Annotated in this window: 50 protein-coding genes and 3 pseudogenes (2 of these 53 running past the window's edge); 18 read left to right on the top strand and 35 right to left on the bottom strand. The window is 66.6% G+C overall.

Annotated elements, in window-relative coordinates; translation table 11 throughout:
• The 5 genes in view from ASC92_RS24280 to ASC92_RS24260 are tightly spaced (at most 38 nt apart) and all read right to left on the bottom strand, a layout consistent with a single transcriptional unit that may run on beyond the window.
• Nucleotides 1-210, bottom strand: the 5' portion of a protein-coding gene (locus ASC92_RS24280) for an alpha/beta fold hydrolase (RefSeq protein ID WP_056520843.1). Its footprint begins 714 nt before the window's first position; only the first 210 of its 924 coding nucleotides appear in the window; it begins with the start codon at nucleotides 208-210; the stop codon falls past the left edge of the window.
• A gap of 20 nt (nucleotides 211-230) precedes the next feature.
• A complete protein-coding gene (locus ASC92_RS24275; protein ID WP_056520841.1) occupies nucleotides 231-1337 on the bottom strand; it encodes an S-(hydroxymethyl)glutathione dehydrogenase/class III alcohol dehydrogenase in 1107 nt (368 codons plus the stop codon).
• 38 nt (nucleotides 1338-1375) lie between these two features.
• On the bottom strand, nucleotides 1376-2026 hold the full coding sequence (locus ASC92_RS24270) for a glutathione S-transferase family protein (RefSeq protein WP_056520839.1): 651 nt from the start codon (nucleotides 2024-2026) through the stop codon (nucleotides 1376-1378).
• Entirely contained in the window at nucleotides 2023-2865 is an 843-nt protein-coding gene (locus tag ASC92_RS24265; protein WP_056520837.1) for an aromatic ring-hydroxylating oxygenase subunit alpha, read from the bottom strand. The genes ASC92_RS24270 and ASC92_RS24265 overlap by 4 nt, the downstream gene beginning before the upstream one ends.
• Before the next feature lie 10 nt (nucleotides 2866-2875).
• Nucleotides 2876-3553 carry a Rieske 2Fe-2S domain-containing protein gene (locus ASC92_RS24260; RefSeq protein ID WP_056520835.1) on the bottom strand — a complete coding sequence of 226 codons (678 nt, stop codon included), beginning with the start codon at nucleotides 3551-3553 and terminating at the stop codon, nucleotides 2876-2878.
• A 196-nt stretch (nucleotides 3554-3749) separates the two neighbouring features.
• Between ASC92_RS24260 and ASC92_RS24255 the strand changes: the two genes are divergently transcribed.
• Both ASC92_RS24255 and aroQ read left to right on the top strand, forming a co-directional pair.
• Nucleotides 3750-4721 carry a LysR family transcriptional regulator gene (locus ASC92_RS24255; RefSeq protein WP_056520833.1) on the top strand — a complete coding sequence of 324 codons (972 nt, stop codon included), beginning with the start codon at nucleotides 3750-3752 and terminating at the stop codon, nucleotides 4719-4721.
• A gap of 32 nt (nucleotides 4722-4753) precedes the next feature.
• A complete protein-coding gene (gene aroQ / locus ASC92_RS24250; protein WP_007835124.1) occupies nucleotides 4754-5194 on the top strand; it encodes a type II 3-dehydroquinate dehydratase in 441 nt (146 codons plus the stop codon).
• A gap of 102 nt (nucleotides 5195-5296) precedes the next feature.
• Here aroQ and ASC92_RS24245 read toward each other — a convergent pair whose 3' ends face one another.
• The 18 genes and pseudogenes from ASC92_RS24245 to ASC92_RS24160 all read right to left on the bottom strand — a co-directional run bounded on the left by ASC92_RS24245 (nucleotide 5297) and on the right by ASC92_RS24160 (nucleotide 26314).
• Nucleotides 5297-6820 (bottom strand): SpoVR family protein, encoded by a 1524-nt coding sequence (locus ASC92_RS24245; protein ID WP_056520831.1) that lies wholly within the window; start codon nucleotides 6818-6820, stop codon nucleotides 5297-5299.
• The gene (locus tag ASC92_RS24240) at nucleotides 6817-8109 is read right to left on the bottom strand and encodes a YeaH/YhbH family protein (protein WP_056520829.1); all 1293 of its coding nucleotides are present in this window, start codon (nucleotides 8107-8109) and stop codon (nucleotides 6817-6819) included. Before ASC92_RS24240 ends, ASC92_RS24245 begins: the two co-directional genes overlap by 4 nt.
• Nucleotides 8110-8157: 48 nt before the next feature.
• Nucleotides 8158-10080: a PrkA family serine protein kinase gene (locus ASC92_RS24235; RefSeq protein WP_056520827.1), complete on the bottom strand. Its 1923-nt coding sequence runs from the start codon at nucleotides 10078-10080 to the stop codon at nucleotides 8158-8160.
• Nucleotides 10081-10745: 665 nt separating this feature from the next.
• Nucleotides 10746-11885, bottom strand: a complete 1140-nt coding sequence (dnaJ, locus tag ASC92_RS24230; RefSeq protein ID WP_056520825.1) for a molecular chaperone DnaJ — start codon at nucleotides 11883-11885, stop codon at nucleotides 10746-10748.
• Between the two features lie 108 nt (nucleotides 11886-11993).
• Nucleotides 11994-13931, bottom strand: a complete 1938-nt coding sequence (gene dnaK, locus ASC92_RS24225) for a molecular chaperone DnaK (protein ID WP_056520823.1) — start codon at nucleotides 13929-13931, stop codon at nucleotides 11994-11996.
• Between the two features lie 121 nt (nucleotides 13932-14052).
• A complete protein-coding gene (gene grpE, locus ASC92_RS24220) occupies nucleotides 14053-14628 on the bottom strand; it encodes a nucleotide exchange factor GrpE (RefSeq protein ID WP_082519701.1) in 576 nt (191 codons plus the stop codon).
• Between the two features lie 230 nt (nucleotides 14629-14858).
• Nucleotides 14859-15209, bottom strand: coding sequence for an FKBP-type peptidyl-prolyl cis-trans isomerase (locus tag ASC92_RS24215; protein WP_056520819.1), 351 nt, complete (start codon nucleotides 15207-15209; stop codon nucleotides 14859-14861).
• Nucleotides 15210-15416: 207 nt separating this feature from the next.
• Nucleotides 15417-15719: pseudogene (locus ASC92_RS24210) on the bottom strand (winged helix-turn-helix transcriptional regulator); the annotation flags it as partial.
• Nucleotides 15720-15895: 176 nt separating this feature from the next.
• A complete protein-coding gene (gene asd, locus ASC92_RS24205; RefSeq protein ID WP_056520987.1) occupies nucleotides 15896-16747 on the bottom strand; it encodes an archaetidylserine decarboxylase in 852 nt (283 codons plus the stop codon).
• Between the two features lie 93 nt (nucleotides 16748-16840).
• The gene (locus ASC92_RS24200; protein ID WP_056520817.1) at nucleotides 16841-17836 is read right to left on the bottom strand and encodes a Bug family tripartite tricarboxylate transporter substrate binding protein; all 996 of its coding nucleotides are present in this window, start codon (nucleotides 17834-17836) and stop codon (nucleotides 16841-16843) included.
• A 35-nt stretch (nucleotides 17837-17871) separates the two neighbouring features.
• On the bottom strand, nucleotides 17872-18939 hold the full coding sequence (locus ASC92_RS24195; RefSeq protein WP_056520815.1) for a lactonase family protein: 1068 nt from the start codon (nucleotides 18937-18939) through the stop codon (nucleotides 17872-17874).
• 9 nt (nucleotides 18940-18948) lie between these two features.
• Nucleotides 18949-19926 (bottom strand): Bug family tripartite tricarboxylate transporter substrate binding protein, encoded by a 978-nt coding sequence (locus ASC92_RS24190; RefSeq protein ID WP_056520985.1) that lies wholly within the window; start codon nucleotides 19924-19926, stop codon nucleotides 18949-18951.
• A 66-nt stretch (nucleotides 19927-19992) separates the two neighbouring features.
• Entirely contained in the window at nucleotides 19993-21573 is a 1581-nt protein-coding gene (gene garD, locus ASC92_RS24185) for a galactarate dehydratase (RefSeq protein WP_056520813.1), read from the bottom strand.
• Between the two features lie 19 nt (nucleotides 21574-21592).
• Nucleotides 21593-22945 (bottom strand): TRAP transporter large permease, encoded by a 1353-nt coding sequence (locus tag ASC92_RS24180; protein ID WP_056520811.1) that lies wholly within the window; start codon nucleotides 22943-22945, stop codon nucleotides 21593-21595.
• Nucleotides 22936-23430 carry a TRAP transporter small permease gene (locus tag ASC92_RS24175; protein ID WP_056520810.1) on the bottom strand — a complete coding sequence of 165 codons (495 nt, stop codon included), beginning with the start codon at nucleotides 23428-23430 and terminating at the stop codon, nucleotides 22936-22938. Before ASC92_RS24175 ends, ASC92_RS24180 begins: the two co-directional genes overlap by 10 nt.
• A gap of 142 nt (nucleotides 23431-23572) precedes the next feature.
• Entirely contained in the window at nucleotides 23573-24565 is a 993-nt protein-coding gene (locus ASC92_RS24170; protein WP_056520808.1) for a TRAP transporter substrate-binding protein, read from the bottom strand.
• Between the two features lie 53 nt (nucleotides 24566-24618).
• Nucleotides 24619-25509 (bottom strand): SMP-30/gluconolactonase/LRE family protein, encoded by an 891-nt coding sequence (locus ASC92_RS24165; RefSeq protein ID WP_056520806.1) that lies wholly within the window; start codon nucleotides 25507-25509, stop codon nucleotides 24619-24621.
• Entirely contained in the window at nucleotides 25499-26314 is an 816-nt protein-coding gene (locus ASC92_RS24160) for an NAD-dependent epimerase/dehydratase family protein (RefSeq protein ID WP_056520804.1), read from the bottom strand. Before ASC92_RS24160 ends, ASC92_RS24165 begins: the two co-directional genes overlap by 11 nt.
• 223 nt (nucleotides 26315-26537) lie before the next feature.
• Between ASC92_RS24160 and ASC92_RS24155 the strand changes: the two genes are divergently transcribed.
• The 8 genes and pseudogenes from ASC92_RS24155 to ASC92_RS29445 all read left to right on the top strand — a co-directional run.
• Entirely contained in the window at nucleotides 26538-27410 is an 873-nt protein-coding gene (locus tag ASC92_RS24155; RefSeq protein WP_056520983.1) for a FadR/GntR family transcriptional regulator, read from the top strand.
• A gap of 114 nt (nucleotides 27411-27524) precedes the next feature.
• Entirely contained in the window at nucleotides 27525-28514 is a 990-nt protein-coding gene (locus ASC92_RS24150; protein ID WP_056520802.1) for a Bug family tripartite tricarboxylate transporter substrate binding protein, read from the top strand.
• A gap of 54 nt (nucleotides 28515-28568) precedes the next feature.
• Nucleotides 28569-29480 carry a 5-dehydro-4-deoxyglucarate dehydratase gene (kdgD, locus tag ASC92_RS24145; protein ID WP_056520800.1) on the top strand — a complete coding sequence of 304 codons (912 nt, stop codon included), beginning with the start codon at nucleotides 28569-28571 and terminating at the stop codon, nucleotides 29478-29480.
• A 44-nt stretch (nucleotides 29481-29524) separates the two neighbouring features.
• Nucleotides 29525-29974, top strand: coding sequence for a nuclear transport factor 2 family protein (locus ASC92_RS24140; protein WP_056520797.1), 450 nt, complete (start codon nucleotides 29525-29527; stop codon nucleotides 29972-29974).
• A gap of 22 nt (nucleotides 29975-29996) precedes the next feature.
• The gene (gene gudD / locus ASC92_RS24135) at nucleotides 29997-31352 is read left to right on the top strand and encodes a glucarate dehydratase (protein WP_056520795.1); all 1356 of its coding nucleotides are present in this window, start codon (nucleotides 29997-29999) and stop codon (nucleotides 31350-31352) included.
• An 85-nt stretch (nucleotides 31353-31437) separates the two neighbouring features.
• Nucleotides 31438-32519: pseudogene (locus tag ASC92_RS29455) on the top strand (aldehyde dehydrogenase family protein); the annotation flags it as partial.
• Between the two features lies 1 nt (nucleotide 32520).
• A pseudogene (locus ASC92_RS29450) lies at nucleotides 32521-33005 on the top strand (aldehyde dehydrogenase family protein); the annotation flags it as partial.
• Between the two features lies 1 nt (nucleotide 33006).
• Nucleotides 33007-33229: aldehyde dehydrogenase family protein (locus ASC92_RS29445; RefSeq protein ID WP_235505981.1), on the top strand; the 223-nt coding region annotated here is incomplete at its 5' end.
• Nucleotides 33230-33528: 299 nt separating this feature from the next.
• Here the strand turns inward: ASC92_RS29445 and ASC92_RS24125 are convergent.
• Nucleotides 33529-35082 (bottom strand): glycine betaine ABC transporter substrate-binding protein, encoded by a 1554-nt coding sequence (locus ASC92_RS24125; protein ID WP_056520794.1) that lies wholly within the window; start codon nucleotides 35080-35082, stop codon nucleotides 33529-33531.
• Between the two features lie 111 nt (nucleotides 35083-35193).
• Here ASC92_RS24125 and ASC92_RS24120 point away from each other — a divergent pair, with 111 nt between their 5' ends.
• The gene (locus ASC92_RS24120; protein WP_056520792.1) at nucleotides 35194-36258 is read left to right on the top strand and encodes an ROK family protein; all 1065 of its coding nucleotides are present in this window, start codon (nucleotides 35194-35196) and stop codon (nucleotides 36256-36258) included.
• Between the two features lie 10 nt (nucleotides 36259-36268).
• On the opposite strand, the gene ASC92_RS24115 is transcribed toward ASC92_RS24120, so the two are convergent.
• The 5 genes from ASC92_RS24115 to ASC92_RS24095 all read right to left on the bottom strand — a co-directional run bounded on the left by ASC92_RS24115 (nucleotide 36269) and on the right by ASC92_RS24095 (nucleotide 43016).
• Entirely contained in the window at nucleotides 36269-37804 is a 1536-nt protein-coding gene (locus ASC92_RS24115; RefSeq protein ID WP_200936026.1) for an efflux transporter outer membrane subunit, read from the bottom strand.
• Nucleotides 37805-37819: 15 nt separating this feature from the next.
• Complete coding sequence (locus ASC92_RS24110; RefSeq protein ID WP_056520790.1) at nucleotides 37820-38938, bottom strand: ABC transporter permease; 1119 nt, start codon at nucleotides 38936-38938, stop codon at nucleotides 37820-37822.
• An 11-nt stretch (nucleotides 38939-38949) separates the two neighbouring features.
• Nucleotides 38950-40080, bottom strand: a complete 1131-nt coding sequence (locus ASC92_RS24105) for an ABC transporter permease (protein ID WP_056520788.1) — start codon at nucleotides 40078-40080, stop codon at nucleotides 38950-38952.
• Nucleotides 40077-41852, bottom strand: a complete 1776-nt coding sequence (locus tag ASC92_RS24100; RefSeq protein WP_056520787.1) for an ATP-binding cassette domain-containing protein — start codon at nucleotides 41850-41852, stop codon at nucleotides 40077-40079. The genes ASC92_RS24105 and ASC92_RS24100 overlap by 4 nt, the downstream gene beginning before the upstream one ends.
• A gap of 153 nt (nucleotides 41853-42005) precedes the next feature.
• Nucleotides 42006-43016 (bottom strand): HlyD family efflux transporter periplasmic adaptor subunit, encoded by a 1011-nt coding sequence (locus ASC92_RS24095; protein ID WP_056520785.1) that lies wholly within the window; start codon nucleotides 43014-43016, stop codon nucleotides 42006-42008.
• Nucleotides 43017-43119: 103 nt separating this feature from the next.
• On the opposite strand from ASC92_RS24095, the gene ASC92_RS24090 reads away from it, so the two are divergent.
• A complete protein-coding gene (locus ASC92_RS24090; RefSeq protein WP_056520783.1) occupies nucleotides 43120-43791 on the top strand; it encodes a TetR/AcrR family transcriptional regulator in 672 nt (223 codons plus the stop codon).
• Here ASC92_RS24090 and ASC92_RS24085 read toward each other — a convergent pair.
• Genes ASC92_RS24085 through ASC92_RS24075 form a run of 3 tightly spaced genes read right to left on the bottom strand, consistent with a single transcriptional unit; the run spans nucleotide 43769 to nucleotide 47010 of the window.
• Nucleotides 43769-45148 (bottom strand): phospholipase D-like domain-containing protein, encoded by a 1380-nt coding sequence (locus tag ASC92_RS24085; RefSeq protein WP_056520782.1) that lies wholly within the window; start codon nucleotides 45146-45148, stop codon nucleotides 43769-43771. The genes ASC92_RS24090 and ASC92_RS24085 overlap by 23 nt on opposite strands.
• Before the next feature lie 46 nt (nucleotides 45149-45194).
• Entirely contained in the window at nucleotides 45195-45860 is a 666-nt protein-coding gene (locus ASC92_RS24080) for a glutathione S-transferase family protein (protein WP_056520979.1), read from the bottom strand.
• 28 nt (nucleotides 45861-45888) lie between these two features.
• Nucleotides 45889-47010, bottom strand: coding sequence for a 5-methyltetrahydropteroyltriglutamate--homocysteine S-methyltransferase (locus ASC92_RS24075; RefSeq protein WP_056520780.1), 1122 nt, complete (start codon nucleotides 47008-47010; stop codon nucleotides 45889-45891).
• Nucleotides 47011-47280: 270 nt separating this feature from the next.
• On the opposite strand from ASC92_RS24075, the gene ASC92_RS24070 reads away from it, so the two are divergent.
• The 5 genes from ASC92_RS24070 to ASC92_RS24050 all read left to right on the top strand — a co-directional run bounded on the left by ASC92_RS24070 (nucleotide 47281) and on the right by ASC92_RS24050 (nucleotide 52118).
• A complete protein-coding gene (locus ASC92_RS24070; RefSeq protein WP_056520777.1) occupies nucleotides 47281-48465 on the top strand; it encodes an ABC transporter substrate-binding protein in 1185 nt (394 codons plus the stop codon).
• Between the two features lie 323 nt (nucleotides 48466-48788).
• On the top strand, nucleotides 48789-49661 hold the full coding sequence (locus tag ASC92_RS24065; protein ID WP_007830631.1) for a branched-chain amino acid ABC transporter permease: 873 nt from the start codon (nucleotides 48789-48791) through the stop codon (nucleotides 49659-49661).
• Complete coding sequence (locus ASC92_RS24060) at nucleotides 49662-50663, top strand: branched-chain amino acid ABC transporter permease (protein ID WP_056520775.1); 1002 nt, start codon at nucleotides 49662-49664, stop codon at nucleotides 50661-50663.
• The gene (locus tag ASC92_RS24055) at nucleotides 50660-51421 is read left to right on the top strand and encodes an ABC transporter ATP-binding protein (RefSeq protein WP_056520773.1); all 762 of its coding nucleotides are present in this window, start codon (nucleotides 50660-50662) and stop codon (nucleotides 51419-51421) included. The genes ASC92_RS24060 and ASC92_RS24055 overlap by 4 nt, the downstream gene beginning before the upstream one ends.
• Nucleotides 51414-52118 (top strand): ABC transporter ATP-binding protein, encoded by a 705-nt coding sequence (locus ASC92_RS24050; RefSeq protein ID WP_056520771.1) that lies wholly within the window; start codon nucleotides 51414-51416, stop codon nucleotides 52116-52118. Before ASC92_RS24055 ends, ASC92_RS24050 begins: the two co-directional genes overlap by 8 nt.
• On the opposite strand, the gene ASC92_RS24045 is transcribed toward ASC92_RS24050, so the two are convergent.
• The 3 genes from ASC92_RS24045 to ASC92_RS24035 form a co-directional block, all read right to left on the bottom strand.
• Nucleotides 52115-52774, bottom strand: a complete 660-nt coding sequence (locus ASC92_RS24045; protein ID WP_056520769.1) for a DsbA family protein — start codon at nucleotides 52772-52774, stop codon at nucleotides 52115-52117. The two genes, ASC92_RS24050 and ASC92_RS24045, sit on opposite strands and share 4 nt — an antisense overlap.
• Complete coding sequence (locus tag ASC92_RS24040; RefSeq protein WP_056520767.1) at nucleotides 52762-53661, bottom strand: MBL fold metallo-hydrolase; 900 nt, start codon at nucleotides 53659-53661, stop codon at nucleotides 52762-52764. Before ASC92_RS24040 ends, ASC92_RS24045 begins: the two co-directional genes overlap by 13 nt.
• A gap of 140 nt (nucleotides 53662-53801) precedes the next feature.
• Nucleotides 53802-54704, bottom strand: coding sequence for a LysR family transcriptional regulator (locus ASC92_RS24035; protein ID WP_056520765.1), 903 nt, complete (start codon nucleotides 54702-54704; stop codon nucleotides 53802-53804).
• Between the two features lie 101 nt (nucleotides 54705-54805).
• Here ASC92_RS24035 and ASC92_RS24030 point away from each other — a divergent pair, with 101 nt between their 5' ends.
• On the top strand, nucleotides 54806-55008 hold the beginning of the coding sequence (locus tag ASC92_RS24030; protein WP_056520762.1) for a hydroxymethylglutaryl-CoA lyase. 745 nt of this gene lie beyond the right edge of the window; 203 of the gene's 948 nt are visible here — the first part of the coding sequence; it begins with the start codon at nucleotides 54806-54808; its stop codon lies off the right edge, out of view.

The raw sequence follows: 55008 nt of genomic DNA, 5'->3' as shown, positions 1-55008 counted from the left end.
GAAGCGCGTGGCGCCGTAGCCGCGCAAGTACGGCACGATCGCACGGCAGCCCTGATCGGCGAGCATGGGCGCGACTTCGGCATACGTGTGGATGTCGTACGGAAATCCGTGCATCAGCAGCACCGGCGGGCCATCGGCGGGGCCGGCTTCGAAGTACGCGACTTCGAGCACACCGGCTTCGATCTTGCGCAAAGGCTCCATGCGGGTCATGACCGGTGCCTCCAGCGCTGCTAGTAAAGGACGACGCCGCGAATCGACTCGCCGCGCTTCATCAGATCGAAGCCCTTGTTGATGTCTTCCAGTGGCATGGTGTGCGTGATGAGGCTGTCGATGTCGATCTTGCCTTCCATGTACCAGTCGACGATCTTCGGCACGTCGGTGCGTCCGCGTGCGCCGCCGAAGGCTGAGCCTTCCCACTTGCGGCCGGTAACCAACTGGAACGGGCGCGTGCTGATCTCCGCGCCCGCCTCGGCCACGCCGATGATGATGCTGCGCCCCCAGCCCTTGTGCGTGCACTCGAGCGCCTGGCGCATCACCTTGGTGTTGCCGATGCATTCGAAGCTGTAGTCCGCACCGCCGTCGGTCAGCTGCACGATGGCGTCGACCACGTTTTCTGTCGTCTTCGGGTTGATGAAGTGCGTCATGCCGAACTTGCGCGCCATGGCCTCGCGCTCGGGGTTCAAATCGACGCCGATGATCTTGTCGGCGCCCACCATCTTCGCGCCCTGGATCACGTTCAGCCCGATGCCGCCGAGGCCGAACACCACCACGTTCGCGCCGGCTTCCACCTTGGCCGTGAAGATCACCGCGCCGATGCCGGTGGTGACGCCGCAGCCGATGTAGCAGACCTTGTCGAAGGGCGCATCCTCGCGGATCTTGGCCAGCGAGATCTCGGGCGCGACCGTGTAGTTGCTGAAGGTCGAGGTGCCCATGTAGTGGAAGATGGGCTTGCCGTCGAGGCTGAAGCGCGAGGTGGCGTCGGGCATCAGGCCCTTGCCCTGCGTGCCGCGGATCAGCTGGCACAGGTTGGTTTTGCGCGAGAGGCAGAACTTGCACTGGCGGCACTCGGGCGTGTACAGCGGGATGACGTGGTCGCCCTTTTTGAGCGTAGTGACGCCGGGGCCCACGTCGACCACGATGCCCGCGCCTTCATGGCCGAGGATGGCGGGGAAGATGCCTTCGGGGTCAGCGCCCGAGAGCGTGTAGTAGTCGGTATGGCAGATGCCGGTGGCCTTGATCTCGACCAGCACCTCGCCGAACTTGGGCCCTTCGAGGTCCACGGTTTCGATGGTGAGCGGGGCTCCGGATTTCCAGGCGACGGCGGCTTTGGTTTTCATGGCGGGTTTCGGGGGAGAAGCAAAAGGGCTAAGGATACTCAGGCAGGGCCGGCAGGGAAGATACCCGGCATGCCGATAAACCCGGGCAGGTGGCGAACATTCCAGACCCAGTCTCGCAGGGCGGGAAATTCGTCGAGCGAAATACCGCCCTCGCCAGCCAGCGCGACATAGGGGAAGCAGGCAAGGTCGGCAATAGTCGGATCGGGCGCCGAGGCCAGCCAGCGCAGGCCGGCGCTCGCCTGTTCGGCGAGACGGTCGTCGAGCACGCGGAACACCGCGCGCGCACCGGTGCGGCAGGCGTCGATGTCGAGATGGTGGTAGCCGAGCGCATCGTGCAGCCGCGTGGCCGATGCCGTGCGGGTGATCTCGTCAGCGGTGGCGAGCCACATCGCGATCTGGCCGCGCAGCTTCGCGTCGCCGGGATACCACCGGCCTTGCGCGTCGTAGCGGCTTGCGAGGTACACCAGGATGGCCTGCGCATCGCGCAGCAGGAAACCGTCGTCGTCGATCACCGGCAGTTGCCCGAGCGGATTGACGTTTGCGAGGAACGCGGCGGACTTGTGCGCGCGGCCCGGAAAGAAATCGACCTGCACCGTGTCGTACCCGATGCCCAGCCACGCCAGCATCTGCCGCACCTTGAAGCAGTTGCCCGACAGCGGATAGTCGTAGAGCTTGATCGTTGTCGTCATGCCGCCGCCCTCACGCCGAAGCGCATGCCGCGCTCGCGCAGCCAGCGCCGGTAGGTGACGGAGGAGGTGTCGCCGCGCGTCGGTGTCTCGGCGCGGCCTTCGAGCGGCATGCGCTTGAAGGCGTGGTTTTCCAGGATCGGCTTGTCCTGGCCGAAGATGGTGTGCTGGAAGGCGATGAGCTCGGCGTTGGTGGAGTCGTCGTCATAGCAGGCGAGGACGGTGTGGGCGATCACGTGTTCGTCGTCGATGGGCTGCAGGAAGAGGCCGATGGCGTCGAGTTCGCCCGCGCGAAAGCTGGACTTGTAGAGCATGGCCGAGAAGGGCTGCATTACGCGATACTTGTAGAACACCTCGCTGCCCGAATCGTGCGCGGCCGAAGCGCGCGGCTGCCAGAAGCGGCAGTCGGTGGCCCAGATCTCGCCGGTGCCGGGCTCGACCTGCACCTCGTATTGCGCCACCTCGGTGTGCGGCACCTTGCCGAGGTAGTCGGCGTGCACGAAGGGAAAGTGCGCCATGTCGAGAAAGTTCTCGATCACGCGCAGCCCCGACACCGCCACGCCGATGCCGCCGCAGTCGACGATGCGGCGGCCGCACTCGGCGTATTCCGGAAACTCGAAGAGGGGACGCGCGGGGCGGCCGCTCGGGCAGACCCAGAGATAGCCGTAGTGCGACTGCACGGCGAGCGCATGGTCGCCGAGGTGGCATCGAGGCGTGCCATCGGCATCGGTGCGGAGCTGCACGGTTTCGCCCAGCAGACGGGTCGTCCGGGGCTCGGGTGTGGCGGGCCCGACGACCAGCCAGTCGTCGAGCATGTTGGGGTCGTCTGTGACGAAGGGCATGGCGGTTCCTTCAGCCTTGAGGTTGTGCTTCGATCCCGGCGCGCAGGTTCCGCGCGGCTGCGTGCAGCGTCTTCATTGCGCTGGAGCCTGGGGCAGCCTCCGTCCACAGGTGGACGAAGGAGAGCCGGGGCTGCGCCTCGAGCAGCAGCGCAACGGTCTTCACACCGGCGAGCGCGCCGCGCCATGCGCCGGATCCCGCATCGATTGCGAAGCCTTGCCGTGCGAGGGCTTCGCGCATGGCCTGCGCGCCGGCGCGCACGGTCAGGCTGCGGCAGAAGTGCCAGCCGGCCGGCACGGCATCGGCCAGCGGCGGTGGCGCGGCGGTTGCATCCGCGGCGAGGTTGACCCACAGCATGCCCGCCGCATCCACTGCGGCGAACACCTTGGCGCAGACGTTGCGTGGCGTCTGCATGGCCGGGTGGGCCGGAATGTGGGTGCACTGCCCGCTGCCCGCGGCGTACTGCCAGCCGTGGTACGCGCAGGAGAGGCGGTTTTCGATCACCTGGCCGAGCGTAAAGCGCACGCTGCGGTGCGGGCACCGGTTTTCCCACGCCTGGGCGGCGCCGTCGGCCGAGCGCCAGAGCGCGAGCTCCTGGCCTTCCGCGAAGCCGGCGACGATGTTGGCGCCGGGACGCAGGCCGGCGGAGGGTGCCATTGGATGCCAGGTGGAGGCGTGTGGATTCGTCATGTTGCACCGGCTGAAAGCAGGGGACGTCGGGCAGGGCTGTGCATCGGGGCTTTCTCCAGTCGTGGGGGCTCGGGGCTCGATAGGGATGGCATAGCATTCGGTGTGCCGCCAGCAAGCACCGAACCTACCGTTTCTGTTCCCTTGATGAAAGCCAAATGCCGAGACGCTACTTTTCATTCCTGAAACGCTGGCCCGCATGAGCCGCATCGATCTCGCGCTGATCGAAGCCTTCTTGCTCGTCGTGCAGAGCGGCAGCCTGACGAAGGCCGAGAGCCTGTCGGGCGTATCCAAGGCCACGCTGAGCCGTCAGCTCACGCGGCTGGAGGAACTGCTGGGTGCGCAACTGCTGATGCGCAGTTCGCGCAGCGTCACGCCGACCGAGGCGGGGCGCGCCTTCTACGCGCGCTGCGACGGGCTGATCGACGAGGTGACGGGCCGGCTGGAAACGGCGTGCACCGAAATCCAGGAGATCACGGCCGGCGTCTCGGGCAGCCTGTCGCTGCTGTCCGATACCCAGTTCAGCACCTCCTTCGTCTGCCATGTGGTGAAGCTGTTCCTCGAATCGCACCCCAACGTGCGCTGCCACCTCGACGTGGCGAGCCGACTGAACGCGCCGCAGATCGGCGACGTGGACTGCTATGTCTGCTCGGAGCCGCCCGATGTGCCGAATCTCGTTGCAAAGCTGCTGGGGCGGCTGAACTACGGCCTCTATGCGAGCCCGCAGTACCTTGAGCGCCAGGGCACGCCGCAGGCGCCCGACGAACTGCTGCACCATCGGTCGATCGTGATGAAGGAAGGCTCGGGGCCGTCGCAGGTGCTGCTGGTGTCGGGCGCGTCGGGCAGCTATGCGTTTCGCCCGGAGCCGGCTTTCGAGACCAACGACCACTGGGTGATGAAGACCTTCTGCATCGACGGCTTCGGCATCGCGCTGCTGCCGGCCTTCTTCGCCCGGCCCGAAGTGGCGCAGGGCGTGCTGGTGCCGGTGCTGCCGCAATGGCAGCCGGAGCCGCGGCGCATCTACTGCGCCTTCCAGCGGCAGCGCTACATGGGGCAGAAGCTGCGGGCGTTCGTCGATCTCATGGCGCGCTGCGTGGTCGACATCGATTCGTACAACTACTACGTCGGACCGCCTGCGGCCAGGCGCGGCAAGGCCGGCGCAAGACCATAATGACGCTCGCCTGAAGCCTCGCCTCATCCATCATGAAGAAAATCCTCGTTCTCAACGGCCCCAATCTCAACCTGCTCGGCACGCGCGAGCCCGAACAGTACGGACGCGACACGCTGGCCGATGTCGAGCGCCTGTGCAAGGACACGGGCGCGAAGCTCGGAGTCGAAATCGAATGCCGCCAGTCGAACCACGAAGGCGTGCTGGTCGACTGGATCCAGGAAGCGGGCCGTGAAGTGGCCGCCGGCAACATGCTGGGCGTGGTGATGAACCCCGGTGCCTACACCCACACCTCGATCGCGCTGCACGATGCCATCAAGGGTGCGAGCGTGCCGCTGATCGAACTGCACATCTCGAACGTGCATGCGCGCGAGGAGTTTCGCCACAAGTCGTACATCTCGCCTGCGGCGCGCGGGATCATCGTGGGGCTGGGCGTGAAGGGCTACACGCTTGCTATTGCTGCGCTGGTTCCCTAGTGGCTTGGGTTCGGGGCGTGTGCACAGACCACCGGGTACTCCCCTGCGCGAATGTCCCCCGTCGGCGTGATCGCGCCCCGAACGAACACCAATGCGCGATTGTCAGTAGAGCTGCTTGGGCGCAGTAGCCTTCCAACTGCGGCTGATACGCCCAGCGCTGTCGATGCTCTCCAGGTGCACGTCGAAACCCCAGAGCCGCGCGACGTGCTTCAGCACTTCTTCCGCGCCGTCGTGCAGAGGCAGGTTGTTGCGCTGTGTGTGGCGCAGCGTCAGCGAGCGGTCGCCGCGTGTGGCCACGCTCCACACCTGGATGTCGGGTTCGCGGCTGCTGATGTCGTACTGGCGTGAGAGCGATTCGCGCAATGCGTGGTAGCCGCTGTCGTCGTGGATGGCGGACACCTCGAGCTCGGCCTCGCTCTGGTAGTCGCGGATCGAGAACAGGCGGAAGTCGCGCATCGTCTTCGGGCTCAGGAACTGGCCGATGAAGCTCTCGTCCTTGAAGTTGCGCATCGCGTAGTCGAGCGTCTTGACCCAGTCGGTGCCCGCGAAGTCGGGGAACCAGCGGCGGTCTTCGTCGGTCGGCTTCTCGCACACGCGGCGCAGGTCGGTCATCATCGCGAAGCCGAGGGCATAGGGGTTGATGCCGCTGTAGGCGCGGTGGCCCACCGGCGGCTGGAAGATCACGCCCGTGTGCGAGCTGAGCCACTCCATCATGAAGCCGTCGGCCAGCTGGCCGCGGTCGTACATGGTGTTGAGCAGCGTGTAGTGCCAGAAGGTGGCCCAGCCTTCGTTCATGACCTGCGTCTGGCGCTGCGGGTAGAAGTACTGCGCGATCTTGCGCACGATGCGCACCACCTCGCGCTGCCACGGCTCGAGCAGTGCGGCATTCTTCTCGATGAAGTAGAGCAGGTTCTCCTGCGGCTCCGACGGAAAGCGCCGCGCCGCATCGGACTCGGCCGCCTGCTCGGCACGCCGGGGCAGCGTGCGCCAGAGGTCGTTCACCTGCTGCTGCATGTGGCGTTCGCGGTCGGCGCGCTGGATGCTTTCCTGCGCCAGCGAACGCTTCTGCGGACGGCGATAGCGGTCGACGCCGTAGTTCATCAGCGCATGGCAGGAGTCGAGCAGTTCTTCCACCGCATCGAGGCCGTGGCGTTCCTCGCATTCGGCGATGTAGTGCCGCGCGTAGACCAGGTAGTCGATGATGGACGAGGCGTCGGTCCACATCCGGAACAGGTAGTTGCCCTTGAAGAAGCTGTTGTGGCCGTAGGCCGCGTGCGCGATCACCAGGGCCTGCATGGCCATGGTGTTTTCTTCCATCAGGTAGGCGATGCACGGATCGGAGTTGATGACGATCTCGTAGGCCAGCCCCATGTGGCCGCGCTTGTAGTTCTTCTCGGTCGAGATGAACTGTTTGCCGTACGACCAGTGGCGGTAGATCATGGGCATGCCGACGCTGGCGTAGGCGTCCATCATCTGTTCGGCGGTGATGACTTCGAGCTGGTTCGGGTACACGTCGAGGCCGTAGCCCTTGGCGGTGAGGGCAATCTCGGTGTGGTAGGTCTCGATGAGTTCGAAGGTCCAGTCGGAAGGGCTGGGCAGGCGGTCGAGCGCTCGTTCGGTGATCATGATGCCACCCCTTCCTTCTTGAACAGGTCGCGGAACACAGGGTAGATGTCTTGCGCGTCCGACACCTTGCGCATCGCAAAGTTGGGTTCAACGCCTTCGAGCTGCTGGTATTCCTGCCACAGGTTCTGCTCGGTCTCGGCCACCTGGACGTAGGCGTAATAGCGCACCACGGGCAGGATGTCGTTGACCAGCAGCTCGCGGCAGCGGCCGCTGTCCTGGTGCCAGTTGTCGCCGTCGCTGGCCTGCGCGCCGTACACGTTCCACTCGCCGCTCGGATAGCGTGCCTTGATGATCTCGTCCATCAGCACCAGCGCGCTCGACACCACGGTGCCGCCGGTCTCTGTGGCGTGGAAGAATTCTTCTTCCGTCACCTCTTGCGCCTGCGTGTGATGGCGCAGGAACACGAGGTCGATGGTCTCGTAGTGCCGCGTCAGAAACATGTACAGCAGCATGAAGAAGCGCTTGGCCATGTCCTTGCGCGCCTCGTCCATCGAGCCCGACACGTCCATCAGGCAGAACATCACGGCCTTGGCGCTGGGCACGGGCGTCTTCACGCGGTTACGGTAGCGCAGGTCGATAGGGTCGATGTAGGGCACGTGCCGCATGGTGCGGCGCAGTTCGGCAATCTGCTCTTCGGTTTCTCGTATTTCCTTCTGGATGAACGCCTGGTCGGCCTGCGGGTGCTGCTTCAGGTGTTCCAGATGCGCTTCGAGGCGCTTGAGCTCCTTGCGAGGCTCGCCGCCCAGCGCGATGCGGCGCGCGAGCGCGCCGCGCATCGAGCGCACCACGTGCAGGTTGTTGGGCGAGCCGTCGCTCGTGAAGCCGGCCCGGTGGCTCTTCCACTCCGGCACGTCGGCGATCTGCGTGCGGATGAGATGCGGCAGCGCGAGGTCGTCGAAAAACACGCGCATGAACTCTTCGCGCGTCAGGCGGAAGACGAAGTCGTCTTCGCCCTCGCCGCTGTCGCTGGCCTCGCCGCTGCCCGAGCCGCCGCTGCCCCCGCCTTCGGGCCGCTTGATGCGGTCGCCCTTCAGGTACTCCTGGTTGCCCGGATGCACGTATTCGCGGTCGCCGCCGCGCGCGTGCCCGAACACCGGTTCGGACACGTCATGGCGCGGCAGGGTCACATCTTCACCTTGCTCCAGTTCGCGGATGTTGCGGCCGCTGACGGCGCGCCTCACCGCTTCCTGGATCTGCCCCTTGTAGCGCCGGAGGAAGCGCTCGCGGTTGCCAATGGACTTGTTCTTGCCCGATAGCCGGCGGTCGATGATCTGCTGCAGGATGGCCACGATGGTTTCAGAGCTCCTTGCAAAAAGAGGACGAATGAGGTTTCGTTGTTATGAACTCTTGCGCACCCGCAGGTACCACTCGCAGAGCAGGCGAACCTGCTTGGCCGTATAGCCCTTCTCGACCATGCGGGTCACGAAGTCCTCGTGCTTCTTCTGCTCGTCCGCGCTGCTCTTGGTGTTGAAGCTGATCACCGGCAGAAGCTCTTCGGTGTTGGAGAACATCTTCTTCTCGATCACCGCGCGCAGCTTTTCGTAGCTGGTCCACGCCGGGTTGCGCCCCGCGTTGCCGGCCCGCGCGCGCAGCACGAAGTTGACGATCTCGTTGCGGAAATCCTTCGGGTTGCCGATGCCTGCCGGCCGTTCGATCTTCTCGAGCTCGGCGTTGAGCGATGCACGGTCGAAGACTTCGCCGGTGTCCACGTCGCGGAACTCCTGGTCCTGGATCCAGTAGTCGGCGTAGGTCACGTAGCGGTCGAAGATGTTCTGGCCGTACTCGCTGTAGCTCTCGAGATAGGCGGTCTGAATCTCCTTGCCGATGAACTCCGCATAGCGCGGCGCCAGCAGCTCCTTGATGTAGCTGATGTACTTCTGCTCGACCTCCGGCGCGAACTGCTCGCGCTCGATCTGCTGTTCGAGCACATACATCAGGTGCACCGGGTTCGCGGCCACTTCGGAGCTGTCGAAGTTGAAGACCTTCGAGATGATCTTGAAGGCGAAGCGCGTGGAGACGCCGCTCATGCCTTCGTCGACGCCCGCGTAGTCGCGGTATTCCTGGATCGACTTGGCCTTGGGGTCGGTGTCCTTGAGGTTCTCGCCGTCGTACACCTGCATCTTGCTGAAGGTGCTGGAGTTCTCGGGCTCCTTCAGGCGCGTGAGCACCGAGAGCTGGGCCATCATGCGCAAGGTGCCGGGCGCGCAGGGCGCCTGGGCAAGCGACGAGTTGCGCACCAGCTTCTCGTAGATCTTGATTTCTTCGGAGGCGCGCAGGCAGTACGGCACCTTGACGATGTAGATGCGATCAAGGAAAGCCTCGTTGTTCTTGTTGTTGCGGAAGGCCTTCCACTCGCTCTCGTTGCTGTGCGCAAGCACGATGCCGTCGAACGGGATGGCGCCGAAGCCCTCCGTGCCCTTGAAGTTGCTTTCCTGTGTGGCGGTCAGCAGCGGGTGCAGCACCTTGATGGGCGCCTTGAACATTTCCACGAACTCGAGCAGGCCCTGGTTCGCAAGGCACAGGCCGCCGGAGTAGGCGTACGCGTCCGGATCGTCCTGGGCGTAGGTCTCGAGCTTGCGGATGTCGACCTTGCCGACCAGCGAGGAGATGTCCTGGTTGTTCTCGTCGCCCGGCTCGGTCTTGGCGACGGCGATCTGCCGCAGCACGGACGGGAAGCGCTTGACGACCTTGAACTGGCGGATGTCGCCGCGGTACTCCTCGAGCCGCTTGACGGCCCAGGGCGAGAGAATCCGGTTCAGGTAACGGCGGGGAATGCCGTATTCTTTTTCAAGGATCTCGCCGTCCTCGATCGAGTCGAAGAGGCCGAGCGGGGATTCGTTGACCGGCGAGCCGTGAATGGCGTAGAAGGGCACGTGCTCCATGAGCTGCTTCAGGCGCTCGGCGATCGAGCTCTTGCCGCCGCCCACCGGACCCAGCAGGTAAAGGATTTGCTTCTTTTCCTCCAGCCCCTGGGCGGCGTGGCGGAAATAGGACACCACCTGTTCTATGGCGTCTTCCATGCCGTAGAACTCCTTGAACGCCGGATAGATCTTGATGACCTTGTTCGCGAAGATGCGCGAAAGGCGAGGATCGTTGCGTGTGTCGACCAGCTCGGGATCGCCGATGGCCTTGAGCATGCGCTCCGACGCGGTGGCGTAGGCCGTGGGGTCGCGCTTGCAGATGTCCAGGTAATCCTGCAGCGAGATGACTTCCTCGCGGGTGCGCTCGTAGCGGGCGGCAAAATTGCTGATCACATCCATGGTCACGCCTCCATCAAGTCAGTGGGCTTTTGGCCCGATGGCTTGCAGCAAAGGCCTTGCGCACATTTAAAGGTGTGCCTGCCCATGGCTGCATGCCGCGGAAAACTCCCTTACAACAAACTGCTAACAATCAGCATAAAGCAAAGACTGAACCCGGCAAATCATTTGTAAATTCAGAACCACACTGCCAAGTAAAGTTCCACAAAAACAGAGGAACTACTTTTCGGATTTCAGTTAAATTCAAAGGCTCGCGTTCTTAATTCTCTCCGGGTGAAAACACCTATGCCGAATGGCCATCGTCCGTTTTTGCCTTTTCTCCGGGAAAGCATCGTCTATTGAGTCTCGGGGCTCAAAAAACAGACGTCTCCTGCAATAACGCGCGATCTGTCGTTTGGTTTATTGCACATCGAAAAAAAAATATAAAAGCAATCCCCGCGCCACTCTTTGATGGGCGCCTTGCGCGTGTTGACGTGGGAAAGATGCCTGGGTGCGGGTCGGCGCGTCCCGCGAAGGGGCGGGAACGCACCGTCGATGTACCTGCCGCGGGTCGCTGCGGCCCTTATGTACCAGCTTGCAGACCCAGCATTGCAAAGGGCCGCAGAGCGGCCCTTTGTGGAGTCAGGTGCATCCGCCGGAGGTGAAGTCTCCAGGGAAGCGGGTCCGGTTCAACTGAAGAATTCCTTCGCCTTGTCGAACCAGCCCTTGTCGGTCGGGCTGTGCTTGTCGCCCCCCTTCCTGAGCGATTCGTCGAGCTCCTTCAGCACCTTGCGCTGGTGCTCGGTGAGCTTCACCGGCGTCTCGACGCGCACGTGGCAGTACAGGTCGCCAGGGTAGCTCGAGTTCACGCCCTTGATGCCCTTGCCGCGCAGGCGGAACTGCTTGCCGCTTTGCGTGCCTTCGGGAATGTCAATGGCCGCCGCACCCTTGAGCGTAGGCACGTTGATCTCGCCGCCGAGCGCCGCCGTGGTCATGCTCACGGGCACCACGCAGTGGAGGTTGTCGCCGTCGCGCTCGAAGATCTCGTGCTTCTTGAGCCGGATCTCGATGTACAGGTCGCCCGGTGGGCCGCCGTTGACGCCGGGCTCGCCGCTGCCGGTCACGCGCATGCGCTGGCCGTCGTCGATGCCGGCGCGGATCTTCACTTCGAGCGTCTTGTTCCGCTTGATCTTGCCCTGGCCGTGGCATGCCGTGCAGGGCTCGGGAATGATCTTGCCGCTGCCGTGGCAGGTGGGGCAGGTCTGTTGCACGCTGAAGAAGCCCTGCCGCATCTGCACCGCGCCCGCGCCGTGGCAGGTCGTGCAGGTAATGGGCTTGGTACCGGGCTTGGCGCCCGAGCCGTGGCAGGTGTCGCATTCGTCCCAAGTGGGAATGCGGATCTCGGTGGTCTTGCCTTCGGCCGCCTCCTCGAGCGTGATCTCCATCGCGTAGCTCAGGTCGCTGCCGCGAAACACCTGGCGCCCGCTGCTGGTGCGGCCGCGGCCGCCGCCACCGAACACGTCCCCGAAGATGTCGCCGAAGGCTTCCGCGAAACCGCCGAAGCCTTCCGCGCCCGGTCCGCCGCGCATGTTGGGGTCGACGCCGGCATGGCCGTACTGGTCGTAGGCTGCGCGCTTCTGTCCGTCGGACAGCATTTCGTAGGCTTCCTTCACCTCCTTGAACTTGGCCTCGGCCTCCTTCGAGGTGTCGCCGTGGTTGCGGTCGGGGTGGTGCTTCATCGCGAGCTTGCGATAAGCCTTCTTGATTTCATCCTCGTTCGCGTTCTTGGGGACGCCGAGGGTTTCGTAGTAGTCGCGTTTGGTGGCCATGGCAGGTCGATCAGCGGATCAGGGGAGCAGCGGGAACTCGGGCAGCTTGAAGCGAGAAAGGCTGGAGCACCCTTGCAGGTGTTCCAGCCTTGGTCAATGGACTGAAGATCAGCCCTTCTTGACTTCCTTCACTTCGGCGTCGACCACGTTGTCGTCGGCCTGTGCGTGCGCAGCAGCTTCCGCGCCAGCCGGGCCCGAAGCGGCCGAGGCACCTGCGGCCGCCTGCGATTCGGCATACATCTTCTCGCCGAGCTTCTGGCTCGCGGTCATCAGCGTGTTGGTCTTTTCCTCGATCGCGGACTTGTCTTCACCCTTGAGGACTTCTTCCAGGTCCTTGATCGCGGTTTCGATCGCTTCCTTCTCGGCGGCTTCGAGGCTCGCACCATGTTCGCCCAGCGACTTCTTCACGCTGTGCACCATGGCCTCGCCCTGGTTGCGCGCCTGCACGATTTCGAGCTTCTTCTTGTCTTCGTCTGCGTTGAGCTCGGCGTCCTTCACCATCTTCTGGATCTCGTCTTCGCTCAGGCCCGAGTTCGCCTTGATGGTGATCTTGTTTTCCTTGCCGGTGCCCTTGTCCTTCGCGCCGACGTGCAGGATGCCGTTGGCGTCGATGTCGAAGCTCACCTCGATCTGCGGCGTGCCGCGCGATGCCGGCGGAATGCCCTCGAGGTTGAATTCGCCGAGCGCCTTGTTGCCCGAAGCGATTTCACGCTCGCCCTGGAACACCTTGATGGTCACGGCCGGCTGGTTGTCTTCGGCGGTCGAGAAGGTCTGCGCGAACTTCGTCGGGATCGTGGTGTTCTTCGTGATCATCTTGGTCATCACGCCGCCCATGGTCTCGATGCCCAGCGACAGCGGGGTCACGTCGAGCAGCAGCACGTCCTTGCGGTCACCCGAGAGCACCTGGCCCTGGATGGCGGCGCCGACGGCCACGGCTTCGTCGGGGTTCACGTCCTTGCGCGGCTCCTTGCCGAAGAAGGCCTTCACCTTTTCCTGCACCTTGGGCATGCGGGTCATGCCGCCGACCAGGATCACGTCGTTGATGTCGTTCACGCTGATGCCGGCGTCCTTGATGGCCAGGCGGCAAGGCGCGATGGTGCGCTCGACCAGCTCGTCGACCAGGCTCTCGAGCTTGGCGCGGGTGAGCTTGATGTTCAGGTGCTTCGGACCCGAGGCATCGGCCGTGATGTAGGGCAGGTTGATGTCGGTCTGCGCGCTGTTCGACAGTTCGATCTTGGCCTTTTCAGCGGCTTCCTTCAGGCGCTGCAGGGCGAGCACGTCCTTGCTGAGGTCGACGCCCTGGTCCTTTTTGAACTCGCCGATGATGTAGTCGATGATGCGCTGGTCGAAGTCTTCGCCGCCCAGGAAGGTGTCGCCATTGGTCGACAGCACTTCGAACTGCTTCTCGCCGTCGACGTCGGCGATCTCGATGATCGACACGTCGAAGGTGCCGCCGCCGAGGTCGTACACGGCGATCTTGCGATCGGCCTTGTCCTGCTTGTCGAGGCCGAAGGCCAGGGCCGCAGCGGTGGGTTCGTTGATGATGCGCTTCACGTCGAGGCCCGCGATGCGGCCGGCGTCTTTCGTGGCTTGGCGCTGGGCGTCGTTGAAGTAGGCCGGCACCGTGATCACGGCTTCGGTGATGGTTTCGCCGAGGTAGTCTTCGGCGGTCTTCTTCATCTTGCGCAGGATGTCGGCGCTGACCTGCTGCGGGGCGATCTTCTTGCCGCGCACTTCCACCCATGCGTCGCCGTTGTCGGCCTTGGCGATGGTGTAGGGCATCAGGTCGATGTCCTTCTGCACTTCCTTTTCCTCGAACTTGCGGCCGATCAGGCGCTTGATCGCGTACAGCGTGTTCTTGGGGTTGGTGACGGCCTGGCGCTTGGCCGAGGCACCGACCAGCACTTCACCGTCTTCCTGGTAAGCGACGATCGACGGCGTGGTGCGCGCACCTTCCGAGTTCTCGATCACACGCGTGGTGTTGCCTTCCATGATCGACACGCACGAGTTGGTGGTGCCGAGGTCGATGCCGATGATCTTTGCCATGTTCTTTACTCCTGAAAGCCTGAAAAATATGTTGTTATGAACTTGTGGATAACCCGTCGCGATTCAAGGTATGAAGCGGGGATTTCCTGTGGGAATCTTGTGTGTCGATGAACGCCGGCGGTTACTTCGGCGCGCTGACCGTGACCAGCGCCGGGCGCAGCACGCGCTCGTTGATGGTGTAGCCCTTCTGCAGCACGCTCACCACGGTGTTGGGTTCCTGCTCGGGAGCGGGCACCACCGAGATGGCCTGGTGCTGGTGCGGATCGAACTTGGTGCCGGGCGCGGGCGCCACTTCGATCACCTTGTTGCGTTCGAGCGCGCTCTTGAGCTGGCGCAGCGTGGCTTCGGCGCCTTCGCGGATCTGCTCGGGCGTGGCGTCCTTGATGGCCAGGCCGGCTTCGAGGCTGTCGGTTACCGGCAGCAGGCTCTCGGCGAAAGCCTCGACGGCGAACTTGCGCGCCTTGGTGATCTCGTCGTCGGCGCGGCGGCGGGCGTTCTGCACATCGGCCTGCGCGCGCAGGTACTGGTCGGCCAGTTCGGCATTCTTGGTCTGCAGGGCTGCGAGCTCGCCTTGTGCAACGGCCAGGGCGTCGAGCGCCTCGGCTTCATTGGCGGCTTGCGCTGCCTCCAGTTCTTCGGGGCTTGGCTCGCCTTGCAGCATTTGGGAATTCTGTGCGGATTGTTGCGGGTCAGACATTTTTCAAAGAACCGGCATGCGCCGGAAAACAAACGATAGCCAGCCACATGGGGCTGCTCTAAGGCTTTTCAAGCGTAAAAATGCGGCCGAAAGGGCCGTAATACGGGTCGCGAAGTGGTTTTCGCGAGGGACACCGAGGAACCGGCTTCGCCGGGCCTCAGGTGTCGCCCCCGGTAGGGGGGTTGGCGCAGCGGACACGAAGTGCCGCGCAGCCTGGGGGCGAGCCCTGGTCAGTGGGCGTCGAGCAGCTCGACGTCGAACTTCAGGGTGGCGTTCGGGGGAATCACGCCGCCGGCGCCACGGGCGCCGTAGCCCAGCGATGCGGGAATGATCAGCGTGCGCTTGCCGCCGATCTTCATGCCGGCGACGCCTTCGTCCCAGCCCTTGATGACCTGGCCGGCGCCCAGCGAGAACGCGAACGGGTCGTTGCGGTCGCGGCTGGAGTCGAACTTGGCGCCTTGCGCGCCGTCGTTGTAGAGCCAGCCGGTGTAGTGCACGTGCACGTGCTGGCCGGCCTTGGCTTCGGCGCCGGTGCCGACTTCGGTGTCTTCGTATTGCAGGCCGGAGGGGGTGGTGGGCATTGGAAACGCTCCTTGCGTCGATGTGAGATCAATGGATCGAAGGCGCGGAGTTTACCGAGGCCGGGCAGGGCGGCCTGTCGTCCTTCAGGTCTGGCTGGTGTCGTCGGAGGGCGGCGCGGGTGTGGGAGCAGGGGCTGCCACAGGGGCGGGAGCGGGTACGGCCGCTGGCGAAACCGCGGCGGTGGCTGGTGCGGCCGGGGCTGCTGCCTTCTTGAGCTGCCCCAGTTGCCACTTGCCGGCAAAGGCCTGCAGGTCGGACAGGCGCTTGAGCAGGTCCTGCCCGCTCAGCGTGAGGCTGTAGCCGTCGCTGCCGTGGCCGACGATGCCGGCCTCGCGCAGTTCCTTGATGCGAGTGTTGAGCGTGTTGGGAGTGATGCCGCCCACGCTGTCCTGCAGCAGCCGGAAGGTCTGCGCATGGCCATCGCGCAGGGCCCAGAGCACGCGCAATGCGTAACGGGCTTCGAGCAGGGCGAGCAACTGGCTGACGGCTGCGTTTTCCTTGGTACTCATCGACATCATCTCCTCGAAGCTGGGCGGGCCGTCGACCTTGGGGCAGGGCGATGCTTCGCGTTCTTGTGGTGGGTTACGGACCGTCTCGTTGGCCGGCGACTATAGCTCAAATGATGAGGATGCTACTAGTTTTATAGCTATAAAGGCATGCTGCATGCGGGCTGTGAGACAAAGCCTCACAAGTTGGCGTAGTCGGCCATGGCTTCGCCCAGCCGGATCGCGCGGCCTGGCGACCACGCCGGGTTGAAGGCCAGTGCAGGTGCCGGGAAGAGCATGACCACTGTAGAGCCGAGCAAGAAACGGCCCATCTCGTCGCCCTTGCGGATGTCGATCTGCCGGTCGTTGTAGCTCCACTCGCGCAGTTCGCCCACGCGCGGCGGATTGACCACGCCGTGCCACACCGTGGCCATGCTGCCGACGATGGTGGCGCCCACCAGCACCAGCACGAAGGGCCCGTGCGCCGATTCGAAGACGCATACCACGCGCTCGTTGCGCGCGAACAGGCCGGGCACGCCGCGCGCCGTGATCGGGTTCACCGAGAACAGGTCGCCCGGCACGTGGATCATGCGCACCAGCCGCCCGTCGCAGGGCATGTGGATGCGGTGGTAGTCCTTCGGGCTCAGGTACAGCGTGGCAAAGCTGCCGTGCGCGAACTTCGCGGCCAGCGCGGCGTCGCCGCCCACCAGCGCGGTGGTCGTGTAGTTGTGGCCCTTGGCCTGGAAGATCTGGTCGCCGTGGATCGCGCCGAACTGGCTGATCGCGCCGTCCACGGGGCAGACCAGGTCGGCCTGTGCGAGCGGCCGCGCGCCGGGCTTGAGCTCGCGCGTGAAGAACTGGTTGAAGCTCTTGTAGTGGTTGATGTCCGACTCGAGCGCCTCGCCCATGTCCACGCCGTACTTGGCCACGAAGCGCCGGATGATCCACGTCGTCACGGCGCCCCGTTCCTTGCCCGCGACCCAGCCGGCGAAATTGGTCAGTGCCTGTTTCGGAAACAGGTATTGGGGCAGTACAGCGGAGCGGTCGGACACGTGGGAGAAGCCTGGAATGCGGAATCGGAAGGGCATTCTATAAAGCGCTTCTCCCCGGGAGCGTAGGAAGCTTCCCTTGGTTCGGGCTCGCCGTCAGTCGGCCTTGATGCCCGCAGCCTTGATCACCTGCGCCCACTTCTCCACCTCGGCCTTCTGGAAGGCCGCGATCTGCGCGGTGCTCAGGTCGGCCGGCTCCATGCCGAAGCCCTTGAGCTTGTCCTGCATCTCGGGCGCGGCGAGGATCTTGCGGATCTCGGTGTGCAGCCGGTCGACCACCGGCGCCGGCGTGCCCGCGGGCACGAAGATCGCCTGCCATGACACGACCTCGAAGTCCTGCAGGCCAGGCACGCCCGATTCGGCCACCGTCGGCACGTCGGGCATCGAGGCCAGCCGCTTCGACGAGGTGACCGCAATCGCGCGCAGCTTGCCGCTCTGGATGTGCGGGCCGGCGACCACCGTGGTGTCGAACATCATGTCGACCTGTCCGCCGATCACGTCCTGGATCGCCGGGCCGCTCCCCTTGTACGGAATGTGCGTGAACTTCACGCCCGACTTGAAGGCCATCAGTTCCAGCGCCAGGTGCTGCGAGGTGCCCGTGCCGGCCGAGGCCGACGAGAGCCCGCCGGCCTTGGTCTTGCTGGCTGCGATCACGTCCTTCAGCGTCTTGTACGGGCTTGCCTGGTTCACCACCAGCACCACCGGGTTGGTGCCGATCAGCGTCACCGGCGCGAACGACTTCTGCGGGTCGTAGCCGAGCTTCGGATACAGGCTCACGTTGATTGCGTGCGAGCTGATCGTGCCGCCGACCAGCGTGAAGCCGTCGGGCGCCGCGCGCGAACCGACCTCCGAGCCCACGCTGCCGCCGGCGCCGCCCTTGTTGTCGATGATCACGCTCGTGCCCAGCACGGGGCCGAGCTTCTGCCCGATCAGGCGGGCCAGCACGTCGGTGGTGCCACCGGCGGGAAAGGGCACGAGGTAGGTGACGGCCTTGCCCGTCGGCCAGTTGCCGCCGCCCTGCGCGAAGGCGGCCGGAAGACCGGCGGCGAGAGAAGAGGCGAGGGCGGTGCGAATGAGTGTGCGGCGTTGCATGTGAATATCTCCTTGTGATGGGTGGCGCGGGGCCGTCAGGGCAGGTCGACGATCTCGATCCAGTTCGGGTTCTTGCCGACGTCCAGGTGCTGGGGCTTGCCCAGCGCGCCGGTGGCAGCGTCGATGGCATAGAGCGAGATGCCGTGTGACTCCTGTCCGGCGGCGATGAGGTAGCGCCCGCTGGAGTCGATGGCGAAGCCGCGCGGCACCTTCTCGGTCGGGGTCTGGCCCAGCGGCTGCAGCTGTCCGGTGGCCGCATCGACCTTGAACGCGGAAAGCGTGCTCGACGTGCGCTCCGACGCATACAGGTAGCGACCGTCGGGCGTCAGGTGCAGGTCGGCGGCCCAGGGCTTGCCGGTGAAGCCGGCGGGCAGCGTAGTCGTGCTCTGTTCGAGCTTGAGCGTGCCGCGCGCCGCGTCCCAGGCGAACACGTGCAGCGCCGCGTCGAGCTCGTCCAGCAGGTAGACGTGGCGCTGTGCCTTGTCCCAGATGAAGTGGCGCGGGCCCGACTTCGCGGACGTGGTCGTCAGCGGCGGATCGTTCGGCGACAGCAGGCCCTTCTCGGCATCGAAGCGCCAGCTCGACACGTTGTCGCCGCCGAGGCTGGTGGCCAGCACGAAGCGGTTGCTCGCGTCCGCGTGGATCGCGTGCGCGTTGGGCCCGGTCTGGACCAGTTGGTGGACGGCGCCCACCGTGCCGTCCTTGCCGATGCCATTGACCGTGATCTTGCCGCCCTGGTACGAGGCCGCGAAGAGCCACTTGCCGCTCGCGTCCAGGTCGATGTTGGCCATGCTGTCGGCCAGCGGCGCCTCGCCGAGCTTCTGCAGCTTGCCGGTGGCGCCGTCGATCGACAGCGCGGCCACGCGAAACGGCTGCGAGCGCAGCGCGGCGTACAGCACGCGCTTGTCGTGGCTCACCACCATCGGCATCACCGTGCCGCCGACGTTCAGCGTCTGCACCGGCTTGAGCGCGCCCTGGGCGCGGTCGAGCTCGAGCACGGAGATTTCCTGGCTGTCGGCGTTGGACACGTAGACCCAGGTGGCGGCCGAAGCCGGCCCAACGGCGGCCAGCCACAACAGCGATGCAATGGTTTTCTTTTTCATGGTTGCGGTTCAGGGTTTGATGTTGAGTTTGGTGATGAGCTGCTTGAAGTAGACGTTGTCCTTGGCCAGCGTCTCCTTGAACACGGCGCCATCGGTGTAGACGTAGCCCAGGTTCTGCTTGTCCATCACCTCGTGCATCAGCGGTTCGGCGGCGGTCTTCGCCGTCATCTCGCGCAGCTTCGCCATCACATCGGGCGGCGTGTTCTTCGGCGCGCCGAGGCCGCGCCAGGTGCCGATCGACAGGTCGATGCCGCGCTCCTTGGCGGTGGGCACCTTCTCGAAGCCCTTCACGCGCTTGTCGGCCATCACCATCAGCACCTTGAGCTTGCCGCCCTGCACGTGCGTGGTGACTTCGGCCGGGCTCACCGCCACGGCCTCGATGTGGCCGCCCAGCAGCGCCAGCACCGCGGGCGCTGCGCCCTGGAACGGGATGTGGCCGAACCTGGCGCCGGTCTTGTCCTCCAGCGCCGCGGCGGCAAGGTGCCAGATCGAGCCGTTGCCCGAGTTGCCCACGCGCACGCTCTCGGGCGACTTCTTCGCGGCCGCCAGGAACTCCTCGATGGTGTTCCACGGCGCGTCGGCCTTCACGGTGATGGCGGCCGGGTCGGCGTTGAGCTGCGCGATCGGCTGGAAGTCGTCGTAGTTGAACTTGGCCAAGCCCAGGTGCGGCAGCGTCAGCAGCTCGACCGTGAGCACCGCGAGCTTGTAGCCGTCGGGCTTGGCGTTGATCACTTCCGTCCAGCCGATGGCGCCGCCCGCGCCGGGGCGGTTGACGATCACGATGCTCTGCGAGATGTGCTTGCGGCTCGCCTCGGAAAAAGCGCGCGCCAGGCCATCGGTGCCGCCGCCGGGCTGGTAGGGCACCAGCAGCTCGATCGGACGGTTCGGAAAATCGGCCTGCGCTGCGGCCGGCGTGGCCAGTCCGAGCGAGAGCGCGGCCGAGGCCGAGAGGGCGGCGATGCCGCGGACAAACTGGGTTCTTCTCATGGTGTCTCCGTCTCCGTTGTTGATCTGGTCCCGCCCCTCGAGCAAGGCCTCCTCGTGCCCTGGGCGTCAGGTCACGGGGGCCGGATTGAACAGCACCAGCGCGTTGTGCAGCTTCCAGTGCTCGGCCCAGGTTTTCTTGCGGCCGCTGGCCACGTCGAGCATCAGCCGGAACAGCTCCCAGCCCACGTCCTCGATGCTGGCCTCGCCGTCGGCGATGCGGCCCGCGTTCACGTCCATCAGGTCGTGCCAGCGGCGCGCGAGGTCGCTGCGCGTGGCGACCTTGATCACCGGTACCTCGGCCAGCCCGTAGGGTGTGCCGCGGCCGGTGGTGAACACGTGCAGGTTGATGCCGGCCGCCAGCTGCAGCGTGCCGCAGATGAAGTCGCTGGCCGGCGTGGCGGTGTAGATCAGGCCCTTCTGCGCTGCCTTCTCGCCGGGCGCGAGCACGCCGCTGATCGGTGCCGAGCCCGACTTGACGATCGAGCCCATCGCCTTCTCGACGATGTTCGACAGCCCGCCCTTCTTGTTGCCCGGCGTGGTGTTGGCGCTGCGGTCGACGCGGCCCTTCTGCAGGTAGTCGTCGTACCAGGCCATCTCGCGGATCATGGCCTCGGCCACCTCGGGCGTGGACGCGCGCGAGGTGAGCTGGTCGATGCCGTCGCGCACCTCGGTCGTTTCCGAGAACATCACGGTGGCGCCCGCGCGCACCAGCAGGTCGGTGCAGAAGCCCACGGCGGGGTTGGCGGTGACGCCGGAGAAGGCGTCGCTGCCGCCGCACTGCACGCCCACCACCAGTTCGCTGGCGGGCACGGTTTCGCGCCTGCGCTTGTCGAGCCGTGCGAGGTGTTCGTCGGCCTGTCGCATGACCGAATCGATCATCGACATGAAGCCGACGTGTTCGTCGTCCTGCAGGCAGACCACGTCGAGCTCTGCGTCGCCAGGTGCCTCGCCGCGCTTGTCGACGATCGGAATGCTCCCCGGCGGCAGCAGCCGCTCGGGCTGCAGCTTCTCGCAGCCCAGGCTCACCACCATCACCTCGCCGCCGAAGTTCGGATTGAGGCTGATGTTGCGCAGCGTGCGGATCGGCACGATCGCGTCGGGCGCGTCGATGGCCACGCCGCAGCCGTAGCTGTGCTCCAGCGCCACCACGTCGTCGACGTTCGGATACTTGGGCAGCAGCTCGGCCTTGATGCGCTGCACCGCGAAATCGGTCACGCCGGCCACGCACTGCACCGTCTGCGTGATGGCCAGGATGTTGCGCGAGCCCACCGAACCGTCGGCGTTGCGGTAGCCCTCGAAGGTGTAGCCTTCCAGCGGCGGCAGGGCGGGCGGTTTGACCGTGGCGATGGGCAGGCCATCGAGCCCGGGCGCCACCGGCATGCGCATCACGCGCTCGTGCACCCAGCTGCCGCGCGGCAGCGCTTTCTGTGCATAGCCGATCACCACGTTGTAGCGGACGATGGCCGCGCCCTCGGCCAGGTCGGACAGGGCCACCTTGTGACCCTGGGGCACGTTGTCCACCAGCACCAGGCCGTCGGCGAACGCGGTGCCGGCCTTCAGGCCGCCGTCGTTCGCGACGATGGCCACGTTGTCGTTGGCGTGGATGCGGATGTAGAGCGGCGAGGCTCCGGAGGCGGGATTGCTCATCGTGAGGACCTTTTGTTGCTTACAGCACCTTGTGGCCGGTCAGCATCGTGGGCAGCCAGGTGGAGAAGGCCGGCACGTAGGTCACCAGGGTGATGGCGATGAAGATCGCCAGATAGTAGGGCCAGGCGGTTTTCGTCGCCTCCCCGATGGATATCTTCCCGATCGCGCAGCCGATGAACTGCACCGTGCCCACCGGCGGGTGCACCAGGCCCAGCGCGCAGTTCAGCAGCAGCATCATCCCGAACTGCACCGGGCCCACGCCCATCTGGATGGCCAGCGGCAGGAACAGCGGCGTCGTGATCAGGATGTGCGCCGCCATGTCCAGGAAGATGCCCAGGAAGATCTGGATGATGTTGATGTACAGCAGCATCAGCCAGGGACTGGAGGTGGCGGCCAGCAGCACCGTCTCGATGGCGTCAGGAATCTCCAGGTAGGCCATCTGGTAACGCAGCATGTTCGACACGCCGATCAGCAGCAGGATCACGCCGGTGGTCTTCGAGGCCTTGGCCAGCGACTTGAAGAGCTTCTCGCGCGACATCGTGCGGTAGGCCACCACCGTGAGCAGCAGCGAATACGTCACCGCGATGGCCGCCGCCTCGGTGGCCGTTGCCACGCCCTTCATCACGCACACCAGGATGATCACGATCACCATCAGGCCGGGAATCGCGGCCAGGAAGGTCTTGGCCACCATGCCCCAGCCGGGGAAGCGCTCGACCATCGTGCTGCCGTCGGTGCGCTTCGGGTAGCCGTGCTTGGCGGCCTGCCAGTAGGCGGCCACCAGCATGCACACCATGATCCAGAACACCGGGATCAGCCCCGCGAACATCAGGTCGCCAATGGACACGCCCTTGATGATGTGTCCGTCGATGGTGCCCACCGCGGCCTGCGCCGCGAAGGCGTAGATGATCATGTTGTGCGAGGTCGGCATCAGCGCGCCCGAGAGCGAGGCGTGCGTCGTCACGTTCACCGCGTAGGCCGCGCTGTAGCCCTCGCGCTTCATGATCGGGATCATCACGCCGCCCATGGCCGAGGTGTCTGCCACGGGCGATCCGGAGACGCCGCCGAACAGCGTCGACGCCACCACGTTGGCCAAGCCCAGGCCGCCCTTCCAGTGGCCGACGAGGCTGCGCGCGAAGGCGACGATTTTGTCGGCGATGCCGCCGTGCAGCATCAGCTCGCCCGAGAAGATGAAGAACGGAATGGCCAGGAACGAGAACACGTTCATGCCCGAAACCATCATCTGGATGGCGGTCTCGAACGGCAGGCCTTCGTAGGCAAAGGTGGCCAGGCAGCTCAGCCCGATGGCGAAGGCCACCGGCATGCCGAGCAGAAGGAAGAGCACGAAGCTCAGCGACAGCACTGTCAATGCCATGATGGAACGACCTTCCGGTCTGTGAACTGAGCCGCCAGGTGCTCGAGGGAGAAGAGGGTGATCAGCACCCCCGCAAAGAGAACCGGCACGTAGCGCACGGCCTCGGACATGCCCAGCGTGGGAATGGTCGATTCGCGCGTGGACACGGCCATCTCGGCGCCGCCCGCGAACAACGCGATGGCGAAGCCGATGGTCAGCACATAGACGAGCGCCTTGCACCAGAACTGCGCCTTGGGCGGCAGTGCCTTCACCAGCGAATCGAGTCCGATGTGGCCGGCGTCGCGCACGCCGGCGGAAGCGCCGAACATGGCGACCGAAATAACAAGCAGCAGCGCGACCTGCTCGACGTACGGCGGGGCGTCATTGAAGACATAGCGCAGCACCACGCCGTAGACGACGACTGCGAGCAGGCCGACAAGGCACACGCAGGCGATGTACATCGCCCAGCGCGACAGCCGTGCGTTCAAGTGGGTCAACAAGTGCATAGGGATTTCCTGCCTTGCTCCTTCCCCCTTTGGGGGAAGGCTGGGATGGGGGCGGCGCCCAACGAGCGCCATTTGGCGGCCGAGGCCGTCGTGCCCCCACCCCAGCCGTCCCCCGGAAGGGAAAGGAGCGAGGCCGCGGGCCTCATTTGGTGTTGACGATCTCTTGAACCAGCGCCTTCTGCTCCGGCGTGGTCGCGAACTTGTCCCACACCGGCTTCTCGACGTCGACGAAGCCCTTGCGGTCGATGTCCGCGGCCGGAACGATCTTGGCGCCGCCCTTGATGACGGCCGCCTTGGCATCCTTCTCGCGCGGCTCCCACAGCTTCACGTAGTAGGGCACGGAGTCTTTCGCGGCCTTGCGGATCGCGGCCTGTTCTTCCTTCGTGAGCGTGTCCCAGATCTTCTTGGAGAACACCAGCACCTCGGGCGTCATGACGTGCATGGTCTCGGAGTAGACCGGCGCGGCCTCGAAGTGCTTGGCTTCTTCGTACGAGGGGTAGTTGTTTTCGGCGGCGTCCACCAGGCCGGTCTTCAGGCCGGTGTAGACCTCGGCGATGGGCATCGGCGTGGGCGACGCGCCGGTGGCGCTCACCAGGCTCACCATCAGGTCGGAGGGCTGCACGCGGATCTTCAGGCCCTTCATGTCGGCCACCGACTTGATCGGCTTCTTGGCATACACCGAGCGCGCGCCGCTTTCGTACATGCACAGGCCGATGAAGCCGGCCTTCTCGAACGCGGCCAGCACCTTGTCGCCGGCCGGGCCGTACATGGCCTTGCGGAAGTGCTCGATGTCGCGGAACAGGAAGGGCAGCGACGGAATCACCGACTCCGGCACGATGCCGTGGAACGAGGCGCTGCTCACGCGCACCATGTCCAGCGCGCCGATCTTCACCTGCTCGACCGTGTCCTTCTCCGAGCCCAGCGAACTGTCGGCGAAGATCTTGATGTTGTCCTTGCCGCCCGTGGCCTTCGACAACTCATCGCCCATGAACTTCACCGCCTGGTTGGTGGGAAAGTCCTTGGCGTGCACTTCGGCGGAACGGAAGGTTCGCGCCATCGTGACGTTCGATGCCGTGAGTGCGATCAGGCCGATCGCGATCAAGCCTGCCAGCTTCTTCATTTGTAGTGATTTCATTTTGAATAGCTCCTCGGTGGATGAAAAGAAAACGCAGTGGATGAACAACAGGGTCAGATGCCGAAAGCGGGCTCCGCGAGGCCTTGTGCGCCGGGCCGCAGCGCGAACACGCCGCCGGCCAGTGGCTGGTCCGACAGGTCGATGCCGCCGGGTCGGATGGAGGTGACGAAGAGGGTGTCGAGGTCCGGGCCGCCGAAGGCGCACATGGCGGGCTTCTTCACCGGTACTTCGAGCGAGCGGTCGAGCCGGCCATCGGGCGTGAAGCGGTGCACCAGGCCGGCGTCGTTGCCGCAGATCCAGTAGCAGCCGTCGGTGTCCATGGCGGCGCCGTCGGGGCGACCGGGCAGGGGCTTCATGTCGATGAACAGGCGGCGGTTGGTGGGCGTGCCGGTGTCCGTGTCGTAGTCGAAGGCCCAGACGGCCTGCACCGTGGGGTGCGAATCGGAGAGGTACATCGTGCGGCCGTCCGGGCTGAAGGCCAGGCCGTTGGGCACGATGAGGTCGTCGAGGCGCGCAGCGGCGTCGTTGCTGCCCTTGCCGTAGCTGTAGAGGCGGCCGACGCGCGCACCGGCCGCCATGTCGAGCAGCATCGTGCCGGCCCAGAAGCGGCCCTGGCGGTCGCAGCGGCCGTCGTTGAAGCGCATGGCCGGTGCCGCGTGCACGACGGGGGCGAGCGGGCTGGCAGGCAACGTGCCGTCGGCCTGCGGCTTCAGCGAGAACAGGCCGCTTTCCATGCCGGCGAGCCATTCGCCGGGCACGTCGGCGCGCGGTGCGATGCAGGCGATCATTTCGTTCGCCGTCCATTGCGCATGGCCTTCGCTCGCGTGCCAGCGATTCAGCATGCGCGCCGGAATGTCGACCCAGTACAGCGCCTGCTGCGCGGCATGCCACACCGGGCTTTCGCCGGTGCCGTTGCGCGCGTCGAGAACCAGTTCAGCTTGCATCGCCGAAGGGGCCTTGCGCGGTGAAGGCGCCGCCCTGGTAGATGGCGTTCGGGTCGGTCGGCGCGACAGGTGGTTGTGCCTCGACCTTGTCGCGGAACACCTCGGAGCTGTCCTGTGGCACGAAGCCCAGGTGCGCGGCCGCGCTGTTGTCCCACCAGATGTCGCGGTTGTCCGACATGCCGTAGACCACCGTGTGCTTCACGTCCGGCGTGAACAGCGATTTCTCGATCAGCGTCGTGAGGTCGCGGTAGCTGAGCCAGGTGCTCATCATCCGGCGGTTGGCCGGTTCGGGGAACGACGAGCCGATGCGGATGCTCACGGTCTCGATGCCCCAGCGGTCGAAGTAGAACTGCGCCATGTCCTCGCCGAAGGACTTCGACAGGCCGTAGTAGCCGTCGGGCCGGCGCACGGCGTGCGCGTCGATGTGTTCGCTCTGCTTGTAGAAGCCGATCACGTGGTTCGAGCTCGCGAACACCACCCGCTTCACGCTGTGGCGGCGCGCGGCTTCGTAGATGTGGAACACGCCCTTGATGTTGGCTTCGAGGATTTCCTCGAACGAACGCTCGACCGACACGCCGCCCAGGTGGACGATGGCATCGCAGCCTGCGACCAGCGCGTGCACTGCCGCCTTGTCCGAGAGATCGCAGGGCACGACTTCCTCTCCCGCATCCGCGGCCGGCGAAAGCGAAGCGATGTCCGACAGGCGCAGCACGCCGGCAAAGGGTTTGAGCCGCTCGCGCAGCACCTTGCCGAGTCCGCCGGCCGCGCCGGTCAGGAGGAGGCGGTTCATCTTCTTGTCTGTCATCTTTGCGCGTCCATGCGTACAGGAGTCATGGTTTCCGAGGGCCCGCCGTCACGGTGCTTTTCTGAAAGCGGCCGGTACGATGCCGACGGAGCAAAGGCTGAAGGGCGCTGCATGTCGGTGCCGTGGAAACCGAAAGCCGCAGGCGAAATCGCCAGCGGCGCCAGGAAGTGCGTGATAAGTTATCTGTTGTCGTACAACTAGTTTGGAGATTATCATCGTGGCCATGGCTCAGTCGACTGCGGGTAATCCCTTGGAATCACAGGCGCCGGCGGAAACGGCGTCTGCCGCTTCGGCTGCGGGGGGCGCTTTCGTGGGGCGTCCGCGCCAGCGCGCACGCGGCCTCGCGCATGGGCTGGTGGAAGACCTTGGCGAAAAAATCCGCAGCCAGTCGCTGCGCCCGGGCGACAAGCTGCCCACCGAGTCGGCCATCATGCAGGCCTATGGCGTGAGCCGCACCGTCGTGCGCGAGGCGCTGTCGAAGCTGCAGGCCGGCGGGCTGGTCGAGACGCTGCACGGCGTGGGCACCTTCGTGCTCCAACCGCGGGCGGGCGGGGTGTTTCGCCTCGATCCCGGCGAGATCGCCGCGTCGGTGGACGTGCTGGCCGTGCTGGAGCTGCGCATCAGCCTGGAAACCGAATCAGCCGGCCTCGCCGCGAGCCGCCGCACCGACGAGCAACTGATCGCCATGCGCCAGGCGCTCGACGACTTCGAGCGCAACGTGGTCGTGGCGGGCGACACCGTGGGGCCGGACTTCCGCTTCCACCTGCAGATCGCCGAGTCGACCGGCAACCCCTATTTCGCGGACATCATGCGGCACCTGGGCACCACGCTCATTCCGCGTACGCGCATCAGCGCCATCCGTACGCACGAAGGTGGCGCACCCTACCTGAACCGGGTCAACCGCGAGCACGAAGAAATCTATGCGGCCATCGCGCGGCGCGACCCCGAGTCGGCGCGCGCGGCCATGCGCATCCACCTGACCAACAGCCGCGAGCGGCTGCGCCTGGCGCAGGAAGCCGCGCAGCAGCAGAAGGCGAAGGCCGATGCGGCTGCAGGCACGGCCGCGCCGTCGCCCGACGACATTCCCTCCAGCTGAATTTTCTTGTCGGCCAGACTGGACAAGTTGTTTTTCTAGTTGTACGATGACTGATAACTCATTCGGCCGCGCGGACGAGGCCGTGACGATCATCGAACAACCGGAGGCAACAACATGACCATCAACCGACGCGGCGCGCTGGGCGCCGCCCTGGCCACGACGCTGGCTGCCAGCCTGCCCCTGAGCGCGATTGCGCAGGGCGGCGGCGGCAACTGGCCCTCGAAACCGATCCGCATCATCGTCCCGTACCCGCCGGGCGGCTCGTCCGACATCATTGCGCGCTCCATCAGCCAGCCGCTGTCGGAGGCTCTGGGCCAGTCGGTCATCATCGACAACAAGGCCGGCGCCAACGGCAATCTCGGCGCCGACCTGCTGGCCAAGGCGCCGGCCGACGGCTACACGCTGATGCTGTGCGACCTCGGCGCGCTGGCCATCAGCCCGTCGCTGTACCCCAAGCTGCCGTTCGATCCGTCGAAGGATTTGCGCAGCGTCTCCATGCTGGCCTACTCGCCCCACCTGCTGGTGGTGCACCCCTCGGTGCAGGCGAACACGCTGAAGGAACTGGTCGAGCTCTCGAAGAAAAGCGACTTCAACTTTGCCGTGACCGCCAGCGGCAGCACGGCGCACCTCGCCGGCATCGAGCTGCAGCGCAGGGTCGGCGCCAAGTGGGAATACGTGCCCTACAAGGGCGGCGTGCAGGCCGTGCTCGACACCGTGTCGGGCCAGACGCAGGTGCTGATGAACGGCATGCTCGCCACCTACCCGCACGTGCAGTCCGGCAAGCTCAAGCTGATTGCCGTGTCCAAGTCCACGCGCATGCCACTGATCGGCAACGTGCCGACCATCGCGGAACAGGGCGCCCCCGGCTACGAGTCGGGCACCTGGCAGGGCGTGGTCGCGGCGCGCGGCGTGCCCGACGCGGTGATCGCCCGGCTCAACAAGGAACTGGTGCGCATCATCCGTACGCCGGACATCCGCGCACGCCTCGCGGGGCAGGGCGCGGAAGTCGTGACCATGACCGTGGCCGAGCAGGACCAGTTCTTCGCCAAGGAGCGCGCGCGCTGGGCGCAGGTCATCAAGGAAGCCAACGTCAGGCTCGACTGACCGGCTGCCGCACATCTTTTTCTTTCCCCCCAAATCTTCACTGGACTCTTCCCGATGAACCCGCAAGAACTCAAGACCATCATGGGCTCCGGCCTGCTCTCGTTTCCGCTGACCGACTTCGACAGCAACGGCGACTTCAACAAGAAGGGCTATGTCGAGCGTCTCGAATGGCTCGCTCCCTACGGCGCGAGCGCTCTGTTCGCGGCCGGCGGCACGGGCGAGTTCTTCTCGCTGACCGGCGAGGAGTACCCCGGCATCATCCAGACCGCGGTAGACACCTGCCGCGGCGTGGTGCCGATCATTGCGGGCGCCGGCGGCCCCACGCGCTTCGCCATCCAGTGCGCTCAAGCGGCAGAGAAGGCCGGCGCGCACGGCATCCTGCTGCTGCCGCACTACCTCACCGAAGCCGGCCAGGAAGGCCTGGCCGCGCACGTCGAGGCCGTGTGCAAGAGCGTGAAGTTCGGCGTGATCGTCTACAACCGCGCGTCGAGCCGCCTCAAGCCCGACACGCTTGCCGGCCTGGCCGAGCGCAACCCCAACCTCGTGGGCTTCAAGGACGGCATCGGCGACATCGAGGCCATGGTCGCCATCTACCAGAAGATGGGCGACCGCTTCGCCTACCTGGGCGGCCTGCCCACGGCCGAGGTCTATGCCGCTGCCTACAAGGCCATGGGCACGCCGGTGTATTCGTCCGCCGTCTTCAACTTCATTCCGAAGACCGCCATGGACTTCTACAAGGCCGTGGCCGCCGACGACCTGCCGACGCAGCACCGCCTGCTGAAGAACTTCTTCATGCCCTACCTCGAGCTGCGCAACCGCACGCCGGGCTATGCGGTGAGCATCGTGAAGGCGGGCGCCAAGATCGTCGGCCACGACGCGGGCCCCGTGCGTGCACCCCTCACCGACCTGAAGCCCGCCGAGATGGAGCAACTCAAGGCGCTGATCGACGCGCTCGGCCCCCAGTAAGCCGGCAAGCTGTCTAACACGAACAACAACACGGAGACAAGGCAATGTTCCTCAAGAAGCTCTTCCTGATCGCCGCCGCGGCGGCTGCGTTCTCGGGCTGCTCGATGATGCCGGCGGGCAATGCGGCATCTGCCTCGCCCGAAGTGACCGCCGCCGCCGAGCGCCTGCGCATCGCGATGATCGATCCGACCGCCGCCGCCCTCGGCGCGCTGGTGGCCGACGACCTCAGCTATGGGCACTCGAGCGGCAAGGTCGACACCAAGGCCAGCTTCATCGGCGACCTGGTGGACGGCAAGTCGGACTTCGTGGCCATCACGATCACCGACCAGACCATCAAGGTGGTCGACGGCAACACCGCCATCGTGCGCCATTCGCTCGCTGCGGAAACCAACGACTCGGGCAAGCCCGGCAAGGTGGCGCTGAAGATCCTCGGCGTCTGGCAGAAGCAGGGCGGCAACTGGAAGCTGCTGGCCCGCCAGGCCGTGAGGATCTGATGCGGTTTTGGATTGATTCGAAATGACATCTTCAGATTCCACCTCTCCCGTCACCGGTGCCCCCGTCGTCACTGGCATGCGCGTGGTTCCCGTCGCGGGCCACGACAGCATGCTGATGAACCTCAGCGGCGCGCACGGTCCGTTCTTCACGCGCAACCTGCTGATCCTGACCGACAGCGCCGGCCACACCGGTGTCGGCGAAGTGCCGGGCGGCGAGAAGATCCGCCAGACGCTCGAAGACGCGCGCGGCCTCATCGTGGGCCAGCCCATCGGCCGCCACAACGCCGTGCTCAACAGCATGCGCAGCGCCTTCGCCAACCGCGACAGCGGCGGCCGCGGCCTGCAGACCTTCGACCTGCGTGTGACCATCCATGCAGTGACGGCGGTCGAGGCGGCGTTGCTCGACCTGCTCGGCCAGCATCTCGAAGTGCCCGTGGCGGCCCTGCTCGGCGAAGGCCAGCAGCGAGACGCGGTGCAGATGCTCGGCTACCTCTTCTACGTAGGCGATCGCAAGAAGACCGACCTGCCGTACGAGACCGATCCCGGCGCCGACAACGATTGGTTCCGCCTGCGCCACGAAGAAGCCATGACGCCCGAGGCCATCGTGCGCCTCGCCGAGGCCACGCACGCGCGCTACGGCTTCACCGACTTCAAGCTCAAGGGCGGCGTGCTGCGCGGCGAGGAAGAAGTCGAGGCGATCCGCGCGCTGCACGAGCGATTCCCGCAGGCGCGCGTCACGCTCGACCCGAACGGCGGCTGGCTGCTGCAGGACGCGATTCGCCTGTGCCGCGACCTGCACGGCGTGATGGCCTATGCCGAAGACCCGTGCGGCGCCGAAGGCGTGTTTTCCGGACGCGAGGTGATGGCCGAATTCCGCCGCGCCACTGGCCTGCCGACCGCCACCAACATGGTGGCCACCGACTGGCGCGAGATGGTGCACAGCCTCTCGCTGCAGTCGGTCGACATCCCGCTGGCCGATCCGCACTTCTGGACCCTGCAGGGCTCGGTGCGCGTGGCGCAGCTGTGCCAGGCCTGGGGCCTGACCTGGGGCTCGCATTCGAACAACCACTTCGACGTGTCGCTCGCCATGTTCACGCACGTCGCGGCCGCGGCGCCGGGCAAGGTCACTGCGATCGACACGCACTGGATCTGGCAGGACGGCCAGCACCTGACGAAAGAGCCGCTGCGGATCGAGGGCGGCTTCGTGAAGGTCCCCACGCGTGGCGGCCTGGGCGTGGAGCTCGACATGGACGCGGTCGAGAAGGCACACCAGCTTTACCTGAAGCACGGCCTGGGCGCGCGCAACGACGCGCAGGCGATGCAATACTTGATTCCGGGATGGACTTTCGACAACAAAAAACCTTGCATGGTCCGTTGAAGGTTTAGTCTCCCGTTTCCATTTCCGCAGCCGGACACCCAGTGCTCCGGCTTCTTTCTTTCCATCGAGCAGCAAGGAACCCCTCATGCAAAACTTCGACAACCTGATCGGCGGCGAATGGCGTGCCGGCGCAAGCTACAGCCCCAACCTCAACCCCAGCAACCTGTCCGACGTGCTGGGCCAGTACACCCAGGGCGACGCATCGCACGTCGAAGCCGCCGTCGCTGCCGCCACCGCCGCCTTCCCGGCCTGGGCCACGGGCAGCATCCAGGCGCGCTCCGATGCGCTCGACAAGATCGGCACCGAGATCCTCGCGCGCAAGGAAGAACTCGGCACGCTGCTGGCGCGCGAAGAAGGCAAGACGAAAGCCGAAGGCATCGGCGAAGCCACCCGCGCGGGCCAGATTTTCAAGTTCTTCGCCGGCGAATGCCTGCGCCTGTCGGGCGAGTTGCTGCCTTCGGTGCGGCCCAACATCGGCGTGGAAATCACGCGCGAGCCGGTCGGCGTGGTCGGCCTCATCACGCCGTGGAACTTTCCCATCGCCATTCCCGCATGGAAGATCGCGCCCGCGCTCGCTTTCGGCAACTGTGTGGTCCTGAAGCCCGCCGACCTCGTGCCCGGCTGCGCCTGGGCGCTGGCCGAAATCATCAGCCGTTCGGGCATCCCGGCCGGCGTGTTCAACCTCGTGATGGGCCGCGGCAGCGTCATCGGCAACGCGCTGGTCAGCCAYCCCGGCATCCATGCGATCAGCTTCACAGGTTCGGTCGGCGTGGGCCGCAACATCGCCGTGCAGTGCGTCACCAACCACAAGAAGGTGCAGCTCGAAATGGGCGGCAAGAACCCGCAGGTGATCCTGGACGATGCCGATCTCGCGCAGGCCGTGGAGCTCAGCGTGCAGAGCGCGTTCTATTCGACCGGCCAGCGCTGCACCGCGTCGAGCCGCCTCATCGTCACCGAAGGCATCTACCCCAAGTTCATCGAGGCGATGAAGGCGCGCATGGCAAAGATCAAGGTCGGCGATGCGCTGGCGCAGGGCACCGACGTGGGCCCCGTCTCGTCCAAGTCGCAGCTCGACCAGGACATGGAATACGTCGCCATCGGCAAGGGCGAAGGCGCCACGCTGGCCGCTGGCGGCGAGCTGCTGAAGCTCGAGACCGACGGCTACTANACCGGCCAGCGCTGCACCGCGTCGAGCCGCCTCATCGTCACCGAAGGCATCTACCCCAAGTTCATCGAGGCGATGAAGGCGCGCATGGCAAAGATCAAGGTCGGCGATGCGCTGGCGCAGGGCACCGACGTGGGCCCTGTGTCGTCGAAGTCGCAACTCGACCAGGACATGGAATACGTCGCCATCGGCAAGGGCGAAGGCGCCACGCTGGCCGCTGGCGGCGAGCTGCTGAAGCTCGAGACCGACGGCTACTACATGTCGCCCGCGCTCTTCAGCGAATCGGCCGCAACCATGCGCATCAACAAGGAAGAGATCTTCGGCCCGGTGGCCAGCGTGATCCGCGTGAAGAACTACGAAGAGGCGCTGGCCACGGCCAACGACACCGAGTTCGGCCTGTCCGCGGGCATTGCGACCACCAGCCTGAAGTACGCCACGCACTTCAAGCGCCACAGCCAGGCCGGCATGGTGATGGTCAACCTGCCGACNGTTCGGCCTGTCCGCGGGCATTGCGACCACCAGCCTGAAGTACGCCACGCACTTCAAGCGCCACAGCCAGGCCGGCATGGTGATGGTCAACCTGCCGACRGCGGGCGTGGACTACCACGTGCCGTTCGGCGGCCGCAAGGGCTCGAGCTACGGTCCGCGCGAGCAGGGCAAGTACGCGCAGGAGTTCTTCACGACGGTGAAGACGGCCTACACGCTGGCCTGATCCTTTCGTCGTGGGCGGCTTTGAGCACGCTGTTGTGTTCAGGGCGCGCTCACGCCGACGGGGTACCTTGCTCCGCGAATGTCCCCCGCTTCGCTCCTCCTTTATTTCGCTGCGCGAGGCACCCCATCGGCGTGATCAATGGACGCAGCGCTTGCGCGGCCGGCACAACGACAGCGTCCATGTGCGAAGGGCATCGGGTGCTCCCCGCAGCGAAATAAAGGAGGAGCGAAGCGGGGGACATTCGCGGAGGGGAGCACCCGATGGCCTTCGCACACGCCCCGAAAGAACACCAGAGCAATTCAGGAAGGCAGCGAAGACACCGGCACACGACGCCGCCGCCGCATCAGGTATTCCACGAGCTCGAACAGACCTTCACTCAGCAACGCCAGCGCAGCCGCCGGCAATGCGCCCGCAACGAGCAGTTCGCGGTCGTTGAGCGCCAGCCCCGTCACGATGCGCTCGCCGAAGCCACCCGCACCGATGAAGGCCGCAATGGTCGCAGTGCCGATGGCGATCGAGGTCGCGGTGCGCACACCCGCCAGCAGCGTGGGCAGCGCCAGCGGCAGCAGCACCAGCCGAAGGCTCTGCGGCGGCGTCATGCCCAGTGCAGTGCCGGCCATCCGCAGGCCATTGGGCACCTCGGCCAGGCCCGTCACCGTGTTGCGCATGATCGGCAGCAGCGAATAGAGCGTCAGCGCGATCAGCGCGGGCAGCGCGCCAATGGCGCCCAGCATCGAGATCAGCACCGCCAGCAGCGCCAGCGACGGCACGGTTTGCAGCAGACTCGCGAAACCCAGCACCACCGCGCGCAGCCGCACATGCGCAAACACCAGGATCGCCAGCGGCACGCCGATGAGAATCGCGACGCCGACCGACACCGCCACCAGCAGCAGATGCTGCCGCGTGAGCTTCCACAGGTCCGGCCCGAGCAGCTTGGCCATGAAGCCGCGCCGCGCCTCCTGCGGCTGCGCCTTAGCGCCCTTGCCCGCGCTCGCGAGAAAGTCGCGCGCGATGGTGTCGAAGGGCACGCTCTGCAGCTCGGCGCGCGCATTCATCGCGATCATCGCGTGCTCGTCGATGCGGCCTTCGAGTGTCTTCAGCGCGGCCCAGGCCTGCGGCAGCCGCGTGGGCAGGTCGAGCTTGTAGAGCACCACCGCGTCGTAGCGTGGAAAGTACTTCTTGTCGTCTTCCAGCACGCGCAGGCCGAGGTGGTCGATCTTGGCGTCGGTGGTGTAGATGTCGATCACGTCGATTTGCTTCGCGGCCACCGCGTCGTAGGCCAGCCCGTGGTCGAGGCCGGTGGGTGCCTGCGTGAAGCCGTAGCGCTCGGCGAGGCCCTTCCAGCCGTCCGCGCGGCCGATGAATTCGTTCGACAGGCCGAACTTCAGCTCGGGGTGCTTCGCCAGGTCGCTCAGCGTGCGCAGGCCGAGCCGCTCGGCATCGGCCGCTCGCACCGCGAGTGCATAGCCGTCGTTGAAGCCCAGCGGAATGGCCACGCCCAGGCCCATCGGCGCGAGCGCCGCGTTCATGGCCTCGCGCGTGTCCGCCGGCGAGCCCTTGAGGATTTCGAGCGCGATGGTGCCGGTGTATTCGGCGTACAGGTCGATGGCGCCCGAGCGCAGCGCCTCGTACACGATGGCCGTGTTGCCCAGCCCCTGCCGCACCACCGGCGGCGAGGTGGTGTGCGGCGCCGCCGTCTGCGCCAGCAACTCGGCCAGGATGTACGACTCGGTGAAGCGCTTGGAGCCCACGCGCAGCGTCTCGTCCGCGGCTTGTGCGGGGGCGGACGCGACGGCAAGCCATGCGAGGGCGAACAGCAGGGCGGCGCGCCAGAGGCTGCGGGGCAGATGCATCCGGGCCAGTGTATAGACATCGTTCCGTTTGGCGTACCCGCCGCTCTCCTACACGCCGTGGTGCGCGGTGCCGATGGGGCGGGCCGCCGATCGGGCCCACAGTCGGTTGCCATGACGACCCGCTTCACGAAGAACGAACTCCCCGGCCCCGACGTCCACGGCCTGCGCGAGCTGCCGGGCGTGCAGGTCGATGGCTACAGCCTGCAGCTGCGCGACAAGGACGGTTTCGTCGGCGACCAGGCCAGCCAGACGGCCTTTCGCGAACTGCTCGAACGCTGGCGCAAGCGCCGCCGCAGGAACGGCAAGGACCCGCTGGGCGCTTCGCATTCGCGCGATCTCGGCAAGGGGGAACTCGACCGCGCGCTGCAGGAAAAGAAGGCCTCCGAAGCCTCCGACGTGATGCACGGTGCCATCGAGGAGTTCGCGCAGGAACTGGCCTTTGTGATCCAGCGCTTCATGCGCCAGCCCTCGTGGCGGAAGGTGCAGCGCATCGTGGTCGGCGGCGGCTTTCCCGAGAGCGATGTGGGCGAGCGCGCCATCCTGCAGACCGGCGCCATCCTCGAGGAGATGGGCCTGCACGTGCAGATCGGGCGCCTCTCGCACGACGTGGACGACGGTGGCCTGATCGGCTGGGCGCATCTTGCGCCGCCCGCCATGCTGAAGAAGCACGACGCGATCCTGGCGGTGGACGTCGGCGGCACCAACGTGCGCTGCGGCATCGTGAAGACGCGCCACCGCAAGGCGCGCGACTTCTCGCTCGCGAAGGTGGTGCGGCGCGAGAAGTGGCGCCATGCCGACGAGGGCCCCAACCGCGGCGGCATGGTCGATCACATCGCCGGCATGCTCAAGGACATGGTGATCTACAGCGAGCGCAAGAAGATCCGCCTTGCGCCCTTCATCGGCATCGGCTGCCCGGGGCTGATCCGGCGGGACGGCTCGATCGCGCGCGGTGCGCAGAACCTGCCGGGCGACTGGGAGAGCCAAGCCTTCCATCTGCCCAGCGAACTGTGGCGCCGCATGCCGATGATCGACTCGGGCCCGACGCTGGTGCTGATGCACAACGACGCGGTGGTGCAGGGCCTGAGCGAGCTGCCCTTCATGCGCGACGTGCGGCACTGGGGCGTGCTGACCATCGGCACGGGGCTGGGCAACGCGAGCTTCACGAACCGGCTTTGAGGCCGGGGCTTCATTGCCGGTCGTCGGGCTGCAGGCCTTCCAGCACCGGCGCGCCGCCACCCAGTGCCTTGTAGACCGCCACCAGCCCGACCGCGAGCCGGCTGGCGCTCTGTGCCCGGTCGCGCTGCGCCTGCAGCAGCGTGCGTCGCGCATCGAGTTCGACGCCGAAATCGGTAAGTCCGCCCGCATGGCGTGCATGCGCCAGCACCAGCGCATCGCGGCTGCGGCGTTCGCGTTCGGACAGATCGACCTGGCGCTGGCGCTCGGCGGCGTAGGCAGTGAGGGCAGAGTCGATCTCGTGCCAGGCCTTGAGTACGGTCTGCTGGAAGGCCACGGCCGCTTCCTGCTGCTGCAGCTCGCGCAGTTCGATGGTGTTTCGGCGGCGTCCGTTGTCGAAGATCGGCAGGCTGATCGACGGGCCCACGTGCCACTGCCGGCTGCCCCATTCGCCGAAACGCTCGCTGCCCACCGATTCGTAGCCGAAGCCGGCGCCCAGCGTCACGCGCGGATAGAGATCGGCCACGGCCATGCCGATGCGGGCCGTGGCGGCGTGCAGCTGTGCCTCGGCCGCCGCGATGTCGGGGCGGCGGCGCGCGAGTTCGGCGGGCTGGCCCAGCGCAAGGGCGGGCAGCGCCGAAGCGTCGGGGGCGTCGCCGGTGGCGGTGTCGGCCAGTTCGGTGTTCAGCGCACCGGGCGCGGCGCCGGCCAGCAGCGTGATGCGGTTCATCGCATCGGCTTCCTGCTGCAGCAGCGCGGGAATGCGTGCGCGCAGTTCGGCCACCAGCGCGCGCTGGCGTACCGGGTCCAGGTCGGTGACGAGGCCGCCGTCGGCGCGCGCCTGCACCAGTTCGAGCGACTCGGCGGCTGCCGCGATGTCGGCGCGCGCGATGCGCAGTTCGCGCTGCGTGCCGCGCAGCTCGAAGTAGTTGCGCGCCAGCTCGGCCTGCACACTGAGCCGGGCCTGCCGCAGCAGTGCGGACGAGGCGCTCGCGTCGGCATCGGCCGCCTCGATGGCCCGGCGCACGCGGCCCCACAGGTCGATCTCCCACGAGGCATCGAAGCCGGCCTGGTAGAGGTTGTAGGGCTCGCTGAGTGTGCGGATGAGCTGGTCGCGGTTGGAGACCGACGAGCCGAGCGCATCGATCATCCGCGTGGCGGCGCCGCTTTCGCTCTGGCGCTGCCGGGTGATGCCGGCGCTCGCATTCACCTGCGTCCCCTGCTGCGCCGCCGTGGTGCTGCGCTGCACGCGGCTCTGTGCGAAGCGCAGGGCAGCCGTCTGAAGGTCGGGGTTGCTTGCGAGCACCATGGCTTCGAGGCGGTCGAGCAACGGATCGTTGAACGCCTTCCAGTCGCCGGATGCGATGCCGCCGGTGGAAGCGCCTTGCCGTTCCGCGCCCAGCAGCGCGGGCGAGCCACCATGCCAGGCCGACCAGTCGGCGGGCGAGCGCACCTCGGCCGGCTTGTGATCGGGCCCCACGGCGCAGCCGGCGAGCAACAGGGAGAAGGCGAGCGCGGTCGCGGAGCGAGGAGCGGACAGAAGAGGCATGGCGTGCTCCCGGTTTCAGACAAGGCGGTTGCGGAACAGCCAGGCCGCCAGCGGCAGCGTGATGGCGGCGATGACGGCGAGCGGAATCAGGTTGTGCCAGACCGTGCCAAGTCCCACGCCTTCGAGGTACACGCGCTGCACGAGATCGATGGCGAAGCGCAGCGGGTTGGCCAGCGTGGCCACCTGCAGCACGTGCGGCATGTTGCGCACCGGCGTGGTCAGGCCCGACAGCAGCATCAGCGGCATCAGCAGCACGAACGCGTAGAGCATGGCCTGCTGCATGTTGGCCGACACAGCCGAGATCGACAGGCCGATGCCCACGCTCGCGACCGTGAAGAACACCAGCCCCGTGTACAGCGTGACGAGCGAGCCCGCCATCGGAATGCCGAACCAGAACAGCGCCACCAGCAGGATCAGCGACGACTGCACCAGCCCCACCAGCACCGGCGGCAGCGCCTTGCCGATCATGATCTCGAGCGGCGACATCGGCGTGACCAGCAGCTGGTCGAAGGTGCCTTGCTCGCGTTCGCGCGCCACCGACAGCGCGGTGAGCAGCAGCGTCTGCAGCATGCTGAGCGCGGCGATCATGCCGGGCAGCAGGTTCCAGCGCGTTTCGAGGTTCGGGTTGAACCATGCGCGCGATTCGATGACCAGCGGCGACGGTGGGGCGCCCGCGCGCGTGCGCAGTTCCGCGTTGTAGCGGTCGACCACCGCGCTCACGTAGCCCGCCGCCGAGCCCGCGGTGTTGGAGTTGCGCGCATCGAGGATCAGCTGGATCGTCGTGGTCTGCCCCGCGCTGAGCTGCTGCTCGAAGTTGGCGGGAATCTGGATGACGAGCAGCGCCTGCTCGGTGTCGATCACCTCGCGAATGTCGGCCTGCGAGCGCAGCGTGGCCACGCGGTGGAACACGCCTGTGCTGTCCAGGTGCGCGATGAGTTCGGACGAGGCGCCGTTGCGGCTCTGGTCGAGCAGCGCGTACGGTACGTTGGTGAGGTCGTAGGTCGCGCCGTAGCCGAAGACCAGGCTCTGCAGCAACGCCGGCGCGACCAGGATGGCGCGCGTGGCCGGGTCCTTGAGAATCGTCAGGAGCTCCTTGCGGCAGAGGTTGGCGATGCGCATGAGGAAATCGATCATGGCGTCGGCCCTCAGTCGAGGCTCTTGCGCGTTACCGCGCGCGCCACCAGCAGCAGGCCCACCGCGTACGCCAGCAGGATCGCGCAGTTGCGCCAGATCAGCGGCCACACGTCACCGGCGAGGAACAGCGTCTTGATCAGGTCCATGAAGTAGGTGGCCGGCAGCAGGTGCCCCACCACCCACACGGCAGTGGGCACGTTGCGCAGGTCGAACAGGAAACCCGACAGCATCATCGAAGGCATGAAGGTCGCGATCAGCGCCACCTGGCTCGCGAGGAACTGATTGCGCGTGACCGACGAGATCACGAGGCCCAGGCTCACGGCCACGATCAGGTACAGCATCGAGCTGAACACCACCACCAGCAGCGAGCCGTACATGGGCACGGCGAACAGGTAGCGCGCGGAGAGCAGGCACAGCGTGAGCCCGAGCATGCCGACCGCGAAGTACGGAATGATCTTGGCCAGCAGGATCTCGACCGGCCGCACCGGCGTGACGAACAACGCCTCCAGCGTGCCGCGCTCCCATTCGCGCGCCATCACCAGCGCGGTGAGGAAGGCGCCGACCAGCGTCATGATGAGCACGATCAACCCTGGCACCAGATACCAGGTGCTGGTGTTCGCGGCGTTGAACCACATGCGCTGCTCGACGGCGACGCTGCCTGCAGCCGCGGCGCCGGCAGCGTCGCCGTTGCGGTCCGCCTGCCGCACGCCCGCTTGCGCGAGGGCGCCGCTCACATAGGCCTTGATGATGCTCGCGCGCCCTGCGTCCGAGCCGTGCACGATGAGCTGCACGCGTGCATTGCCGGCAGCGAGCGCGCGGGAGAAATCGGCCGGCACGCGCACGATGCCGTCGACCTTGCGCTCCTGCATCAGCTCCTCGGCGTCGTGCATCGAGCCCAGCAGTATTGGCGCGATGGTGGGCGAGAGCTGCAGCCCGGCGATGGCCTCGTGCGCGGTCGGCGAGGCGTCTTCCATGACCACCGCCACGGGCGCGTTCTTCACGTCGAGCGACATACCGTAGCCGAAGATCAGGATCAGCACCATCGGCAGCAGGATGCCGATGGCGAGGTTGCTGCGGTCGCGCAGCAGCTGGCGGAATTCCTTGCGCGTGAGGGAGACCAGGCGGGACCGGAAACCGTTCATGCCGCCACCTCTTCCGTGCTCTTGTGCCGCGCCTTCTCGACGATGCCGATGAAGGCCTGTTCCATGTCGATGCGCCTGTCTTCGCCATCGCCCAGCGCCTGCGCGCGAACCTCCTGCGGCATGCCGATGGCCAGCACCTTGCCTGCGTCCTGGATCACGATGCGGTCGCAGTACTCCGCCTCTTCCATGAAGTGCGTGGTGATGACGACCGTGGTGCCGCCTTCGGACAGCGCCGTGATGCGGCGCCAGAACTCGCGGCGCGCGAGCGGGTCGGCGCCGCTGGTGGGCTCGTCGAGGAACAGGATCTCGGGTTCGTGCAGCAGGCCGGTGGCCATCGCCAGGCGCTGCCTGTAGCCGCCGGGCAGCTGGCCGCTGGGAGAGTCGAGCGCGTGGGCAAGGTCGAACTGGTGCAGCACGGTGTCCATGCGCTCGCGCAGCTTCGCGCCGCGCAGGCCGTAGGCGCCGCCGAAGAACGAGAGGTTCTCGCGCACCGTGAGGTTGCCGTAGAGCGCGAACTTCTGCGAGACGTAGCCGATGCGCTGGCGTGCCTGTGCGCGTGCACGCCGCAGGTCGACGCCGGCCACGCGCAACTGGCCGCCACTGGCGGCCAGCAGGCCGCAGAGCATGCGAAAGGTGGTGGTCTTGCCCGCGCCGTTGGGGCCGAGCAGGCCGAATATTTCGCCGCGCCGCACCGAGAAGCTGGTGTTGGCCACGGCGACGAAATCACCGAAGCGGCGCACGAGGTCCTTCACTTCGATGACCACCTCGCCGGGTTTGCCGCCAGGCGTCGCCATGGCCGCTGGCGGGATGGTGTCGTTGGCGGGCGATGGCTGCGTGCGCAGCAGCATCATGAAGCCGTCTTCGAGGCGCGGCGCGACGGGTTCGGTATGCGCGCCGTCTAGCAACGCGTCGAGCCGCGCGCCGTCTGCTTCCGCGCGGCGGATGAAGCGCACCTCGCCGCCCTGCGGCACCGCATCGACGATGTCCTGCCGCGCGTCGAGCAGGCGAGCCTGAAGCAATCGCGGCGGCTCGCTGTGGGTCGGCGTTGCGACAAAGCAGAGGCCGCGCGCCCGGTCGCGCAGTTCGCCGGGCGTGCCCTGCGCTAGCAGCTTGCCGCTGCGCAGCACGAACACATGGCTGCAGCGCTCGGCCTCGTCGAGGTAGGCGGTGCTGACGATGACCGAGAGCTTTTCGTCGTCGACCAGTTGCTGCACGATCTGCCACAGCTCGCGGCGCGAGAGCGGGTCCACGCCCACGGTCGGCTCGTCGAGCAGCAGCAGGTCGGGCGAGCGCACCAGCGTGCAGGCCAGCCCGAGCTTCTGCTTCATGCCGCCCGAGAGCTTGCCGGCGGGGCGGCTGGTGAAGCGGCCGAGGTCGGTCATTTCCATCAGCCGTGCGTAGCGCTCGCGCCGCTGCGCGCGCGGCACGCCGTGCAGGTCGGCGTAGAGGTCGAGGTTCTCCTGCACGCTGAGGTCGTCGTAGAGGCCGAAGCGCTGCGGCATGTAGCTGATGCGATCCTGCACTGCCTGCGGATCGGCCGACACGTCGATGCCGAGCACGCGCAGCTCGCCTTCGTCGGCGCGCATCAGGCCGGCCATGAGGCGCAGCAGCGTGGTCTTGCCCGCGCCGTCGGGGCCGACCAGCGCGATGAGCGTGCCGGCGGGTATTTCGAGCGACACGTCGTCGAGCGCGTGCACGGCCGCGGCCGGCGCCTTCGGCACGAAGCGCTTGTGCAGCGAGCGTCCGGTCACGGCCGGCCCGGTGCCTTGCATTCAACAGCCCTCCGTGCGGGAAGTCTTGCCCCTTCCCCCTCCGGGGGAAGGCTGGGATGGGGGCAGGCAGAGCGCCCGATGGGTACGCCGCGCGCCCCCACCCCAGCCCTCCCCCGGAAGGGGAGGGAGCAATGCATGAAGAGGAGCGGTCATTCAGGGCCTGCCCGTCGAAGACAGCTGCAGCCGCACCGTGGCCGGCATGCCGAGCCGCAGCCGGTCCTCCTTGTCGTCGACCATCACGCGGATTTCGTAGACGAGGCTGCTGCGCAACTCCTCCGTTTGCACGGTCTTGGGCGTGAACTCCGCCACCGACGAGATGTAGCCGACCTTGCCCGCGATGGCCTCGCCGGGCTGGCTGTCGGTGCTCACGCGGGCCTCCTGCCCGGCGCGCACGCGGCCGAGGTCGGGTTCGGCCACATAGGCGCGCACCCACTTGGGATCGGTGATGGCGAGCGTGAAGGCCGGGCGCTGCGGCGAGGCCATGTCGCCCGGTTCGAGCAGGCGGGCGCGCACGACGGCGTCGATGGGCGCCTTGAGCTCGGCCTCCGTGAGCTGGTGGTTCATGAGCGCGAGTTCGGCGCGGGCAGATTCGAGCTGGGCCTGCGCCTGCCCGATGTCTTCCTTGCGCGGCCCGGTGACGACCAGCTGCTGCGCCTTGCGCGCGTTGTCGAGCTGCGCCAGCGCCACCTTGCGCCTGGCCTGTGCGCTGTCGAGATCCTGCTGGCTCACGGCGCGGCCGGCCGTGGTGGCGCCGATGGCCTGCAGGCGCGCGAACTGCTGCAGCGCCAGTTCGGCATCGGCCTGCGCGGCGGCCACCTGGGCGCCGGCCTGCGCCACTTCCTCGGGGCGGCTGCCGGTCTTCAGGCGCAGCAGGGCTTGCTCCTGCACGCCGATGCGCGCCTGCGACTGCGCCACGCGCAGAACCAGCGAGCGGGTGTCGAGCCGGCCCAGTATCTGCCCGGCGTGCACGCGGTCGCCTTCGCGCACCGCCAGCTCGGCCACGCGCTCGTTGCCGTTGAAGGCCAGCGAGACCTGGCGCAGGTCGACGTTGCCGTACAGCACGAGCTGGTCGGAGGGCGTGGCCGTGCGGTGCGCGTACCACCAGCCGCCCGCTGCCGCGATGACTGCCACGGCGGCGATGGCGATGAGGGGTTTCCTGTTCATGGCGTGTGTCCTGACGAGGCTGCTGCTGTCCCGGGCCCTGCGTGATGTTATCAAATTGAAATTTGAATTTGAAGTATTTTTTCGTTTGGGTTAGCCTCGAGGCATGGCAACCCGCACTCCGCGCACCGACGGCAACACCACGCGCCTGCACATCCTCGAGACCGCTGGGCGGTTGTTCGCGGCGCAGGGTTTCGCGCACAGCACCAGCAAGGAAATCTGCACCCGCGCCGGCACCAACATGGCCGCGATCAACTACCACTTCGGCGGCCGCGACGGGCTCTACGAGGCGGTGCTGATCGAGGCGCACCGGCAACTGGTGAGCCTCGACGAGCTGATGGCGCTGTCCATGGAGTCCACCGATGCGCGCCTCAAGCTGCGGACCCTCCTCACGCACATGGTCGAGATGAGCGCGCAGCCGAAGGCGCCGTGGGGCTTCCGGGTGGTGCTGCGCGAGGCGCTGTCGCCGTCGCCGGCCATGCCGGCGATGATCCAGCGGGCGGTGCTGCCCAAGGCCAAGCTGCTGCGCGGCATCATCGGCGAGATCATGGGCCTGCCCGGCGACCATCCCTCGGTGCAGCGCAGCCTGCTGCTCACGGTGCTGCCATGCCTGGTGATGACGGTGGCGCCCAAGGACCTGAGCAGCAAGGTGCTGCCGGCCCTGAAAGACACCCGGGCGCTGGCGGACGACCTGATGCGCTACGTGCTCGCCGGGCTCGACGCCGTGGCAAAGGACGCCAGGGCCGCCGAATCGCCTACAGCTGGAAAGCGACGGTGAGCAGCAGTCCCTCGGCCACGTCGCGCAGCAGCCCCGGTCGCCGCGCGCGGTAGGGTTCGCCGGCCGAGGCGGTGGTCTCGATCCACTCGGCCAGCCAGTCGATGTTGTCCTGGCCGTAGAACACCACGGCGGCCTCGTGGTTCAGCAGCAGGCTGCGCAGGTCGAGGTTGATCGAGCCGCAGATGGCGAGTTCGTCGTCCAGCACCACGGCCTTGGCGTGCGCCATGAACGGCAGCATGCGAAAGCTCACGCCCGCGCGCGCGAGGTCGCGCATGGCGCGTGCGCGCACGAAGTCGGCCAGGCGGTGGTTCGACTTCGCCGGCATCGCGATGGTCACCTGCACGCCGCGCCGCGCGGCCAGCCGCAGCGCGTCGCGCAGGCCGTCGCCGGGCACGAAGTAGGGCGTGATCGCGAGGATGCGGTGCTCGGCGCGAAAGCACGCGTCGATCAGCAATGCATGCGCCGTGTCCTCGGTCTGGTCGGGGCCGCTCGGCAGGAACTGGGCCATGGCCGTGCCCGGGCCTTCGGGTACGTCGTCGCACGTGATGGCGCGGGCCTTGCGGCTGCGCACCGAGGTCCAGTCGTGATCGAACTGGCGCGCTGCCGCTGCGGCCACGCTGCCGCGCAGGTCGAACGAAAGGTCGTGCCAGGCCTCGGGATGCTTGTCGTTGCCGGTGAAGTATTCGCCCGCGAGGTTGCGCCCGCCGGACCAGAGCCAGCCGTCGTCGGCGATGGTGAACTTGCGGTGGTTGCGCAGGTTGCGCGGGCCGATGCGGCGCAGGCTGAAGAAGGGGCGGAACACCGCCACCTCGCCGCCCGCCGCCCGCAGCCGGTCGAAGTGATGGCGCGGCAGCGACAGCGCACCGAAACCGTCGAGCAGCACCCGCACCTTGACGCCTTCGCGCGCCCGCCTGGCGAGCCGCTCGATCACCGCATGGCCGAGCGGGTCGTCGCCGATGATGAAGGTGCACACGTCGATGCGCTCGCGCGCGCCGTCGATCACCTGCCACAGTGCCTCGCGCGCGGCCTCGCCGTCGGCATGCATGCGGATCGCGCAGCGCCCCGGCGGCGCGAGGCCGAAGCTCTCGATCAGGTCGGCGGCCCAATGGCCCGGCGGCACCGAACGCGGTGGCCGCGGCGAGCCCGCCGGGCGTAGCTTGCGCTGGCCGAACAGCAGGTACATCGGCAGGATGAAGTAGGGCATCAGCACCAGCCCCATGACCCAGGCGATGGCGGTGGTGGGTGCGCGCTGCTCGCGGCGCGCGCGCGTGGTCAGGACGTAGACCAGTAATGCGAAAGTGACGACGAGGAAATGCTGCGAAGGGGAGGGCAGCCAGTCGAACCTGTTGATCGGCATGGAGCGATGATGCCTCAGCGCCGCCTCGGAGCCTTGCCCCCGCCCTTCAGCGTTGAAGGAAGGCCGGCACGCCGCGCCCCTGCGAGGCCAGGAAGCGCATCATCGGATCGACCACCGCGCGCACCGCGGGGCGGTCGCCCACGCGTGTGCGCCAGGCCAGCAGCCGCGGCGTGGCGTCGGTCATGCCGGCGCCCTTGCGGTCGGCGAACACGCAGGCCATGTAGAAGGCGATGTCGGCAAAGGAGTAGGGGCCGGCGAGGTGCTCGCGCGTGGCCAGCAGGCCTTCCATCTCTTCATAGAAGCGCGCGCAGCCGGCGCAGGCCGCGACCGCCGCGGTGCTCTGCATGTCGTGCTGCAGGCCGAACAGCTTGATGACGTTAGGAAAGAAGACCTCGTCGGACTTCTGTTCCAGCTGCCGCGCGCGAGCCCGGTCGGCAATGCCTTCGGGCCACAGCGCCGGGCTGGGATAACGGTCTTCCAGGTATTCGAAGATCTGCGTCGAGTCGAAGAGCGAAACCTCGTCGTCGACCAGCACCGGTACCTGCTGCTTGACGGGGTTGACCCGAAGCACCTCGGGGTGCTTGGGCTCGTAGGCGTCGCCCTCGATGAAGGGCACCATGACCAGTTCGAAGGGCACGCCCTTTTCGCGCGCCGCGATCTCGACCTTGGCGCCGAACATGCTGAGGGGACCGGAGTAGATGTGAATCGTCATGGGCCCCGACTTCAACAGAAATGGCGCTTCAGGTCGAGCCCCAGACTTCCTGCGCCGTCTCCACCACGAGGCGCAGCTTGCTGCGCTGCGCTTCCACCGCGATGTTGTTGCCGTGCACCGTGCTGGAGAAGCCGCACTGCGGCGACAGCGCGAGCTGTTCGAGCGGGGCGTACCTGGCGGCATCTTCGATGCGGCGCTTGAGCTCGTCCTTGTCTTCCATCTCGCCGAACTTGGTGGTCACGAGGCCGAGCACCACGGTCTTGCCCTTGGGCAGGAAGCGCAGCGGCTTGAAGTCGCCGGAGCGGGCGTCGTCGTATTCCATGAAGTAGGCGTCGAGATCCATCTCTTTCAGCAGCGCCTCGGCCACCGGCTCGTAGTTGCCGGCCGCGGCGTGCGTGCTCTTGAAGTTGCCGCGACACAGGTGCATGGCCAGCAGCATGCCCGGCGGCTTCTGCGCCACCACCTTGTTGATGAAGGCGGCGTAGCGGTGCGGCAGCTCGTTGGGGTCGTCGCCGCGCTTGCGGGCGGCCTCGCGCATGTGCTCGTCGCACAGGTAGGCGAGGTTGGTGTCGTCCATCTGCACGTAGGTGCAGCCGGCGGCGGCCAGCGAGCGCAGCTCGTCGCCGTAGGCCTTGGCCACGTCGTCGTAGAACACAGGGTCGAGCTCGGGGTAGTGCTCCTTGCTGATGCCGGCGCGGCCACCGCGGAAGTGCAGCATCGTCGGCGAGGGGATCGTCACCTTCGGCGTGCGACCCGCCGACACCTGGCTCTTGAGGTACTGGAAATCGGCCAGCTGGATGTCCTTGATGTGGCGCACCTTGTCGATCACGCGCATCGCCGGCGGCGCCAGTTCCTCGGTGCCGTCGGGCTTGCGGATGGTGACCGGAATGTCGGTCTTCACGCCGCCGAGCTGGTCGAGGAAGTCGATGTGGAAGTAGGTGCGGCGGAACTCGCCGTCGGTGATGCTCTTCAGGCCGATGTCTTCCTGGAACCGCACGATCTCGGTGATGGCCTTGTCTTCGACGAGGCGAAGCTGCTCGGGCGTGATCTCGCCCTTGGCCTTCCGCTCGCGCGCTTCGAGCAGGTACTTGGGGCGCAGGAAACTGCCCACGTGGTCATAGCGGGCGGGCAAGGCGGCGTGCTGGGACATGGATGGCTCCGTCGTTGATTGGGGAAACGAATGGAACATCGTATCGCCTTCGAATCATCGGCGGCCGATACAAGTGACTCGGCTCCCCGCGCCGCGCCGACGGCCGACCCGCCCGCGGAAGCTGCAGCGAGCGATGATCGCGCAGTTCATCTGTTTATCGCGCAACAAGGGCTCCCATCAGAGACCGGCTAGGTAATTGCCTGCTCCGCCGGGTGTTGCAAAGTATTGAAAATAGCCCCGGTCCGCGTTCCGCCCCTCAAAGGAAAAACCATGCAAAGACGCCATCTCATCCAGACCGCCGCCCTGTCGGCGATTGCGCTCTCCATCGCCCTGGCCCTGCCGACGGCCAGCGCGCAGAGCAATACCTTCAAGATCGGCCTGATCCTGCCGATGACCGGGCAGCAAGCTTCCACCGGCCGTCAGATCGAAGCGGCCGCGCGCCTCTACATGGCCCAGAACGGCGACACCGTCGCGGGCAAGAAGATCGAGCTGATCGTCAAGGACGACGTGGCCACGCCCGACATCACCAAGCGCCTCGCACAGGAGCTGATCGTCAACGACAAGGTGAACGTGATCGCCGGCTTCGGCGTCACGCCGGCCGCGCTGGCCGCCGCGCCGCTGGCCACGCAGTCGAAGACGCCGCAGGTCGTGATGGCCGCCGCCACTTCCAGCATTACCGAGGCCTCGCCCTACATCGTGCGTTCGAGCTTCACGCTGCCGCAGGTGTCGGTTGCCATGGGCGACTGGGCACCGAAGAACGGCGTGAAGTCGGTCGTCACGCTGGTGGCCGACTACGGCCCCGGCAACGACGCCGAGAAGTTCTTCAGCGAGCGCTTCCAGCTCAACGGCGGCAAGGTGCTCGACAAGCTGCGCGTGCCGCTGCGCAACCCCGACTTCGCGCCGTTCCTGCAGAAGGTGCGCGACGCCAAGCCCGACGCGCTGTTCGTCTTCGTGCCCTCGGGCGCGGGCGCGGCCGTGATGAAGCAGTTCCTCGAACGCGGCATGGACAAGGCCGGCATCCGCCTGATCGCCACCGGCGACGTGACGGACGACGACCAGCTCAACGACATGGGCGATGGCGCGCTCGGCGTGGTCACCTCGCACCACTACTCGGCCGCGCATCCGTCCGCGATGAACAAGAAGTTCGTCGAGGCCTTCCAGAAGGCCAACCCCAAGATGCGCCCCAACTTCATGGCCGTGGGCGGCTATGACGGCATGCGCGTGATCTACGAAGCGCTCAAGACCACCAAGGGCCAGGGCGGCGGCGATGCGCTGCTGGCGGCCATGAAGGGCCAGGTCTTCGAGAGCCCGCGCGGCCCGGTGCTGATCGATGCGCAGACGCGCGACATCGTGCAGGACGTGTACCTGCGCAAGGTCGAGAAGAAGGACGGGCAGCTCTACAACGTCGAGTTCGACGTGATCAAGGGCGTCAAGGATCCGGGCAAGGCGAAGTAGCTGGGGGCTTGGTGTGCTCTGTTCGGGGCGCGATCACGCCGACGGGGTACCTTGCTCCGCGAATGTCCCCCGGCCTGCGGCCTCCTCCTTTGTTTCGCTGCGCAAGGCACCCCATCGGCGTGCTCGATCAGAGCAGTCGTTGATCAGCCGGCACAACGGCAGCGCCCACTGTGCACAGGGCACCGGGTGCTCCCCGCAGCGAAATAAAGGAGGAGGCGAAGCCGGGGGACATTCGCGGAGGGGAGTACCCGGTGGCCTGTGCACGCGCCCCGAACAAAAGCGCCAAGAACGCGAGTCACGCAACGCCATAGCGAAACACTGACATGTTGACCATTCTTTTCGACGGCATCGCCTACGGCATGCTGCTCTTCGTGCTCGCCGTCGGCCTGGCCGTGACGCTCGGGCTGATGAACTTCATCAACCTCGCGCATGGGGCCTTCGCCATGGCGGGCGGGTACCTCACGGTGTTCGCGATGCAGAAGCTGGGCCTGCCGTTCCTGGCCTGCCTGCCGTTCGCGTTCATCGTCGTCGCGCTGGCCGGGGCGTTGCTCGAACGCACGCTCTATCGGCCGATGTACGGCAAGCCTCACCTCGATCAGGTGCTTTTTTCCATCGGCCTCGCCTTCATGGCCGTGGCGGCCATCGATTACTTCGTGGGCTCGTCGCAGCAGAACGTGCAGCTGCCCGAGTGGCTGCGCGGGCGCACCGAAATCGGCGACGGTGCGCTGCTGCTGGGCATGGGGCACTACCGGCTCTTCATCATCGGCGTGTGCGCGGTGCTCACGGTGGTGCTGCAGCTCATCCTCTCGAAGACGCGCTTCGGTAGCCGCCTGCGCGCCGCGGTCGACGACCCGCGCGTGGCGGCCGGGCTGGGCATCAACGTGAACATCGTGTTCCTGCTGACCTTCGCCGTGGGCTCTGGGCTCGCGGGGCTGGGCGGTGCGCTGGGCGCGGAGATTCTCGGGCTCGACCCGACCTTTCCGCTCAAGTACATGATCTATTTCCTGATTGTGGTGTCGGTCGGCGGCACCTCGTCGATCACCGGGCCGCTCGCGGCGGCGCTGCTGTTGGGCATTGCCGACGTGGCGGGCAAGTACTTCATTCCGAAGATGGGTGCGTTCACCGTCTATCTGCTGATGATCCTCATACTGATGTGGCGGCCCCAAGGCCTGTTCACGCGCAAAGGGGGCCGCTGAATGAGCACGCCTTCTTCCGCGGCTGATTTCCAGTCGGCCCTGCTGCGCAAGACCCGCTGGCGCCCACTCGAATTCGTCGTCTGGGCCGCGGCTTTCGCGCTGCCGTTCGCGATGCCTTCGCATTCGCTGCTGATCAACGAGATCGCCATCGTCGCGCTGTTCGCGATGTCGCTCGACCTGATCCTGGGCTACACCGGCATCGTGTCGCTGGGTCACGCTGCCTTCTTCGGCTTCGGCGCGTATGCGGCGGCGCTGTTCGCCAAGCTCGTGATGCCCGACCCGACCGTGGGGCTCGTGGTCGCCACCGTGCTCTCCGCGCTGCTCGGCCTCGTGGCCAGCGTGACGATCTTGCGCGGCAGCGACCTCACGCGGCTGATGGTCACACTCGGCACTGCGCTGCTGCTGCTCGAGCTCGCCAACAAGCTCGACTGGCTGACTGGCGGCGCCGACGGTTTGCAGGGCGTGGTGATGGGGCCGGTGCTCGGCCTGTTCGAGTTCGACCTGTACGGCCGCACCGCCGCCTGGTACTCGCTGGCCGTGATGCTGGTGCTGTTCCTGCTGATGCGCCGGTTGGTGCATTCGCCGTTCGGCGCGACGCTCAAGGCGATTCGCGACAACCGGCTGCGCGCCATGGCCATCGGCATCCCGGTGGTGTCGCGCCTCGCGGTCATCTACACCATCGCGGCCGGCATCGCCGGTGCCGCGGGCGCGCTGCTGGCGCAGACCACCGGCTTCGCCTCGCTCGACGTGCTGGCCTTCGACCGCTCGGCCGACGTGCTGCTGATGCTGGTGATCGGCGGCGTGGGCTGGCTCTATGGCGGCGTGGCGGGTGCGATCGTGTTCAAGCTGCTGCAGACCTGGCTGTCGGCCGTGACGCCGCAGTACTGGATGTTCTGGATCGGCCTGATCCTGGTGTTGATGGTGCTCGTGGGGCGAGATCGTTTGCTCAAGCCGTGGGCGTGGTTCGGCAGTCCCGCGAAGAAGAAGGGCGGTGCGGCATGACCGACACCGTGCTCTCGACCCACGGCCTCGTGATGCGCTTCGGCGGCATCACGGCCACCAACAACCTGACGATGACGCTCAAGCGCGGCGCGCGTCATGCGCTGATCGGCCCCAACGGCGCGGGCAAGACCACGCTGATCAACCAGCTGACGGGCGTGCTCACGCCGACCGGAGGCAGCATCACGCTGCTGGGCGAAGACATCACCACGCTCGCGCCGCACAAGCGCGTGGCGCGCGGGCTGGTGCGCACCTTCCAGATCAACCAGCTGTTCGATTCGATGACGCCGCTCGAAACGCTGGCGCTTGTGGTGTCGCAGCACCAGGGCATCGGCGCGCAATGGTGGCGTCCGCTGGGCGCCAGCAAGGCGATCGTGGAGCGCGCTGCGCAACTGCTCGAACAATTTCATCTGAGCGACGTGGCGCAGCAGCAGGTGAAGCACCTGGCCTATGGCAAGCGCCGCCTGCTGGAGATCGCCATCGCGCTGGCCTGCGAGCCGCGCGTGCTGCTGCTCGACGAGCCGGTGGCGGGCGTGCCCGCCGGCGAGCGCGAAGAGCTGCTGCAGACCGTGGCCGCATTGCCGGCCGACGTGTCGGTGCTGCTCATCGAGCACGACATGGACCTGGTGTTCAGCTTCGCCGACCGCATGACGGTGCTGGTCAACGGCACGCTGCTGACCGAGGGCGACCCCGAAACGATTGCCAACGATCCCAAGGTGAAAGAGGTCTATCTGGGCCACGGAGAAACCGCCCATGTCTGAACTGCTGCGCATCGAGAGCCTGAGTGCCGGCTATGGCGAAGCCGTGGTACTGCACGACGTGGCGTTCGCACTCGGCGAAGGCCAGACGCTGGCGCTGCTGGGCCGCAACGGCACGGGCAAGACCACGCTGATCAATACGCTCGCGGGCGCGACGCGCCAGCATGGCGGCAGCATCGCGCTGGGCGGACAGGCGCTGCACAAGCTCGCGCCGCACCAGCGCGCGGCGGCCGGCATCGGCTGGGTGCCGCAGGAGCGCAACATCTTCAAGTCGCTGACGGTGCACGAGAATCTCACGGCGGTGGAGCGGCCAGGCAAGTGGAACCCGCAGCGCGTCTATGAGATGTTCCCGCGCTTGGCCGAACGCAAGACCAACCTCGGCACGCAGCTGTCGGGCGGCGAGCAGCAGATGCTGGCCGTGGGCCGTGCGCTGGTGCTCAACCCCAGGCTGCTGCTGCTCGACGAGCCGCTCGAAGGGCTCGCGCCGATCATCGTGGAAGAGCTGCTGCGCGCCATCCGCCGCATCACGCAGGACGAGGGGCTGGCCGCGATCATCGTGGAGCAGCATCCGCAGGCGATCCTCGCGATTTCCGACGAGGCAGTGGTGTTGGACCACGGCACCATCGTGCACAAGGACAGTGCCGCGACGCTGCGCACCCAGCCGCAGGTGCTGGACCGGCTGCTGGGCGTGGCGCGCTAGGCGACAAGTTCCGCCAGATGCGCCTTCCAGTCTTCGGCACGGCCCAGCCACGGGCCGATGTCGATGCGGCTGGCGCTGCCATCGGCCCGCGTCAGCAAGAAGGTCGGAAATCCCTGGCCGCCCACACGTTGCAGCAGCTGGCGGCTTTCGGCGATGTGCTGCGCGGTCGCTTCTCCCGCCAGGCGCTCGAAGGCCGACGCAAAGGCTTCGGCATCGAAACCGAGTTCTGCGGCCACCGCCTTCAGCACTTGCGCGTCGGCGATGCGGCCGCCTTCGACATAGTGCGCACGCTGCAGGCGATGCACCATGTCCAGCCCGCCGCCCGTGCGCAGCGATTCGGCCGCGAGGATGGCGGTGATCGGCGGCTCGGAATCCATTACCGCGCCGGTGTCGCGCAGCAGTCCCTCGAAGTAGCCTTCGCCGAAGGGCTGGCCCGTCATCTCGGCGATGCGCCGGTCGTGCGGCATCACGTACTCGCGCCACTGCGGCGTGATCGCGCGGCGGTTGGCGCCGGTCATCATGCCGCCGCCATGGAACGCGACCTGCAGGCCCGGCACGCTGCGCGCCGCGTCGACCAGCGGCGCCGCGGCGTAGCACCAGCCGCACAGCGGGTCGAATATGTAGTGCAGGGTGGCGGTGTCGTTCACTGCGGCCATTTCATTTCTCCCTTGATGACCTTGGCGCCGAGTTCCAGCGACGAGGCGCCTTCCAGCTTCGGGTAGCGCTTCTTCATCGCGGCGATCAGCGCGGCCGAGTCCTTGGCCTTGCCCGCTTCGATTTCGAAGGCCTTCAGGTAGTCGCGCGTGAACTTCGCCGAGGCCAGCGTGTACGGCGCCGAGCCGTTGGCGTTCGGCAGGTAGTGGCCGGGCACCACGGTCTTCGGGTGCAGGGCCTCGATGCGGCCCAGCGTCTTGATCCACTGTTGACGCGACTCGGGCGTCTGCGTATCGGCCACCCACACGTGGATGTTGGCCGAGACGGGGATGCCGCCGACCACCGCCTTCAGCGAAGGAATCCAGCCGAAGGTGCGCTCAGGCGTGGGGCCGTCGAGGCCGACGACCTGGATCTTGCGGCCTTCGAGCGCCAGGCTGTCGCCGGCGAGCGCCTCGGGCACGACCAGCGCCTTGGGCGCGTTGTCCTTGAGGATCGGGCCCCAGTGCGCGAGCTTGCCGTCCTTCGAGGCCTGGATCGCGGCCACGGTCTGCGGCGTGGCGACGATCTTCGCGTCGGGGAAGGCGGCCTGGATCACGTCGAGGCCGAAGTAGTAGTCGGGATCGCTGTGGCTGATGTAGACCGTGGTGAGCTTCTTGCCCGTGGCCTTGATCTTCTGCACCAGCGCCTCGGCATCGTTGCGCTGGAACTGGGCGTCGATCAGCACGGCGTCGGTCTGGCCGGTGACGATCTCCGAAGAGACCGGGAACATCGATTTCGTGCCGGGGTTGTAGACGTCGAGCTTGAGGGGCTCGGCGGCCTGGGCGGCAAGCGGGGCGAGGCTCAGCGTGGTGGCGAGGGCGGCGGCGGAGAGAAGGGCTCTGCGGAACATGGCGGCGATCTTTCTGAATGTGTGATGTGGAGAGGTGACAGCGCTGGATGCCCCGAATGTTAGGTTGCGCGAATCGAAACAAAAACCTGATGATTCACAACGAATAGTTTCGGATTTCGGCCAAATGAGCTTGCGGGTCGTCAGTCCGTGGCGCACCGCTCGAGGTGCGCGACCAGCAACTGCGCCGACGGCGACAACGCCGCCTCGCCGCGAAAGCAGATCGCAAAACGCCGCCGCGCCCAGGCATCGGTGAGCGGCATCAGCCGCAGGCCGAAGGCATCGGTGAAGGGCCGCGCCACCTCCGCCGGCACCACGCTGATTGCCAGCCCGGCCCGCACCACGCGCAGCGCCGCGTCGAAGTTGGACACCAGCACGCGGTACACCAGCGGCTTGCCCGCCACCGTCGCCTCGCGCGCCAGCATCAACTGCACGGCACTGAGGGCAGGCATGCCGACGAATTCGTGGTCGAGCACCTGCTCGAAGCGCACCTGCTCGTGCCTTGCGGCGGGATGCGAGGGGTGCGCGACGATGGCGAGGTGGTCGGAGCGGTAGTTGCGCCGTTCCAGGCCGTCGAGGTCCGCAGCGTCCCAGCACAGGCCGATGGAGGCGCTGCCCTCGCGAATGCCGCGCACGATCTCGGGGCTCACTCGCTCTTCCATGTCGACGCGGATGTTGCGGTGGTCCGGGTCCTTCAGAAAGCCCGCCACGTCTTCGGCCAGCGATTCGGCCATGACCGACGCCGAGGCCAGGATGCGCACGTGCCCGCGCGCGCCGCCGGCATAGGCGGCCATGTCGCGTTCGATGCGGTTCACGCTGCCGAGCATCGCGCGGGCGTGCTCCAGCAGGGTTTCGCCGGCCGGCGTGGGCACCACGCCGCGGCGCTTGCGCAGCAGCAGCGGCGTGCCCACCGCTTCTTCGAGCTGGGCCAGCCGCTTGCTGATGGCCGAGCCGACGATGCTGGCCTGCTCGCCGGCGCGCGCGATGCTGCGCGTTTCGCAGACGGCGACGAACAGGCGCAGGGTGGTGAGGTCGAGGTCTCTCATGATGTTCCGTTTGGGAAGCAATTGGCTTCCAAAATATACCTTCTGGACCGAATCGGAACTTCTAATATCAACACCGTAACCCTCACGACGGAGACAAAGTCTTGATTCACGCCTTCCTGCCGCCACGCGCGGTCGTTCGCGAAGTGGGCCTGCGCGACGGCCTCCAGAGCATCGCCCGCGTACTACCCACCGAACGCAAGCTCGAATGGATCCGCGGCGCGCACGCCGCCGGTCAGCGCGAGATCGAAGTCGGCTCTTTCGTGCCGGCGCACCTGCTGCCGCAACTGGCCGACACGGCCGAGCT

The sequence above is a fragment of the Variovorax sp. Root411 genome (genome assembly GCF_001425205.1).
Classification (GTDB): Bacteria; Pseudomonadota; Gammaproteobacteria; order Burkholderiales; family Burkholderiaceae_C; genus Variovorax.
Note: the sequence above shows the minus strand (reverse complement) of the source record. Positions and strands in the feature narration are given on the sequence as shown.

What these genes read in the sequence shown, in the direction of transcription:
- ASC92_RS24275 (WP_056520841.1), bottom strand. Translation starts at nt 1,337, where the DNA reads ATGAAAACCAAAGCCGCCGTCGCCTGGAAATCCGGAGCCCCGCTCACC.
- ASC92_RS24270 (WP_056520839.1), bottom strand. Translation starts at nt 2,026, where the DNA reads ATGACGACAACGATCAAGCTCTACGACTATCCGCTGTCGGGCAACTGC.
- ASC92_RS24265 (WP_056520837.1), bottom strand. Translation starts at nt 2,865, where the DNA reads ATGCCCTTCGTCACAGACGACCCCAACATGCTCGACGACTGGCTGGTC.
- ASC92_RS24260 (WP_056520835.1), bottom strand. Translation starts at nt 3,553, where the DNA reads ATGACGAATCCACACGCCTCCACCTGGCATCCAATGGCACCCTCCGCC.
- ASC92_RS24255 (WP_056520833.1), top strand. Translation starts at nt 3,750, where the DNA reads ATGAGCCGCATCGATCTCGCGCTGATCGAAGCCTTCTTGCTCGTCGTG.
- aroQ (WP_007835124.1), top strand. Translation starts at nt 4,754, where the DNA reads ATGAAGAAAATCCTCGTTCTCAACGGCCCCAATCTCAACCTGCTCGGC.
- ASC92_RS24245 (WP_056520831.1), bottom strand. Translation starts at nt 6,820, where the DNA reads ATGATCACCGAACGAGCGCTCGACCGCCTGCCCAGCCCTTCCGACTGG.
- ASC92_RS24235 (WP_056520827.1), bottom strand. Translation starts at nt 10,080, where the DNA reads ATGGATGTGATCAGCAATTTTGCCGCCCGCTACGAGCGCACCCGCGAG.
- dnaJ (WP_056520825.1), bottom strand. Translation starts at nt 11,885, where the DNA reads ATGGCCACCAAACGCGACTACTACGAAACCCTCGGCGTCCCCAAGAAC.
- dnaK (WP_056520823.1), bottom strand. Translation starts at nt 13,931, where the DNA reads ATGGCAAAGATCATCGGCATCGACCTCGGCACCACCAACTCGTGCGTG.
- grpE (WP_082519701.1), bottom strand. Translation starts at nt 14,628, where the DNA reads ATGTCTGACCCGCAACAATCCGCACAGAATTCCCAAATGCTGCAAGGC.
- ASC92_RS24215 (WP_056520819.1), bottom strand. Translation starts at nt 15,209, where the DNA reads ATGCCCACCACCCCCTCCGGCCTGCAATACGAAGACACCGAAGTCGGC.
- ASC92_RS24200 (WP_056520817.1), bottom strand. Translation starts at nt 17,836, where the DNA reads ATGCAACGCCGCACACTCATTCGCACCGCCCTCGCCTCTTCTCTCGCC.
- ASC92_RS24195 (WP_056520815.1), bottom strand. Translation starts at nt 18,939, where the DNA reads ATGAAAAAGAAAACCATTGCATCGCTGTTGTGGCTGGCCGCCGTTGGG.
- ASC92_RS24190 (WP_056520985.1), bottom strand. Translation starts at nt 19,926, where the DNA reads ATGAGAAGAACCCAGTTTGTCCGCGGCATCGCCGCCCTCTCGGCCTCG.
- garD (WP_056520813.1), bottom strand. Translation starts at nt 21,573, where the DNA reads ATGAGCAATCCCGCCTCCGGAGCCTCGCCGCTCTACATCCGCATCCAC.
- ASC92_RS24180 (WP_056520811.1), bottom strand. Translation starts at nt 22,945, where the DNA reads ATGGCATTGACAGTGCTGTCGCTGAGCTTCGTGCTCTTCCTTCTGCTC.
- ASC92_RS24175 (WP_056520810.1), bottom strand. Translation starts at nt 23,430, where the DNA reads ATGCACTTGTTGACCCACTTGAACGCACGGCTGTCGCGCTGGGCGATG.
- ASC92_RS24170 (WP_056520808.1), bottom strand. Translation starts at nt 24,565, where the DNA reads ATGAAATCACTACAAATGAAGAAGCTGGCAGGCTTGATCGCGATCGGC.
- ASC92_RS24165 (WP_056520806.1), bottom strand. Translation starts at nt 25,509, where the DNA reads ATGCAAGCTGAACTGGTTCTCGACGCGCGCAACGGCACCGGCGAAAGC.
- ASC92_RS24160 (WP_056520804.1), bottom strand. Translation starts at nt 26,314, where the DNA reads ATGACAGACAAGAAGATGAACCGCCTCCTCCTGACCGGCGCGGCCGGC.
- ASC92_RS24155 (WP_056520983.1), top strand. Translation starts at nt 26,538, where the DNA reads ATGGCTCAGTCGACTGCGGGTAATCCCTTGGAATCACAGGCGCCGGCG.
- ASC92_RS24150 (WP_056520802.1), top strand. Translation starts at nt 27,525, where the DNA reads ATGACCATCAACCGACGCGGCGCGCTGGGCGCCGCCCTGGCCACGACG.
- kdgD (WP_056520800.1), top strand. Translation starts at nt 28,569, where the DNA reads ATGAACCCGCAAGAACTCAAGACCATCATGGGCTCCGGCCTGCTCTCG.
- ASC92_RS24140 (WP_056520797.1), top strand. Translation starts at nt 29,525, where the DNA reads ATGTTCCTCAAGAAGCTCTTCCTGATCGCCGCCGCGGCGGCTGCGTTC.
- gudD (WP_056520795.1), top strand. Translation starts at nt 29,997, where the DNA reads ATGACATCTTCAGATTCCACCTCTCCCGTCACCGGTGCCCCCGTCGTC.
- ASC92_RS24125 (WP_056520794.1), bottom strand. Translation starts at nt 35,082, where the DNA reads ATGCATCTGCCCCGCAGCCTCTGGCGCGCCGCCCTGCTGTTCGCCCTC.
- ASC92_RS24120 (WP_056520792.1), top strand. Translation starts at nt 35,194, where the DNA reads ATGACGACCCGCTTCACGAAGAACGAACTCCCCGGCCCCGACGTCCAC.
- ASC92_RS24115 (WP_200936026.1), bottom strand. Translation starts at nt 37,804, where the DNA reads ATGCCTCTTCTGTCCGCTCCTCGCTCCGCGACCGCGCTCGCCTTCTCC.
- ASC92_RS24110 (WP_056520790.1), bottom strand. Translation starts at nt 38,938, where the DNA reads ATGATCGATTTCCTCATGCGCATCGCCAACCTCTGCCGCAAGGAGCTC.
- ASC92_RS24105 (WP_056520788.1), bottom strand. Translation starts at nt 40,080, where the DNA reads ATGAACGGTTTCCGGTCCCGCCTGGTCTCCCTCACGCGCAAGGAATTC.
- ASC92_RS24100 (WP_056520787.1), bottom strand. Translation starts at nt 41,852, where the DNA reads ATGCAAGGCACCGGGCCGGCCGTGACCGGACGCTCGCTGCACAAGCGC.
- ASC92_RS24095 (WP_056520785.1), bottom strand. Translation starts at nt 43,016, where the DNA reads ATGAACAGGAAACCCCTCATCGCCATCGCCGCCGTGGCAGTCATCGCG.
- ASC92_RS24090 (WP_056520783.1), top strand. Translation starts at nt 43,120, where the DNA reads ATGGCAACCCGCACTCCGCGCACCGACGGCAACACCACGCGCCTGCAC.
- ASC92_RS24085 (WP_056520782.1), bottom strand. Translation starts at nt 45,148, where the DNA reads ATGCCGATCAACAGGTTCGACTGGCTGCCCTCCCCTTCGCAGCATTTC.
- ASC92_RS24080 (WP_056520979.1), bottom strand. Translation starts at nt 45,860, where the DNA reads ATGACGATTCACATCTACTCCGGTCCCCTCAGCATGTTCGGCGCCAAG.
- ASC92_RS24075 (WP_056520780.1), bottom strand. Translation starts at nt 47,010, where the DNA reads ATGTCCCAGCACGCCGCCTTGCCCGCCCGCTATGACCACGTGGGCAGT.
- ASC92_RS24070 (WP_056520777.1), top strand. Translation starts at nt 47,281, where the DNA reads ATGCAAAGACGCCATCTCATCCAGACCGCCGCCCTGTCGGCGATTGCG.
- ASC92_RS24065 (WP_007830631.1), top strand. Translation starts at nt 48,789, where the DNA reads ATGTTGACCATTCTTTTCGACGGCATCGCCTACGGCATGCTGCTCTTC.
- ASC92_RS24060 (WP_056520775.1), top strand. Translation starts at nt 49,662, where the DNA reads ATGAGCACGCCTTCTTCCGCGGCTGATTTCCAGTCGGCCCTGCTGCGC.
- ASC92_RS24055 (WP_056520773.1), top strand. Translation starts at nt 50,660, where the DNA reads ATGACCGACACCGTGCTCTCGACCCACGGCCTCGTGATGCGCTTCGGC.
- ASC92_RS24050 (WP_056520771.1), top strand. Translation starts at nt 51,414, where the DNA reads ATGTCTGAACTGCTGCGCATCGAGAGCCTGAGTGCCGGCTATGGCGAA.
- ASC92_RS24045 (WP_056520769.1), bottom strand. Translation starts at nt 52,774, where the DNA reads ATGGCCGCAGTGAACGACACCGCCACCCTGCACTACATATTCGACCCG.
- ASC92_RS24040 (WP_056520767.1), bottom strand. Translation starts at nt 53,661, where the DNA reads ATGTTCCGCAGAGCCCTTCTCTCCGCCGCCGCCCTCGCCACCACGCTG.
- ASC92_RS24035 (WP_056520765.1), bottom strand. Translation starts at nt 54,704, where the DNA reads ATGAGAGACCTCGACCTCACCACCCTGCGCCTGTTCGTCGCCGTCTGC.